Source organism: Paraburkholderia sp. FW306-2-2C-D06C (genome assembly GCF_058781505.1).
The window spans coordinates 53,509-110,811 of sequence record NZ_JBYSWU010000009.1; the positions used below are offsets into that span (position 1 = coordinate 53,509).

The 57,303-nt window shown below is 63.2% G+C and carries 54 protein-coding genes and 1 pseudogene (1 of these 55 only partly in view); 18 read left to right on the forward strand and 37 right to left on the reverse strand.

The genetic code is table 11. The features are described 5' to 3' along the window. Window positions 1–462 precede the first annotated feature (462 nt). The 4 genes from AC3WLT_RS09245 to AC3WLT_RS09260 form a co-directional block, all read right to left on the reverse strand. Window positions 463–1,281 (reverse strand): HpcH/HpaI aldolase/citrate lyase family protein, encoded by an 819-nt coding sequence (locus AC3WLT_RS09245; protein WP_492591576.1) that lies wholly within the window; start codon window positions 1,279–1,281, stop codon window positions 463–465. Window positions 1,282–1,317: 36 nt separating this feature from the next. Continuing rightward, window positions 1,318–2,250: an electron transfer flavoprotein subunit alpha/FixB family protein gene (locus AC3WLT_RS09250; RefSeq protein ID WP_492591577.1), complete on the reverse strand. Its 933-nt coding sequence runs from the start codon at window positions 2,248–2,250 to the stop codon at window positions 1,318–1,320. 22 nt (window positions 2,251–2,272) lie between these two features. Then, window positions 2,273–3,022, reverse strand: coding sequence for an electron transfer flavoprotein subunit beta/FixA family protein (locus AC3WLT_RS09255; RefSeq protein WP_492591578.1), 750 nt, complete (start codon window positions 3,020–3,022; stop codon window positions 2,273–2,275). A gap of 363 nt (window positions 3,023–3,385) precedes the next feature. After that, the gene (locus tag AC3WLT_RS09260) at window positions 3,386–4,309 is read right to left on the reverse strand and encodes a LysR family transcriptional regulator (RefSeq protein WP_492591579.1); all 924 of its coding nucleotides are present in this window, start codon (window positions 4,307–4,309) and stop codon (window positions 3,386–3,388) included. 105 nt (window positions 4,310–4,414) lie between these two features. Here AC3WLT_RS09260 and AC3WLT_RS09265 point away from each other — a divergent pair, with 105 nt between their 5' ends. Genes AC3WLT_RS09265 through AC3WLT_RS09285 form a run of 5 tightly spaced genes read left to right on the forward strand, consistent with a single transcriptional unit; the run spans window position 4,415 to window position 8,429 of the window. Next, window positions 4,415–5,083 carry an RraA family protein gene (locus AC3WLT_RS09265; protein WP_492591580.1) on the forward strand — a complete coding sequence of 223 codons (669 nt, stop codon included), beginning with the start codon at window positions 4,415–4,417 and terminating at the stop codon, window positions 5,081–5,083. Next, entirely contained in the window at window positions 5,080–5,745 is a 666-nt protein-coding gene (locus AC3WLT_RS09270; RefSeq protein WP_492591581.1) for an RraA family protein, read from the forward strand. The genes AC3WLT_RS09265 and AC3WLT_RS09270 overlap by 4 nt, the downstream gene beginning before the upstream one ends. After that, entirely contained in the window at window positions 5,742–6,392 is a 651-nt protein-coding gene (locus AC3WLT_RS09275) for an RraA family protein (protein WP_492591582.1), read from the forward strand. Before AC3WLT_RS09270 ends, AC3WLT_RS09275 begins: the two co-directional genes overlap by 4 nt. After that, the gene (locus AC3WLT_RS09280) at window positions 6,389–7,627 is read left to right on the forward strand and encodes a pyridoxal phosphate-dependent aminotransferase (RefSeq protein WP_492591583.1); all 1,239 of its coding nucleotides are present in this window, start codon (window positions 6,389–6,391) and stop codon (window positions 7,625–7,627) included. Before AC3WLT_RS09275 ends, AC3WLT_RS09280 begins: the two co-directional genes overlap by 4 nt. Then, the gene (locus tag AC3WLT_RS09285; protein ID WP_492591584.1) at window positions 7,611–8,429 is read left to right on the forward strand and encodes an alpha/beta fold hydrolase; all 819 of its coding nucleotides are present in this window, start codon (window positions 7,611–7,613) and stop codon (window positions 8,427–8,429) included. Before AC3WLT_RS09280 ends, AC3WLT_RS09285 begins: the two co-directional genes overlap by 17 nt. Window positions 8,430–8,679: 250 nt before the next feature. On the opposite strand, the gene iolG is transcribed toward AC3WLT_RS09285, so the two are convergent. From iolG to AC3WLT_RS09360, 15 genes are all read right to left on the reverse strand, one after another. Continuing rightward, window positions 8,680–9,687 carry an inositol 2-dehydrogenase gene (gene iolG, locus AC3WLT_RS09290; RefSeq protein WP_492591585.1) on the reverse strand — a complete coding sequence of 336 codons (1,008 nt, stop codon included), beginning with the start codon at window positions 9,685–9,687 and terminating at the stop codon, window positions 8,680–8,682. Between the two features lie 89 nt (window positions 9,688–9,776). Continuing rightward, on the reverse strand, window positions 9,777–10,898 hold the full coding sequence (locus AC3WLT_RS09295; protein ID WP_492591586.1) for a porin: 1,122 nt from the start codon (window positions 10,896–10,898) through the stop codon (window positions 9,777–9,779). A gap of 97 nt (window positions 10,899–10,995) precedes the next feature. After that, window positions 10,996–11,670, reverse strand: a complete 675-nt coding sequence (locus AC3WLT_RS09300) for an aldehyde dehydrogenase family protein (protein WP_492591587.1) — start codon at window positions 11,668–11,670, stop codon at window positions 10,996–10,998. A 54-nt stretch (window positions 11,671–11,724) separates the two neighbouring features. Continuing rightward, window positions 11,725–12,519, reverse strand: a complete 795-nt coding sequence (gene iolB / locus AC3WLT_RS09305) for a 5-deoxy-glucuronate isomerase (RefSeq protein WP_492591588.1) — start codon at window positions 12,517–12,519, stop codon at window positions 11,725–11,727. Further along, entirely contained in the window at window positions 12,516–13,454 is a 939-nt protein-coding gene (gene iolE, locus AC3WLT_RS09310) for a myo-inosose-2 dehydratase (protein ID WP_492591589.1), read from the reverse strand. The genes iolB and iolE overlap by 4 nt, the downstream gene beginning before the upstream one ends. Further along, window positions 13,451–15,352, reverse strand: a complete 1,902-nt coding sequence (gene iolD, locus AC3WLT_RS09315; RefSeq protein WP_492591590.1) for a 3D-(3,5/4)-trihydroxycyclohexane-1,2-dione acylhydrolase (decyclizing) — start codon at window positions 15,350–15,352, stop codon at window positions 13,451–13,453. The genes iolE and iolD overlap by 4 nt, the downstream gene beginning before the upstream one ends. Then, entirely contained in the window at window positions 15,349–17,313 is a 1,965-nt protein-coding gene (locus tag AC3WLT_RS09320; protein ID WP_492591591.1) for a bifunctional 5-dehydro-2-deoxygluconokinase/5-dehydro-2-deoxyphosphogluconate aldolase, read from the reverse strand. The genes iolD and AC3WLT_RS09320 overlap by 4 nt, the downstream gene beginning before the upstream one ends. 41 nt (window positions 17,314–17,354) lie before the next feature. Beyond that, entirely contained in the window at window positions 17,355–18,374 is a 1,020-nt protein-coding gene (locus tag AC3WLT_RS09325) for an ABC transporter permease (RefSeq protein WP_492591592.1), read from the reverse strand. A 32-nt stretch (window positions 18,375–18,406) separates the two neighbouring features. Then, the gene (locus AC3WLT_RS09330; RefSeq protein ID WP_492591593.1) at window positions 18,407–20,059 is read right to left on the reverse strand and encodes a sugar ABC transporter ATP-binding protein; all 1,653 of its coding nucleotides are present in this window, start codon (window positions 20,057–20,059) and stop codon (window positions 18,407–18,409) included. 58 nt (window positions 20,060–20,117) lie between these two features. Further along, window positions 20,118–21,047: a sugar ABC transporter substrate-binding protein gene (locus AC3WLT_RS09335; protein ID WP_492591594.1), complete on the reverse strand. Its 930-nt coding sequence runs from the start codon at window positions 21,045–21,047 to the stop codon at window positions 20,118–20,120. A gap of 127 nt (window positions 21,048–21,174) precedes the next feature. Next, a complete protein-coding gene (locus AC3WLT_RS09340) occupies window positions 21,175–22,032 on the reverse strand; it encodes a TIM barrel protein (RefSeq protein ID WP_492591595.1) in 858 nt (285 codons plus the stop codon). 43 nt (window positions 22,033–22,075) lie between these two features. Continuing rightward, window positions 22,076–23,086: a xylose isomerase gene (locus AC3WLT_RS09345; RefSeq protein WP_492591596.1), complete on the reverse strand. Its 1,011-nt coding sequence runs from the start codon at window positions 23,084–23,086 to the stop codon at window positions 22,076–22,078. Between the two features lie 31 nt (window positions 23,087–23,117). Further along, the gene (locus AC3WLT_RS09350) at window positions 23,118–24,356 is read right to left on the reverse strand and encodes an NAD(P)/FAD-dependent oxidoreductase (RefSeq protein WP_492591597.1); all 1,239 of its coding nucleotides are present in this window, start codon (window positions 24,354–24,356) and stop codon (window positions 23,118–23,120) included. Between the two features lie 2 nt (window positions 24,357–24,358). Then, window positions 24,359–24,688: a non-heme iron oxygenase ferredoxin subunit gene (locus tag AC3WLT_RS09355; RefSeq protein WP_492591598.1), complete on the reverse strand. Its 330-nt coding sequence runs from the start codon at window positions 24,686–24,688 to the stop codon at window positions 24,359–24,361. Window positions 24,689–24,716: 28 nt separating this feature from the next. Continuing rightward, a complete protein-coding gene (locus AC3WLT_RS09360; RefSeq protein WP_492591599.1) occupies window positions 24,717–25,781 on the reverse strand; it encodes a fatty acid desaturase in 1,065 nt (354 codons plus the stop codon). 239 nt (window positions 25,782–26,020) lie between these two features. Here AC3WLT_RS09360 and AC3WLT_RS09365 point away from each other — a divergent pair, with 239 nt between their 5' ends. Beyond that, window positions 26,021–27,091, forward strand: coding sequence for a LacI family DNA-binding transcriptional regulator (locus AC3WLT_RS09365; protein ID WP_492591600.1), 1,071 nt, complete (start codon window positions 26,021–26,023; stop codon window positions 27,089–27,091). 121 nt (window positions 27,092–27,212) lie between these two features. On the opposite strand, the gene AC3WLT_RS09370 is transcribed toward AC3WLT_RS09365, so the two are convergent. From AC3WLT_RS09370 to sufB, 7 genes are read right to left on the reverse strand one after another with little or no spacing between them, the layout of a single operon-like run. After that, complete coding sequence (locus AC3WLT_RS09370; RefSeq protein WP_492591601.1) at window positions 27,213–27,533, reverse strand: Rieske (2Fe-2S) protein; 321 nt, start codon at window positions 27,531–27,533, stop codon at window positions 27,213–27,215. Between the two features lies 1 nt (window position 27,534). After that, window positions 27,535–27,903, reverse strand: a complete 369-nt coding sequence (locus AC3WLT_RS09375; protein ID WP_492591602.1) for an SUF system Fe-S cluster assembly protein — start codon at window positions 27,901–27,903, stop codon at window positions 27,535–27,537. A gap of 6 nt (window positions 27,904–27,909) precedes the next feature. Then, complete coding sequence (gene sufU, locus AC3WLT_RS09380; RefSeq protein WP_492591603.1) at window positions 27,910–28,362, reverse strand: Fe-S cluster assembly sulfur transfer protein SufU; 453 nt, start codon at window positions 28,360–28,362, stop codon at window positions 27,910–27,912. Then, window positions 28,359–29,612, reverse strand: a complete 1,254-nt coding sequence (locus tag AC3WLT_RS09385; protein ID WP_492591604.1) for a SufS family cysteine desulfurase — start codon at window positions 29,610–29,612, stop codon at window positions 28,359–28,361. Before AC3WLT_RS09385 ends, sufU begins: the two co-directional genes overlap by 4 nt. Next, window positions 29,609–30,952, reverse strand: a complete 1,344-nt coding sequence (sufD, locus tag AC3WLT_RS09390) for a Fe-S cluster assembly protein SufD (RefSeq protein WP_492591605.1) — start codon at window positions 30,950–30,952, stop codon at window positions 29,609–29,611. The genes AC3WLT_RS09385 and sufD overlap by 4 nt, the downstream gene beginning before the upstream one ends. Then, the gene (gene sufC, locus AC3WLT_RS09395; protein WP_492591606.1) at window positions 30,949–31,731 is read right to left on the reverse strand and encodes a Fe-S cluster assembly ATPase SufC; all 783 of its coding nucleotides are present in this window, start codon (window positions 31,729–31,731) and stop codon (window positions 30,949–30,951) included. Before sufC ends, sufD begins: the two co-directional genes overlap by 4 nt. A gap of 27 nt (window positions 31,732–31,758) precedes the next feature. Next, window positions 31,759–33,207, reverse strand: a complete 1,449-nt coding sequence (gene sufB / locus AC3WLT_RS09400; RefSeq protein ID WP_492591607.1) for a Fe-S cluster assembly protein SufB — start codon at window positions 33,205–33,207, stop codon at window positions 31,759–31,761. Between the two features lie 529 nt (window positions 33,208–33,736). Between sufB and AC3WLT_RS09405 the strand changes: the two genes are divergently transcribed. Continuing rightward, window positions 33,737–33,979, forward strand: a complete 243-nt coding sequence (locus AC3WLT_RS09405; RefSeq protein ID WP_492591608.1) for a hypothetical protein — start codon at window positions 33,737–33,739, stop codon at window positions 33,977–33,979. Between the two features lie 117 nt (window positions 33,980–34,096). Here AC3WLT_RS09405 and AC3WLT_RS09410 read toward each other — a convergent pair whose 3' ends face one another. Then, window positions 34,097–34,300 (reverse strand): hypothetical protein, encoded by a 204-nt coding sequence (locus AC3WLT_RS09410; protein WP_492591609.1) that lies wholly within the window; start codon window positions 34,298–34,300, stop codon window positions 34,097–34,099. A 375-nt stretch (window positions 34,301–34,675) separates the two neighbouring features. Then, window positions 34,676–35,188: a response regulator gene (locus AC3WLT_RS09415; RefSeq protein WP_492591610.1), complete on the reverse strand. Its 513-nt coding sequence runs from the start codon at window positions 35,186–35,188 to the stop codon at window positions 34,676–34,678. A gap of 357 nt (window positions 35,189–35,545) precedes the next feature. Here AC3WLT_RS09415 and AC3WLT_RS09420 point away from each other — a divergent pair, with 357 nt between their 5' ends. The 9 genes from AC3WLT_RS09420 (at window position 35,546) to AC3WLT_RS09460 (ending at window position 49,471) form a co-directional block, all read left to right on the forward strand. Beyond that, window positions 35,546–37,090: a hybrid sensor histidine kinase/response regulator gene (locus tag AC3WLT_RS09420; protein ID WP_492591611.1), complete on the forward strand. Its 1,545-nt coding sequence runs from the start codon at window positions 35,546–35,548 to the stop codon at window positions 37,088–37,090. A gap of 241 nt (window positions 37,091–37,331) precedes the next feature. Beyond that, complete coding sequence (locus tag AC3WLT_RS09425; protein ID WP_492591612.1) at window positions 37,332–38,552, forward strand: MFS transporter; 1,221 nt, start codon at window positions 37,332–37,334, stop codon at window positions 38,550–38,552. 362 nt (window positions 38,553–38,914) lie between these two features. Beyond that, complete coding sequence (locus AC3WLT_RS09430; RefSeq protein ID WP_492591613.1) at window positions 38,915–39,781, forward strand: TetR/AcrR family transcriptional regulator; 867 nt, start codon at window positions 38,915–38,917, stop codon at window positions 39,779–39,781. 361 nt (window positions 39,782–40,142) lie between these two features. Further along, entirely contained in the window at window positions 40,143–42,641 is a 2,499-nt protein-coding gene (locus tag AC3WLT_RS09435) for an acyl-CoA dehydrogenase (protein WP_492591614.1), read from the forward strand. Window positions 42,642–42,735: 94 nt separating this feature from the next. After that, window positions 42,736–44,142, forward strand: a complete 1,407-nt coding sequence (locus tag AC3WLT_RS09440) for a 3-oxoacyl-ACP reductase (protein ID WP_492591615.1) — start codon at window positions 42,736–42,738, stop codon at window positions 44,140–44,142. 2 nt (window positions 44,143–44,144) lie between these two features. Next, window positions 44,145–45,065: a MaoC family dehydratase gene (locus tag AC3WLT_RS09445; protein WP_492591616.1), complete on the forward strand. Its 921-nt coding sequence runs from the start codon at window positions 44,145–44,147 to the stop codon at window positions 45,063–45,065. 164 nt (window positions 45,066–45,229) lie between these two features. Next, window positions 45,230–46,570, forward strand: coding sequence for an acetyl-CoA C-acetyltransferase (locus AC3WLT_RS09450; protein ID WP_492591617.1), 1,341 nt, complete (start codon window positions 45,230–45,232; stop codon window positions 46,568–46,570). Then, entirely contained in the window at window positions 46,567–48,348 is a 1,782-nt protein-coding gene (locus AC3WLT_RS09455; RefSeq protein WP_492591618.1) for an AMP-binding protein, read from the forward strand. The genes AC3WLT_RS09450 and AC3WLT_RS09455 overlap by 4 nt, the downstream gene beginning before the upstream one ends. A gap of 49 nt (window positions 48,349–48,397) precedes the next feature. Further along, entirely contained in the window at window positions 48,398–49,471 is a 1,074-nt protein-coding gene (locus AC3WLT_RS09460) for a DUF1571 domain-containing protein (RefSeq protein WP_492591619.1), read from the forward strand. On the opposite strand, the gene AC3WLT_RS09465 is transcribed toward AC3WLT_RS09460, so the two are convergent. The 6 genes from AC3WLT_RS09465 to AC3WLT_RS09490 form a co-directional block, all read right to left on the reverse strand. After that, window positions 49,468–49,875 (reverse strand): hypothetical protein, encoded by a 408-nt coding sequence (locus AC3WLT_RS09465; protein WP_492591620.1) that lies wholly within the window; start codon window positions 49,873–49,875, stop codon window positions 49,468–49,470. The two genes, AC3WLT_RS09460 and AC3WLT_RS09465, sit on opposite strands and share 4 nt — an antisense overlap. A 48-nt stretch (window positions 49,876–49,923) precedes the next feature. After that, on the reverse strand, window positions 49,924–51,501 hold the full coding sequence (locus tag AC3WLT_RS09470; RefSeq protein WP_492591621.1) for an FAD-binding oxidoreductase: 1,578 nt from the start codon (window positions 51,499–51,501) through the stop codon (window positions 49,924–49,926). Window positions 51,502–51,585: 84 nt separating this feature from the next. After that, a complete protein-coding gene (locus AC3WLT_RS09475; RefSeq protein ID WP_492591622.1) occupies window positions 51,586–52,104 on the reverse strand; it encodes a hypothetical protein in 519 nt (172 codons plus the stop codon). A 300-nt stretch (window positions 52,105–52,404) separates the two neighbouring features. Then, window positions 52,405–53,211, reverse strand: coding sequence for an anti-sigma factor family protein (locus tag AC3WLT_RS09480; RefSeq protein ID WP_492591623.1), 807 nt, complete (start codon window positions 53,209–53,211; stop codon window positions 52,405–52,407). Beyond that, window positions 53,211–53,729: a sigma-70 family RNA polymerase sigma factor gene (locus tag AC3WLT_RS09485; RefSeq protein WP_492591624.1), complete on the reverse strand. Its 519-nt coding sequence runs from the start codon at window positions 53,727–53,729 to the stop codon at window positions 53,211–53,213. Before AC3WLT_RS09485 ends, AC3WLT_RS09480 begins: the two co-directional genes overlap by 1 nt. 15 nt (window positions 53,730–53,744) lie before the next feature. Next, entirely contained in the window at window positions 53,745–53,897 is a 153-nt protein-coding gene (locus AC3WLT_RS09490) for a hypothetical protein (protein ID WP_492591625.1), read from the reverse strand. 360 nt (window positions 53,898–54,257) lie between these two features. Between AC3WLT_RS09490 and hfq the strand changes: the two genes are divergently transcribed. Then, on the forward strand, window positions 54,258–54,758 hold the full coding sequence (gene hfq, locus AC3WLT_RS09495) for an RNA chaperone Hfq (protein WP_492591626.1): 501 nt from the start codon (window positions 54,258–54,260) through the stop codon (window positions 54,756–54,758). Between the two features lie 22 nt (window positions 54,759–54,780). Here the strand turns inward: hfq and AC3WLT_RS09500 are convergent, their stop codons facing one another. After that, window positions 54,781–55,008, reverse strand: coding sequence for a hypothetical protein (locus AC3WLT_RS09500; protein WP_492591627.1), 228 nt, complete (start codon window positions 55,006–55,008; stop codon window positions 54,781–54,783). Between the two features lie 343 nt (window positions 55,009–55,351). On the opposite strand from AC3WLT_RS09500, the gene AC3WLT_RS09505 reads away from it, so the two are divergent. Next, window positions 55,352–55,564: a hypothetical protein gene (locus tag AC3WLT_RS09505; RefSeq protein ID WP_492591628.1), complete on the forward strand. Its 213-nt coding sequence runs from the start codon at window positions 55,352–55,354 to the stop codon at window positions 55,562–55,564. A gap of 86 nt (window positions 55,565–55,650) precedes the next feature. Here AC3WLT_RS09505 and AC3WLT_RS09510 read toward each other — a convergent pair whose 3' ends face one another. Then, window positions 55,651–56,358 (reverse strand): DUF2968 domain-containing protein, encoded by a 708-nt coding sequence (locus tag AC3WLT_RS09510; protein ID WP_492591629.1) that lies wholly within the window; start codon window positions 56,356–56,358, stop codon window positions 55,651–55,653. 47 nt (window positions 56,359–56,405) lie between these two features. After that, a pseudogene (locus tag AC3WLT_RS09515) lies at window positions 56,406–57,303 on the reverse strand (sigma 54-interacting transcriptional regulator) (it continues 489 nt past the right edge of the window).

The window sequence follows — 57,303 nt, forward strand, 5'->3', positions numbered from 1 at the left end:
GGATGCCAAACCCGCGCCACATCCATGTGGATCATCGCCGACGCTAGCGCACCCTGCAACGCGTGCTGGAATGCAGGAGCATACTGGCCACACTGCGTCTGCTCGCGCTGCGGCGGTGTGACAGACAAAGGTGACGGGAGCAACCGGCGGCGGTTCGTTTAGTCGATATGGCACTGCCAAATACGCAGGCACAGGTTCCGGTCAGAACTTCGATAAAGCGCGCGCCGGAAGGACTTTTCGACGTGGGACGTCGTATTCCATCGACTCGCGCGGGCCGTACTGTTGCTGAAGAATCGTGCTATCAGTCATCGGGTTCGACTTTGGGTTTTGGCTATGAAGTGCGCTTATCAAGCATCAGAGGACCTGGCGCAGAACAAAAAACATTGACATCGCCCACACAGCCGGCAACCAGCACGACCTCAATGTCGTATCCGTGAAGGTTAAGTGCCGACTGGTATGACGTCACCCGTGAGCCAGATTCATGACACGCTTCGCGTGCAGGACCACGGGCCGGTCGACCATTTTTCCGTCAACAGAAACCGCAGCGCCGTTTGCCTTTGCGGATTCATCCAGTACACGTTGTGCCCAGGCGATTTCTGAGTCGGATGGTGTATAGCAAGCGTTGACCACTGCTATCTGTCTGGGATGGATGCACAGCTTTCCGCCGAAACCCCATCGTTTTCCTTTCGTCGTCTCGGCAGTCAGACGCTCGGAATCGTCGATACTCGGCGTCACGCCGTCCACGGGCGGCAGAATCCCGGCAATCCGCGAAATCATGACCAACTGTGCGCGGAAGGTATCCAGTTCGTGGCCGTCGGAAGCCATCCCCATGTCCGCAATAAAATCGAGCGTCCCGAACATCAGTTGTCGAACGAAGGGAGCCTTCGCGATTTCCAGCGCATTCCACATTCCCTGAGCCGTTTCGATCAATGGGAATACGGGAGTCTTTGTACGGGTCGCTGAAATCAAGGCCACGACATCTGACGCACTTTCCGCCTTGGGCAAGATCACGCCTGCGACACCACGCAGCTTTAACAGTTGTGCATCTTCGGCAAACCACGGCGTATTCCGTGCGTTGACCCGGATGAGAACCGGCCGCTCCGGACTTACCCACTCTGCCACGGCGCGACGGGCTTGTGCCTTGGTATCCGGTGCAATAGCATCCTCCAGATCGACAATGACCGCGTCTGCGCCACTTGCGAACGCCTTGGCGAAGCGATCTGGCTGGCTACCTGGTACAAATAGAAACGACCGATGTTGCGGCCTGTTGAAATCTGACATCTCAGTTCTCATAGAGCGAGGTGGGATGCGCTTGCATCAGATGGCAACGGCCAGTTCCGGCACGACCGTGAACAGATCGCCCTCCAGACCATAGTCGGCAACGCTGAAAATCGGCGCTTCCGGGTCCTTGTTGATGGCGACGATGACCTTCGAGTCTTTCATGCCCGCCAGATGCTGGATCGCGCCCGAGATGCCGACGGCCACGTACAGTTGCGGCGCGACGATCTTGCCGGTCTGGCCGACCTGATAGTCGTTCGGCACGAAGCCCGCGTCGACCGCAGCGCGCGAGGCGCCCAGCGCTGCACCGAGCTTGTCCGCCAGCGGCTCCAGTACCTTCGCGTAGTTCTCGCCGTTGCCCAGACCGCGACCGCCCGACACGATGATCTTCGCCGAGGTCAGCTCCGGACGGTCCAGCTTCGTCACTTCACGGCTCACGAACTGCGAAATGCCTGCGTCTGCCGCGGCTTCGATCTTTTCGACCGTTGCGCTGCCGCCAACGGCTGCGACCGCGTCGAAACCCGTCGTGCGCACCGTGATGACCTTGATCGGATCAGCCGATTGAACCGTTGCGATCGCGTTACCGGCGTAGATCGGGCGTTCGAACGTGTCGGCGGAAACCACTGCGGTGATGTCGCTGATCTGTGCGACGTCGAGCTTCGCGGCGATACGCGGGGCGATGTTCTTGCCGTAGGCGGTGGCCGGCGCGAGGATGTGCGAATAATCCTTCGCGATGTTCAGCACCGTCGCTTCGACGTTTTCCGCCAGGCCCGCTTCGAGTTGCGGCGCGTCGGCCAGCAACACTTTGCTCACGCCTGCAATCTTCGCTGCCGCATCCGCTGCGGCCTGCGCGTTGTGCCCTGCCACCAGCACGTGGATATCGCCACCGATCTTCTGCGCGGCTGCAATCGTGTTCAGCGTCGCGGCCTTGATCGACGCGTTGTCGTGTTCCGCTATTACCAGATTCGTCATTTGTTCCGTCTCCGCGTGTTACTTAAAGCACCTTGGCTTCGGTCTTCAGCTTCTCGACCAGCGTCTTCACATCCGGCACCATCACACCAGCGGAGCGCTTCGGCGGCTCGGCGACTTTCAGCGTCTTCAGGCGCGGCGCAACGTCAACGCCCAGGTCTTCCGGCCTGATCGTTTCCAGCGGCTTCTTCTTCGCCTTCATGATGTTCGGCAGCGTCACGTAGCGCGGCTCGTTCAGGCGCAGGTCGGTCGTGACCACGGCGGGGAGCGTCAGCGACAGCGTTTCAGCACCACCGTCCACTTCGCGCGAAACGGTGGCTTTACCGTCCGCCACGACCACCTTCGAGGCGAACGTCGCCTGCGGCAGATTCGCCAGTGCAGCCAGCATCTGGCCGGTCTGGTTCGAATCGTCGTCGATGGCCTGCTTGCCGAGGATGACCAGTTGCGGCTGTTCCTTGTCGACCAGCGCCTTCAGCAGCTTGGCGACCGCCAGCGGCTGCAGTTCTTCGCCCGACTCGATCAGGATCGCGCGGTCCGCACCGATCGCCAGCGCCGTGCGCAGCGTTTCCTGCGCTTGCGTCACACCGGCCGACACGGCGATCACTTCGGTCGCCACGCCCGCTTCCTTCAGACGAATCGCTTCTTCCACCGCGATTTCGTCGAACGGATTCATCGACATCTTCACGTTCGCGATGTCGACGCCCGTGCCGTCCGACTTCACCCGGACTTTCACGTTGTAGTCGACCACTCTCTTGACTGGTACAAGGATCTTCATTGTCTACTCCATGTTCGTCGTCGCACTGCTTCGCACATGCCGTGGCACGAGAACGTTCAGGTCGTTCTACAGATGAAAAGCGGCACGCCGGATGGCGTTTGACGGCCCTCAAAGTATTTATCGGTGGTTATCCGCATTGGTCAGGCTGCATTGGAACCCCGGCAGCACTCTGGCGCAAATACGAGTTAGCTTTGCCCGCCATAGGCTCGTCCTAGGGCTCCCAGTGGTATTCGTCTGGAACAGGCATGGCGGTCAGGTCGAAAGAACTTCGCCCCGAAGGCTCAAGAGGGTTTTACCGATACGGCACGAACCTCTCTACGGAAATCCCGAGATGTGGCAGGCGGGCGACTCAATCCAGCGGCTCTAGCGCAACAGCCTACGCCCCCTCGGCCTAGCCACCGTGCTACTTAATACGGCAACAACCGCGTTTATCAGCGGGTTGTCACGAGCGGTGCTCCAGGCCAGAGCGGTGGTCACTACGCTCACGTTTTCCTTGAGCGGACGAAACACAACGTTCTCGGGCGCCAGTTTCTTCAACGAAGCCGGCACGAGCGCAATGCCCTGACCGCAGCCCACAAACGCAACCTGGGAAGCCACCGAGCGCACTTCATGCAGGATTCGGGGAGAGAACCCGTTGACCCGGCAAGACGCCACCAGACTGTCGAAGTGCACCGGGCTGACCTGGCGCGAAAACATCACGAAATCTTCGTCTGCGAGCGAGGCCAGCCTGATACGTGAACTGCCAGCCATTGCATGATTGCGCGGCATGGCCACCACCAGGCGATCCTGCGCCAGCGGAAGTGACTCAATGTTCCCGCCGAGTTCGCCCTCCAGTCTCGCAAAAGCCAGGTCAATGTCACCCGACTCGAGTGCGGGAATAGCTTCGACACTGTCGATCTCCCTTACCGATACCGTGAGTTGCGGATACTCGGACTTTAGCCGCCCGATGAGCGGCGGCAGCACATCCAGCATCGCTGACGAAATCGCGCCGATGGTCAGGACGCCGCTTCGGCCGGCAACGGCCTCGCGCACCGCAAACTCAAGCCGCTCAAGCTGGTCCGCGAACTTGCGCACCGCCGGCAGGATCGCAGCCCCAATCGGGGTAAGTTGAGTTCCGCGCCGGGACCGCTCGAACAGCTTCACCTTCAACGCCTGTTCGAGTGCCTGGATCTGATCGGTCAGCGGCGGCTGGGACATATCCAGGCGCCGTGCAGCACGCCCGAAGTGCTGCTCCTCGGCAACGGCCAGGAAGAGCCACAAATGACGGATAAGCCGGAAGTTGATCATGATAGCTTGATAGGTTTGACGTATTGATGGCTTCCGGTATTCGGAATATACATATCGAACTTTAGGCGCGAAAGTACGGCATCGCAACCAGTTCCCCGCACGGCCGTGACTCCAACCTCCCTGCTTGACCGTTTTGCCGCGCTCGACACCAATACGGTGTCCGACGCACTGGACTTCCTTGGTCTTCCCGGCGCGACGTTCGGCCTGCGTCCCCTGTGGGATTGCCCGAAGATCGTCGGCCGCGCCAGCACCATCCAACTCGGAGCGAAGACGGACGCCAAACCGACAGTCCACCTCATTTCCCCCGTCATCGCACAGATCCAGTCGGACGACCGTATTCTGGTTATCGCCGGCGGCATCGACGGAATTTCGTGCTGGGGCGACATTCTTGCGAATGCAGCGCAATTCAAGCGCATTCGTGGTTCCGTGATCGACGGCATGAGCCGCGATATCGAAGGCAGCGAATCGATCGGCTATCCGGTTTTTGGGCGCGGTGTAACCATGATCAGTGCGCGCAATCGGGTCATTCAGGTTTCATCGAGCGAGCCCGTCAACGTTGCCGGCGTGCTCGTCCATGAAGACGACTATGTCATCGCCGACCGTTGCGGCACTGTATTTGTCCCGGCCGCGCGCATCGAAGAGGTCGTCGAACTGGGCGAACGCATCGCCCGTCGGCAGGACGGCATGGTTCAGGCCGTTCGCTCCGGCCGATCAGTCGCCGAGGTCATGCACGACAAGGAATTTGAGGCTATCAAGGAAGGGAGCAAGTCATGAATCACGAGGATCAGGAACTGGTTGCCCTGTTCGCCGGGCTTGATACACCCGGCGTATCGGACGCGTTAGACAAGCTGGGACTGCCCGGCCAGTGCCTCGGCGTCGCACCGCTGGATAACTACGCGGGCGTGGTCGTCGGTCCGGCATTCACGGTGAAGTATGTTCCGGCGAGCACGCCCGCTGGCACAGTCGGCGACTTTATCGACGATGTCGCGCAAGGCGATGTCGTTGTGATCGATAACGGCGGTCGGACCGACTGCACGGTGTGGGGCGACATCATGACCCAGTACGCGGGGGCTCGCAAGATCGCCGGTACGGTCATCGACGGCGTGTGTCGCGACGTGACGAAAGCACTGGGCGACGGTTATCCCCTGTTCACCAAAGGATGCTACATGCGCACCGGTAAAGACCGCGTTCAGGTTGAGGCCGTCAATGTCCCCGTGTCCATCGGCACGGCACGGGTTGGCGCCCGCGACATCGTCGTCGCCGACGCCAACGGTGTCGTCGTCGTCCCGCGCGAGCGGGCGCGCGAGGTGGCCGCCACGGCCCGACAGATCGAAGCCGTCGAAGCGGATATCCGCGCGCAGATTGCTCAGGGCAAGACACTTGGGGAAGCACGTGAAGCGCTCGGTTACCACACACTGCAACGGAAGGCGTCATGAGCACCCACACTTCAGCACTGGCTTTGCCCGCAGACTTCGCCCAGCGCGCGCGAGCGTTGGGCAGCGCCACGCTCTACGAGGCATCGGGCCTGCCGTGCGCCGTCGATCCCCTGGTGCGGACGATCTGGCCCGGCGCTTTCATCGCGGCCCCAGCGTATCCGCTGGTTTGCTCGCCCGGGGACAACCTGGCGATTCACATCGCCATGGAACGCGTGCCCCGCGGTAGCGTGCTGGTAGTCGGCACCAGCAATTTCGTAGCGGGCTACTGGGGCGAAGTGCTCACGGTAGCGGCTGAGGCTGCGGGCGTGGTGGGCCTGGTCATCGACGGCGGTGTGAGAGACGTTGCCGCCATGACCGCGCGGCGTTTTCCTGTGTTCGCACGGGGGATCTCGGTGCGCGGGACGGTCAAGGCCAGCGCACCGTCGGTCGGCCAGCACACGATGTTCACCGGCGTACCCGTCGCTCAGGGCGATCTGGTGGTGGCCGATGACGACGGCGTCATCATTATTCCCGCCGCCGAAGCGGAGCGCACCCTCATTGCCGGAGAAGCACGCGCGGCGAAGGAAGCGACGATGATGCAACAGCTCACCGAAGGCGCGAGCACGCTCGAACTGATGGGTCTGACGCAATGGAGAAAAGCGATATGACGGTGGCTCTGCAACGCCTGAACGTGCACCTCGCCAAGGCGCAACCTTCGGCAACCTATCGCATGATGGATCGCGTCGCTGCGAAACGCGCTTCGGGTGCGCGGATCGTCTCGCTGAGCGCAGGCGAGCCGGACTTCGACACGCCGGTCCACATCTGCGACGCGGCCATCGAAGCGATGCGCGCCGGACATACGCGCTATACGCAGGTGGCCGGCATGCGACCGCTACGCGAGGCCGTGGCCGCGAAGTTCCAGCGCGAGAACGGACTCGACGTCAGCTGGCAGGACACCATCATCTGCAGCGGCGGCAAGCAGGTCATCTACAACGCGTTGGCTGCGACGCTTAACGAAGGGGATGAAGTCATCGTTCCCGCACCGTACTGGGTCAGCTACCCAGAGATGGTTCAGTTGTGCGGTGCACGCCCGATCATCGTCACATGCGGCAGCGAGACCGGTTTCAAACTGACAGCAGAGGTCTTGGCCAGAGCGATCGGACCTCGCACGCGTTGGCTGATCCTGAACTCGCCGTCGAATCCGACCGGCGCGGTCTACAGTCGAGAGGAACTGGCAGCGCTTGCCGAAGTGCTGCTGGCCCATCCGCATGTGCTCATCCTCTCGGATGACATCTACGAACACCTGATTTTCGACGGCGCGACTTTCCATACGATCGCTCAGGTTGAGCCTCGCCTGATGTCACGCACGCTGACGATGAATGGCGTCTCCAAGGCCTATGCGATGACGGGCTGGCGCATCGGCTTCGGTACCGGGCCTCGCTGGCTGCTCGACGCAATGGAGAAGCTTCAGGGACAGCAGACCTCAGGAGCGAGCGCGATTTCCCAGCATGCCGCGCTGGCTGCGCTCACCGGTCCGCAACAGTTCATCTCCGAATCGCGTTCAGTCTTCGAGCAGCGGCGCGACCTGATGGTGAAGCTGCTCAATCAGGCTCCCGGTCTCAGGTGTGCCCTACCCGGCGGCGCCTTTTATGCGTTTGCCTCGTGCAAGGGATTGATTGGCCGCGTCACGCCCGCTGGAACACGCCTCGATACCGATGAAGACGTAGCAGGCGCGATACTGGACGAAGCCGGCGTCGCCGTCGTGCAAGGCAGTGCCTTTGGGCTCGGCCCATACATCCGGATCGCTTATGCACTCGATGACGACGCACTGATCGACGCATGCCGCGCGATCACGCGCTTCTGCCAATCGCTCAGTGAGGAAAATCATGCCGTTGCCGGGTGAGCTTGCGAAAGAAAACCTGACACTGAGCGTGCAGGGCGTCGAGGTCGATCTCTCCATGATGCTCCGAGCGGGTACCCTGGCGCCCGTCCTGTTCCTGCACGGCTTCGGTTCAACCAAAGAGGATTACGCCGATATCGTTCACCATCCGGCTTTCGACATGCATCCGGTTATCGCATACGATGCACCCGGCTGCGGAGCAACGAACTGCGGCGATCTATCGAAAGTGTCGATCCCTTTCCTCGTAGCGACCGCGAAGGCTGTGCTTGATCACTTCGGAATCGGCAGGTTCCATCTCGTCGGGCATTCGATGGGAGGCCTCACCGCCCTCATGCTGGCTCATGACATACCTCAGCGCGTGCTGAGCCTTACCGACATCGAGGGCAACGTGGCGCCCGAGGACTGTTTCCTGAGCCGACAGGTCATCGAATATCCGGCGGAAAGCGCGGAGGCATTCTTCAACGACTTCATAGAACGGACGTGGCATTCGTCGTTCTATTCGTGTCCGCTCTATGCGACGAGCTTGCGTCACAAGGTCCGTGCCGAAGCGGTGCGCGGCATCTTCAGATCCATGGTCGAGTTGTCCGACCACGGGGACCTGATGACGAAATTCCTGTCGTTGCCGTTCCCGCGGATGTTCATGTATGGCGAGCAGAACGCTACGCTCTCATATCTGTCCCATCTTCAGGGTCATGGCGTGGAACTGGCGGAAATCTCGCACAGCGGGCATTTCCCCATGTATTCAAATCCCGTGGAAATGTGGAATCGCCTGGCGCGGTTTCTGGCGGTAGCGTCCCCCGCTTAAGTCACGAAGTACCAGAATTGCGTGCACTCTACGCAACGCGGCAAGGGAAAAATCTTCGGATTAGAAATTTGGCGCGATGTTGAAAATCCGTACGCACTCTAACGCGAGCGGCCTGCAAGCCACTGCAACCGCCCTTCACGGATGAGCGTGAGCAACAGGCCATGAACCAGCAATCTGACGTCCAAAGATGATGTACGCGGGAACGCACTCCCGCGCTTAAGAGGATGCCGATATGCCACGTCAGAAAGCGCTACGCTCCACTCCCAGACTCGACCTGAAGTGTCTCGCCTTTCCTTTGCCACGAAAGCGTAGCGAGTTGAGCCAACTCGAGTGCCTTGACGCCATCGTCGATCGTCGTACGCACAGGTGTGCCTGTGGTTAGCGCCTCGACAAAATTTTCCATCTCCGCAGCGTAGGCCTGCCGATAGCGCTCGAGAAAAAACGGCTCCGGTACATCGATCGACACAGCACTTGCCGACCAGCCGGTCACTTCGGTCGGCCGCACATTGCCCGCCTGCAGCATGCCCTTGCTGCCGAGCACTTCGAAGCGCTGATCGTAGCCATAGGCTGCTCGCCGCGACGTATTGATCTGGCACAGGAGTCCGCGTCTGGTGCGGATCGTCACCGCGGTCGAATCGATATCGCCCGCGTCCTGAACAGCCGGATCGGTCAGGCAACTGCCGGTGGCGTGAAGCGTTTGCGCCTCGTCGCCCAGAATCCAGCGAAACACGTCCAGATCGTGGATCAGCATGTCCTTGAAAATGCCGCCCGAACTCTTGATGTATTCGACAGGCGGCGCCCCTGGATCGCGGCTCGTGATGATCAGCATTTCTGGATCGCCGATCTCGCCGCGCTCGATGCGCGTCTTGAGCGCCGCGAACGTCGGATCGAAACGGCGCTGAAAGCCGATCATGCAGATCACACCATTGCGAGCAACCGCCGCTGCACTCTCACGTGAACGTTCGACCGTCAGGTCCACCGGCTTTTCGCAAAACACCGCTTTCCCTGCATTCGCCGCCTGGATAATCAGATCCGCGTGGGTATTCGTGCTCGACGCGATGACAACTGCGCCGATCGAAGGATCACCCAGCGCGCCTTCGACGTCCGTCACTTTCCCGCCGTGCATCTGCGCGAGCGCCTGTGCCGAAGGCGCGTGCATGTCGACCACATACTTGAGCCGCACGCCCGCCTGACGTACAAGGTTCGCTGCATGAATCTTGCCGATGCGGCCGGCTCCGAACAAAGCAATGTCAATCATCGTATTCTCCCGTTTTATGGGTTTCGTCGAAATGAAGCTCTTGCCCGTGGGCAAGAGCGGTAAATAGCGCGTGACATCAACACACTTTGTTAGAACGAGTGGTTGATGCCGATATAACCGCCGGTCTGCGAACGCCCGGGCAAGGGGTTGTCGAGATTGTCGTTATTCAGACCGGGGTTGTTGTTCACCACAGAAAAATTCGACCCGCTCGCGTTGCGCACGTGCGCAACCGTCGCATACAGGAGCGTGCGCTTCGACAGGCTGTACGTTGCACCCGTCGCGAACATCGTTGCGTGGCCGGACGGATCGTGTGTCGCGTCTCCCGCACCAGACCCGACATGGATGTAGTACACAGCGCCGCTGAGCGTCAGCGCGGGCGTCGGCCGATACTGCCCGCCAAACCAGTAGTGATCCGCGCTGCGCGCAAGACCGGCAGGTGTGTCAGGCGCGCTGAGATGCGTGTAGGCCGTCTGCAGCGTGAGCGCATCCAGATACAGGTTGGCGCCAACAAAGAATTCCTGTGAACTGGTGAAGACGTTGCTCATACGGCCGTTCGGGTCCCGTAATTCGTCGTACATGCCCCGCAGCATGAACAACGCATTCCTGTAGGTCAGTTGCACCCCATCGCTGCGACCGGCTTCGTCGGCGGCTCCGTGATTAAATGCGCCGGCCTGATTGCCGAGCGCATACTGCAAATGCGCACTGAAACCGTTAATGGAAGGCGACTGATATTCAATGTTGTTGCTTGTGATCGGCACATTGCGGCTTCGTACGAGTGCGGTGGACGAATAGGCCTGCTGCACCATCGGGTCCGCGTCCCACTGATCATTCGCAATGAACAGATTGCGTCCCATCTGAAGCCGCCCGTACTGCTCGCTGCTGAACCCGACCAGCGCCTTACGGCTAAAGAGACGCCCACCGCTACTGCCGGCAGTTCCCGACATCAGGTTCGTACCCGATTCGAGATTGAAAATGACTGCCAGCCCCCCGCCCAGGTCCTCCTTGCCGAGCAACCCGAACCGGCTCGCCCCAAAGTCGCTACTTTCAGCACGCAAACGCGACGCAGTCGTGCCGGTGCCCGTCTGCACCTGGCTGAGAAAATCGAAGCCGGCATCCGCGACGCCGTAAAGCGTCACCGAGCTTTGTGCCTGCGCTGTTGCAACAGTGAATGAACATGCACCGATCAGTACACTAAAAAATGCCTTTTTCATTGTGTCTCCATAACCATGGTCGTTTGTTATATAAAAGCCGTCGCCCGCACCGTCGTATGCCGCGATGCTTCGTCTTTTCAATCGGGGACGGTCGGACCTACATCGTCGGCATTGCAAACTCTGCGCCCTGTGCGCGACCGCCTAGCCAGCGTTGCGTGACGGCCTTTTGCCGCGTGTAAAAACGCACCGCCTCCGGACCATGCGCATGGTGATCGCCAAGAAGACTCTCGCGCGCCGCCTCGCCATCGCGGGTAAAAATCGCCGCGCCATTGCCGTATTCGTGCTCATCGACGAGCGCCAATGCCGTGGCAAAATCCGCAGCGCGCACGATGCAGACCACTGGCCCGAAGATTTCTTCGCGGTAGATCTCGCCCTTCAGCAGTTCGGTGATGCCGCACGCGTACTCCACCACTTCGAGGCCGCGAATCACTTCGCCTTTCGCATCGGACAGAACCTTGCTGTGTTCTGCTGTAATCGTCGCAGCGAGCCGGTCGAGGTTGCGTTCGATCAGTTCCTTGAAACGGAACATGATGCGGGCACGCTTGAGAGGGGGCATCGCCGCCCATGCCGGGAATGCCGACGCGGCCGCAGTCACCGCGGCGTCGACGTCGCTTTGTAAGGCAAGTGCGACGTACGAAGCAATGTCGCCGGTCGCGGGGTTATAAACGGGAGCCCGGCGTTCACTCGAGCCGTGTCTATGCTTGCCACCAAAAAAATGCGCCGTTACCGTCACATCACCTTGTAAAGACGTACTGATTCCTGCCGCTTCCATAAGGCATCCTTCTCATAGATTACAAAAAACAACTACGGGAATCGCGATTCCCGGCTATCGCGACAACATCCACTCGTGAGCAGGATCGTTCTTGAAGTGCCACGCGCGCTTCGGCCCAGCCATCACGTTCAGGTAGTAGCCGTCGTAGCCATGCGGCATCACCACCGGGTGATAGCCGCGCGGCACCATGACCACGTCGTGATCCTCGACCGCCAGCGCTTCATCGATGTCGCGCGCGTCGGTATAGACACGTTGGAAGGCGAAGCCTTGCGGCGGATCGAGGCGGTGGTAATAGGTTTCTTCCAGGTAGCTTTCCGCCGGTATATCGTCCACGTCGTGCTTGTGCGGCGGATAGCTCGACGCGTGTCCCGCTGGTGTCAGCACCTCGACTACCAGCAGCGACTCCGCAGGCTCCGTTTGAGGAAGAATGTCGCAAACGTAGCGCGTATTCGTTCCACTGCCGCGCACCGAACGGGCAATCGTGTCCGGCTCGATCAGGCGAGCTTCGTACCGCCCTTCGGCGGGCGCGCTGGCCAGTGCGATTTCGGCATCGTCGTGCGCGTCGATCGACACTGCGGTATGGGGTGGCACGTAGACCGCATACGGCGAGCGCGCCTCGAATACACTGCGGCGCGCGCCGATTTCTCTCCACGTCTGCTCTGGCGTGCCGACACTGACCACGCCCGTGAGCACGACCACACACATCTCGGTCGCGCCGGTATTGAACGTCACCTGCTCGCCACGCGCGAGGCGTTGAGCGGCAAAACCAACGTGACGCCAGCCGGCGCTATCAGGCGTGACCGTGACAATCTCGCGCCCCGCGGGCTTTCCTTTGACGAGCAGGCTCATGCGGCCTCCAGTTCCGTGGCCGCGCGATCGACCAGCGCACGCAGATGCCGATAGCCGCTTTGCGCGTACGCAAGGCTCGGCGCCACCGCCGGGTCCTGCTCGGCTTCGACGACGAGCCAGCCGCGATAGCCGTGATCGCGTAGTTGCCGGATTAAAGGCGCGAAGTCGATCGCTCCGTCGCCCGGCACCGTGAAGGCGCCGTTAATCACCGCATCGAGGAAACTCCATTGACGGTTGCGCGCAATTTCGACGATCTCAGGCCGGACGTCCTTGAAGTGAACGTGGCAAACGCGTGCGAAATGTCGGGTGAGCATTTCCAGGGACGCAGCGCCGCTGAATGTCGTCTTGCTTGCGCCGAATGCCGCATGGCCGCTATCGAACAGCAAGCCGACGTCGTCGCAGGTGAGCGCCATCAGACGGTCGACGTCTTCCGGGGTTTCGACATAAGCGCCCATGTGATGGTGATAAGCGAGGCGTACACCGTGCGAAAGCGTGTACCGCGCCACCGTGTCCAACCGGTCCGCGTAGCGCCGCCACTGCTCATCCGTAAAGAAACGCGGGCGCTTGAGGAGCGGGACGTTACGTTCGCCCTGAATCGAGCCGGCGACCTCGCCGTAGACCATCGCCTTCGCACCACCCTGTGCAAGCAGCGCGAGATGCGGACCGAGCGCGGCGATTTCCTCATCAGCGCTACGTTCGGCGAGACGCCCCGAGTACCAGCCCGACACCAGTTCGAGTTGATGACGCGACAGCACCTCGCGCAACGCGCGCGGTTCGCGCGGAAACTTGTTGCCTAGTTCGAAACCTTGATAGCCGATTTCCCGGCCCTCGGTGAGCGCGACCTCGAGTGGCGTCTCGCGACCGAGCGAAGGCAGATCGTCGTTGAACCACGAGATAGGATTGATGCCGATTTTTACATCGAAGGAATTCGTCATAGCGGGCTCTTTTGCTGTTGCTTGTTCCGTTCATAATTCGCGCGCGCCGCCCGCACCTCAGCGCGGGTAGACACTTCGGGTACCGCGACTTCCCACCAGCAGCCGCCTTCGGGGGTGGTGCGAGCGGGGTCCGTGTCGATACAGATCACATAGGTGCGATCGGAATCGCGTGCACGCTCGAGCGCGGGTGCGAGTTCGGCGAGGCTCGCCACGTGTTCGGCGCGCGCGCCGAGGGACGCGGCATGGGCGGCGAAGTCGATCTGTGGCGCGCCGAGCGGCCCCTGAACACAGTCGTCCAGAAGATTGTTGAACGGTGCGCTGCCGCACGCCTGTTGCAGACGATTGATGCAACCATAGCCGCGGTTATCGAGTACGACGATGATGAGCTTCGCGCCGAGCATCACCGACGTGGCAATCTCGCTGTTCATCATCAGATAGCTGCCGTCGCCGACCATCACGATCACTTCTCGATCCGGCTGCGCCAGCTTGACACCCAGACCGCCCGCGATCTCGTAGCCCATGCACGAGTAGCCATACTCCACGTGATAACCGCCCGGCCGCGTGGTGCGCCATAGCTTGTGCAGCTCCGCAGGCAGCGTGCCCGCCGCGCAAACGACGATATCGTGCGACGGCGAATCCGCGTGTGAACGCTGTACCGCGCCGATCACGTTGCCGTCGTACGGCAATTGGTCCGGCGCGAGTTCACGCCGGCCGGTGATCTCGCTGACCGTTGCGCGCCAGCTATCGGCGGCTGTGCGCGCCCTGTCCTGCCACGCCACGCTGCTTCGCCATGCGCCCTTCGTTTCAGGCGTTGCGGCGGACAATTCGCGTGACAGCGCATCGAGCGCGAGTCGCGCATCGGCAAGCAGTTCCACACCGCGCGCCTTGCCCGCATCGAACGCATTGACGTTGATCGTCACGACGCGCGCTTGCCCGAACAGCGAATGCGACCCCGTGGTGAAGTCCTGCAAGCGCGTACCGATGGCGATCACGACGTCCGCTTCCCGAGCGAGCGTATTGGCGGCCGGCGAGCCAGTGACGCCGACCGAGCCCAGTTGCAATGGATGATCCCAGCTCAACGCGCCTTTTCCGGCTTGCGTTTCACACACGGGCACGCCGTGCCGCTCACAAAACGCGCGCAGTGCGGCACTGGCCCGGCCGTACAGCACACCGCCGCCGGCCACGATCAACGGACGCTGCGCGGTGCGTATCGCCGCGGCTGCCGTGGCCAATTGATCCTGATCTGGCGATGGCGCACGAAAACTCACCATGGCAGGCTCGAAGAATTCGACCGGATAGTCGTACGCATGCGTCTGCACGTCCTGCGGCAACGCCAGCGTGACCGGCCCACACAAGGCCGGGTTGGTCAGCACGCGCACCGCCCGCGGCAGCGCGCTCAGCAACTGCTCCGGCGCGACAATCCGGTCAAAATAGCGCGACACGGGTTTCAGACAATCATTGGCGGAGACGGTCCCGTCGTGAAAGTCTTCGATTTGCTGCAGCACCGGATCAGGCGCGCGTGAAACGAAGGTATCGCCAGGCAACAGCAATACCGGCAAACGATTCACGTGCGCAAGCGCCGCCGCGGTAACCAGATTGGTGGCGCCTGGACCAATCGACGACGTACAAGCCATCATCCGGCGCCGCATATGCGCCTTCGCATAGGCAATCGCGGCGTGAGCCATGGCCTGCTCGTTGTGCGCACGCAAAGTGGGCAACGCGTCACGCTGCTGATACAGCGCTTCGCCGAGTCCCGCGACGTTGCCATGTCCGAAGATCGCGAATACGCCACCAAACAGCGGGACAGGCGTGGCCCGCTCGTCATCGGCTGGCGCACGCAACGCGGCCAGATACTTGACGAGCGCCTGTGCGGTAGTCAGTCGGACGGTGCGCGTCATGCGGCTTGCTCCTCACGCGGCACTTCCGTGATGGGGTTACGCGATGTTCGCCACAGGCCGATCAACGTCTCGAAGTTGCTGCGCACCTGGTCGATCAGCATCCGATCGTCGATCTCACCCGCGAGCCAGGCCCGGCCCGGTTCCTGGAACACCGTGCGGCCCACGGTAAACCCGCGGCACGTCGTGCTCGAGCGCGCCGCCTCGAAGCCTTCAGCCAACCGGGCAACCGGCGCATTCAGACCCAGCAGCACGACGCCGCGGCAGTACGGATCGCGTTCCTCGATCAGTGCATCGATGTCGCGCCATGCGTCTGCGCTCATCGGCTCCAGCTTCCACCAGTCGGGATAAATACCAAGGTTATAGAGGCGCTTGAGTGCCCGATGCACAGTGTCCTGCGCCTGTGGGCGATCCTTCGGCGGAATCACTTCGAGCAGCAGTTCGTGACCGCTTGCCTGCGTCGCGTCATAGAGCGCACGGACCTGGCTTTCCTGTTCCAGCCGATGCAGCGCTTCATCGTCCGGATGGTATTGAACCAGGCATTTGACGATGTGCTCGCCAGGCCAGCTTGTGAGCGCCGTACCGATCGAGCGGCCATGTTCGAATTCCAGCGGGTTCGATCCGGGCAACTCGACGGGGCGGCCGATCCACCAGCCACGGCCCGTTGCCGCGTTTAACGCATCCTGTCCATAGCGGTCGTCGATCAGCACCGCGATCCTGCCGGCGTAGCCACCGGCCATTTCGGTTTCTTCGACCGCTCGCACGAAAAGCTGCTTGAGCGTCGCAATGCGCGCTTCATCGGCGCCGGCCCGCTGCGCCATTTCGAAGAACTGGCTGCGATGATCGAATGCGAAGCCGAGCACTTCGTCCCAGCGCTTGCGCGGCACGCTCACACGATGCAGACGCGCGAGCGCCGCGTCTTGATCGGGACGGCGCAAACGGTCGGCGTGGGCGAGGAAGTACTCCAGTTCGGCCGGCGTGGGCATGGCCGGTGCGCAGGCGTGGCGCGATACGACGAGCGCGCCACAGGCGTTTGCATAGGCGCAGCAAATTGCATAGTCGGCGCCTGTTAGCCATCCTTTGAGAAAGCCGGAGATAAACGCATCACCCGCACCGAGTACATTCATGACCTCGACCTCAACGCCACGAAAATGCCGGTCTCCATTGAGGTCTGCCGGAATCTGGCCGTCGATCACCGTGCAACCCAGCGGGCCGCGTTTGACGACCAGCGTGGCCGTACTCACGGCGCGCACCGAGCGCAGGGCTTCGAGCAGATCTTCGAACCCGCCGGCGATGCAGAACTCCTCCTCCGTACCGACGATCAAGTCAAACTTCGGCAAGATGCCACGCAGATGCGCGCTTACGCTGCCGTCGGCGATAAAGCGCGTTTCACCGTCCGCCTTGCCCGTCAGACCCCACAGCACCGGCCGATAGTCGATATCGAGCACGGTGCGCACGCCGTTGCGCCGCGCATAGTCAAGCGCCGTCATGCTCGCGCGAAGCACACCTTCGGTCGATAAATGCGTCCCGGTAATCAGCAGCGCCTTGCTGGAAGCGATGAACGCTTCGTCGAAGTCCGTCTCGTCGAGCGCCATATCGGCGCAGTTTTCACGGTGAAACACCAGCGGGAACGTGTTCCGGTCTTTCAGACCGAGCAGCACGAGTGCCGTCAGACGCTCCATGTCGGTCTTCACGTGGCTGACGTCGCAGCCTTCCTTTGCCAGCGCGTCGACGAGGAACCGGCCCATGTGGTCATTACCGACGCGCGATAGCATGGCTGACTTCAATCCCAGGCGGGCGCAGCCGAACGCGATGTTGGCCGACGAGCCGCCCAGATACCGCGAAAAGCTGGTGACGTCTTCGAGCCGGGCACCGATTTGTTGCGCATAGAGATCGACCGCGAGGCGGCCCAGACAGACGATGTCCAGTGGCCGGTCTGCAGCGAAAGAGGTGGAATGGTTCATATGCGATTGCACCGAAATAGATGACGGATGGATAGCGTTGCTTAGCGAGCGCGCCGCTTGCGGTATTGGTCGGCGATCACGGCCGCGACGATGATCATTCCCTTGACGATTTCCTGGATGTACGAGTCGATGCCCAGAAAGGTGAAGCCGCTCGAGATCACGCCGAGGATCAATGCGCCGATCACCGCGCCGGTGATCCGGCCCACGCCGCCGGCGAGACTGGTGCCGCCGATCACGGCCGCGGCAATGGCGTCGAGTTCATATGACATGCCCATGCCGGACTGGCTCGTCTGTGCGCGCGCCGAGACGACCACACCGGCCAGCCCCGTCAGCAGCCCTGCAATCGTGTAGACGGCCACCAGATTGCGCCCGACGCCGATGCCCGACACGCGCGCCGCCTGCACATTGCCGCCGATCGCATACAGGCATTTACCGAAACGCGTGTAGCGCAGCACGATGTGGAAGACGAGCGCAGCCAGCAGAAAGATCGCCACCGGCTTCGCGCCGCTGCCGATTGCCGAGTACGCGTCGGTGAACATGCTGATGGGTTGGCCGTGCGTGTAGTAGCGCGCCAGTCCACGCGCCGACACCATCATGCCGAGCGTGACGATGAAGGGCGGCACACCGGTGCGCACGATCAACGTACCGTTGATCAGGCCGCAAATTCCGCCCGTCAGCACACCCACCGCGACCGGCACGAGCACCGGCAGATCGACGAGTCCTGGAAACACCGTGCGCCCGAAACCCGAGGTCTGCGCGAGGCTGCCGGCAATCATCGCGGATAGCGCGACCACGGACCCGGATGACAGATCGATGCCGCCCGCGATGATGATCATCGTGACGCCCACCGCGATCAGCCCGATTTCGGACACGCGCAGCACCATGATCAGCAGGCCCTGCGGGTTATAGAGAAACGACTGGCCGCGCTCGATCCAGCCGAGCGCTTCGAACACCAGCGCGATACCGAGCAGCACGAGCAGAATGCTGGTCTCCTGCGGTAAGCGCCAGTTACGTGGAGCAGGATGCTGAATTTCCGGGGTGAGGATGGCTGAGTTACGCATAGTTGTCTCCTGTGTCGATCGGAGTTAGCGCTTCAGCGCTTACTCCGGTCCCATGCAAAGCTGTCGATCGGAGCTGGCGCTTCAGCGCTTGCTCCGGTCCCATGCAAAATGGTCGTTGCCGTTACCGCTAATTCAGGCTGCTCGCCGGAAGCGAGCGCCATGATGCTTTCCTGCGTGGCGCTCGCACGAGGCAGAACACCGCTGACGGTGCGCTCGTGCATCACCACGATCCGGTCGCTCATGCCCATCACCTCGGGCAGTTCGGACGAGATCATGATGATCGCGACCCCATCCCTTGCGAGCTGCGTGATCAGCGTGTGGATCTCTGCCTTCGCGCCGACGTCGACGCCGCGCGTCGGTTCATCGAGGATCAGGATCCTGGGTTTGTTCAGGAGCCAGCGCGCGAGCAACACCTTCTGCTGGTTGCCGCCGCTCAGGTTCTCGATGACTTCGTGCAGGCCGGGCGTCTTGACCTTCAACTGACGGCACATATCGCCGCACGAAACGTTCACACGCTTTTGCCGGACGAAGCCCAGCGCGCAATTGCGGCGCAACGCCGAAATCTGCATGTTTTCGCCGACGGAAAGCTGAAGGAACAGCCCGGTACTCTTACGGTCCTCGGTGAGAAACGCGACGCCCGCGGCGATCGCCTGTTGCGGAGAACGAATCGCCCGGCGTCTGCCGTCGAAAAGCAATTCGCCTTGGTCGGACGGACAGATACCGAAGACCGCCTCCATCACCTCCGTGCGCCCGGACCCCATCAGACCGGCCACGCCGAGAATCTCGCCGTACCGAAGGTCGAAGCTGACGTTCGAGAACGCGCCGCGGCGGCCGAGGTTGCGCACGGCGAGCGCCACTTCGCCGATCGCGACCTCCATCTTGGGAAAGACCTGCGTGAGTTCACGGCCCACCATCGCTGCAATCAACGATTGCTTGTCGAACTCTTTCGCCGTGCGCGTCACGATATGGTGGCCGTCCCGGAAGATCGAAATATCGTCGGCGATCTGAAACACCTCATCCATCTTGTGCGTGATGTAGATGATCGCCTTGCCTTGCACCTTCAGCTCGCCGATGATCCGGAACAGATGCTCGACTTCCTTGTCGGTGATCGCCGAGGTCGGTTCGTCCATGATCAGCAGATCGGAGTCGAAGGACACAGCCTTGGCGATTTCCACCATCTGGCGGTTCGCAATACTCAGGCTGCCCAGTTGCACCTGCGGATCGATCTCGATGCCGAGTTGCGCGAACAGTTCGCCGGTGCGCCGATTCAGCGCGCGATGGTCGATCAGGCCCAGCAGATTGCGCGGTTCGCGGCCGATCCAGATGTTCTCCGCCACCGTCATGCAGGGCAGCAGATTCAGCTCCTGGTGAATCATCGCTATACCGCGGTCGAGTGCGTCGCGCGGTGACTTCAGCGCAATCGGTTTGCCTTTGAAATGCAGCGAGCCGTCGTCGGGAAAATAGACGCCCGCGATGATTTTCATCATCGTCGACTTGCCGGCGCCGTTTTCGCCCATCAGCGCATGCACCCGGCCGGCGTGGATGTCGATCGACACGTCGTCGAGCGCGATCACGCCGGGAAAGGCTTTGCGAATCTTGCGGGCGGCGAAGATCGGCTCATGCGCCGCCGACGCAGCGACGTGTTCCGTCCGAGCGGCCTGCGCTCTCATGGTGAGATCTGACATAGTGGCACTCCCTCTGTGGATGAAACGGGGCGCGCGCGGCGCCCCGAGGTCATGCGGGCTATTTGTTCAGAAAGCTCTTGTAGTTATCCGGTGTGACGAGTTGATAAGGGATCCAGTCTTCTTTTGGTACGCTCTTGTCGCCGCTGGCCAGCTTGATAGCGGTATCGACCGCAGCCTTGCCCTGCCCTCGCGCGTCCTGGAACACGGTGACAGCGAGATCGCCCTTGGCCATCGCGTTCAAAGCTTCCTTGGTCGCATCGACCCCGCCGACCAGCACGCTCTTCGGCGAGACGCCGGCCTGCTTCATCGCAATCAATGCGCCGAGCGCCATCTCGTCGTTATTCGCAGCGATCGCATCGAACTTCTTGCCCGAGCTCAGCCACTGGCTCATCAGGTTGATGCCCTGGCTACGGTCGAAGTTCGCGGTTTGCTCCTCGGCGATTTTGATGCCCGGATTCTTCGCGACGATATCCTTCACCCCGCGCGTACGGTCCCGCGTTGCATCGGTCGACAGTTCACCGAGCATGATGGCGATATTGCCTTTGCCTTTGAGTTGCTTCGCGAGGTAATCCATTTGCAGGTGCCCGGCCACGAGACTGTCCGAGCCGACGAAATAGGCGCCGTTGCCCATCGGCTCATCCGGCTTACGATTGACGTAGACGATCGGGATACCCGCCTTGCGGGCGGTATCGGTCATTCGTTTGGTCGCCGCCGCGTCGGCGGGATTGACAATGATCGCCGCCACCCGCTGCGACACGAAGCTCTCGACCTGGCTGACCTGCCGCCCCACGTCGCCTTGCGCATCCTCGAAGTCGAGGTTGATGTCTTTGTGCGCTTTACCTTCGGTCGCCATTGCGTCGCGCACCGTGGTCAGGAAGTTGTCGTCGAAGTGCGCCATCGAGACGCCTATTGTCGTGCTTGCCATAGCGGAAATCGGCAGCACCGCCGCGAACGACAAGGCGACCACGGATCGGGTGATAAATTTCATTGACATGTCTCCTATCAGTTGATTGAACCCGCGCGGCCTATCGGTCTGATGCCAAGGTCCACGCGGCAAACTTTCATGCGGTCTTCACGTGCTCGATCTCTTTCTATGCATGTACTGAGAACCCCTGCTACGCGGCCTTGCGCACCTGTGCCGACTCGACGCTCGCGCGGATATAAGCGATGCTGTCGCGCAAGCGGCTTTCGATGTCGTCAGCGCCGGCAATTTCCTCGGCGAACGGCTCGAACGACACATGACCGCGATAACCACGCGCAAGCAATGTGTTTAACTGACGGATGTTGCCGAGCCGATCGTCCGCGCCGACCAGCACACGATGCCCGTCGCGCATCTGGTCAACGGGCAGGCCGCCATCCTCGACGCCCGAAATGTGGACCAGACCCGTGAGGTCCGGAAAGAAAATGTCTTCGCCCGACAGGTGGTGATGAAACGTGTCGTGTACTAGCCGGAAATGGTGCTCGCCTGCCGCGTCGTAAATTGCCTTGACCGCATCGGATTTACGGCGCAGCGCGCATTCCTCGAAGCCGAGCGGTTCGATCAGACCGAGCAGTCCGTGATCGTCGAGGATCGGCTCCAGTTGCCTGAGCGCATTAACCAGATCGGCGTGACGCTCGCTTGCCGTGCGTTGATCCTGCCGGCTGTTGGTCGGGCACAGGACAATCGCGCGGGCTCCGCAGTCAGCGGCATAGCGCGACAACGCCACTGCTTCCTTCGCGCGGGTCGCGTCGAAACGTTCGAAGCGTTGCAGCGCGTTGATCGACAGGATCGTCAGCCCCGCCGCGGCGCTAAGCGCCTTGATATCGCCGGCGGGCGTGCCGTCGTTGATCTCGACGCCTTCGAGGTCGTTGCGGATCTCAATCGCATCGACGGCCAGGCGCTGGCAAAGCGCGGCATAGTCGGCGAACGCCAGCCGCGGTGCGCTCATCCGGTTCAGGGAAAATTTCAGCGCTTCATCACTCGTCAATGTCATTTGTGTCTCCAGTTATAGCGAACGAATGGGTTGTCTTTCAGGTTCATGCCGTTATGGCGTTTTGTCCGGCGCTTTGCGCGAGCCATGTGTTGCGCAGCCATGCGGCGCACGCAACGTTGTTCTCGAAGATCGAATACCCGGCACCGCCGCCGTAGTCGGCAAACGGGATGAACTCGCAGCTGATGTGCTGCGGCGTGGAAACGCCACCCTGTACGCGCGCGTTGAGCAGATGCCGTACCGCGCTCTTCCACGGAAGGAGCGCTGCCTCATCCCAGCTGCCGTCCCATTGATCCGCAGGGGGACGCACGAACGGGTATTGAATGCCGCGGCCGGGTCTTCCGTCGGGGCGGCGCATGCGGGAATTGCGTGGGTTGTCCGGTATGACACTGCGCGCGTGAGCGTGATGAACCCAGCCGCGCGCGATCCACTGTTTGAAGATCGCATCGGGTGACTCGGGATCGAGCACGATCTCGCTCGCCTCGACCTCCGCACGGATCCGCGATACATCGAGTTCTTCGTCATTGCCGATCTTGAAGATCAGATGCGAATGATCGAGCGTGAGGCGCAGTGCAATGCCGTCGCGCGCCAACAGTTCGCCGACTCGTTCGACGCGGGTGAAATCTTCGTTCCACATATCAACGTGCACTTCGAGGCTCGGCAGGCAGCCGGCCGGGGCGGCCCACTCACATGCCTGCACGTAGAACCTTGCGACCTCGGCATCGGTGAGGCGATGTCCGTCGGCATGATTCGCGTAGAGCTGGCAATTCAGTACCTTCGAGCCGAAGCGCGGCGCCCACTCGATCACGTGCCGCAGATGCGCTTCGTCGCGGCCCGCACAAAAGATGCCGCCGATCACGCGAACCGGCAACGCGTAGCGCTCGCTCAACTCGACGTAGCGCGCAAGTGCGACGCCTTCGGGCGGATTCATCTCGACATAGTCGAACACACCCGCGTCGGCGATCATCCGGAATTGCATTTCGGCATCGACGGGTGGCATGTCATCGCGATGCAGCACGCCGTCGATATTGACGCCGATGTGAAGTGTGGGGTTCATGGTGTCTTTGTATCGGAGCGATGAGTCCTGCTCACGCCGCTTCGGCGACAAGCAGCGACTTGAGCTTCACTGACGGATCCGCGAGCTCTTCGGTGGAGATACGAGCGTTGCGGCCGATCAGCATTTGTGCAATCCGGATATCGCGGCCGACCGCCCGGCCGACGCCGCTTGCCGCGATCAACGATCCGTCCGCCGACAGATGAAACAGCAACAACGCATCGACCGTTTCGCGCACGACGGTCCCACGACCGAATGCAGGAAGCCCTGCGATCTGAATCGACAACTCATACTGATCGGACCAGAACCACGGCACTTCGCGGTAACGAAGGTTTTCGCCGAGCATGTTGCGCGCGGCGATGCGGCCTTGATCCTCAGCGTTCTTCCAGCATTCGAGGCGCACACGGCAGCCGTACAGCGCATGCGGGAACGAGCACGCATCACCCGCTGCGAAGACGTCGGGATCGCTCGTGCACAGACGGTCGTCGACCACGATACCGTCCGCGACGTCGAGTCCTGCTGCCTGTGCTAACGCCGTACGGGGCGCAGCGCCGATGCCGACCACAACCGTGTCGCAGCGGATGACCTCTCCGTCGGCGAGACGGACCTCTTCAGCTGCACGAGCACCTGCGATGGCAGCCAACCGCGCACCAAAGCGGAACTGCACACCGGCGTCGCGGTGCCGCGCTTCGATACGTGCAGCGATTGCCTGCGGCACAGCGCGCATCAGCAGACGCTCGCCGGCTTCGATGACCGTGACACTGCATCCAGCAGCGACAGCACTTGCCGCCACTTCGAGCCCGATAAAGCCGCCGCCGACGATCGCAACATGTTGTCCGTGATGGAGCCGCACGGCGAGATCGCGGGCATCGTCGACAGTGCGCAGTGTGACCACGCCAGACAATTCCGAACCGGGCAAGCTCAACATTCTGGGCGACGCGCCGGTCGCGATCAGCAGCCGGCTATAGCCGATGCGCTCACCGTTATCGAGGACAACCGCGCGGGCCGCACGATCGATTTCGACCGCACTGGCTGCAAGCTTCAGATCGATCGCATGGTCGGCAAAGAAGGTATCGCCGAAGAGCGCACAATCACCCAGCGCCTTTTCCTTGAGCAGCACCGCCTTCGAGAGAGGCGGCCGGTCATAGGGCGCATGCGGTTCGTTGGCGATGAGCGTGATCGCGCCATCGAAGCCCGCCTCGCGCAGTTCGGCGCTGGCGCGGGCGCCAGCCAGGCCGCCTCCGACGATGACCATATGTGCGTCGCTTGCCATGATCACTCCGCCGCCGGCACGCCGATCAGGACCGCATCGCCTTCGATGCGTACCGGATGCGTTTTCAGCTGTTGACAGACCGGCGCGCAGAGCGGCTTGCCGCTTGCAATATCGAAGCGCCCCTGATGCCGCGGACATTCAATCGCGTTACCCAAGACGAAGCCGTCCGCAAGATGGGCTTTCTCATGCGTACACCAGCCGTCGGACGCGTAGAACTTGCCGTCGACGCGATAGACGGCGAAGGTTGCATCGCCATGATCGAAACGCACGACGTCTTCTTCATCGATGTCGCCGGTCTGGCAGGCGACGACCCATTCACGTTGATCCACCATTTCAGATACCCCCTGTTCCGGACGTTTTTCAGGTTGCCGAGCGCATCGGCTCGCGATGCGGCACGTGGCGACGGATAAAGTGAGAACGATCGCGCGTCTGACGGATCAAGGTCGGAATCATCTCCCTGTAGACCGACCAGAGACCCGGATACGCAGGCGGCGTCTCTGTCTTGATCGCTTCGTGCAGTTTCGGCAGCGCGTGATACGGCACCATCGGTAGCAGGTGATGTTCAATGTGGTACTGCATGTTCATGTAGAGAAACGCGAACACCGGATTGATGTAGACCGTGCGCGTGTTGAGCCGATGGTCGGCAACGTTCATCGCCATGCCGGCGTGTTGCGTGAGGCCGAGGGTCTGGTGGAACCAGCCACAGTAAAAGCGCGGCGTCCACACGAACATCAGCGGCAGAACGCTTTGGATCGCGATGCACCAGCCGATCACTGCGGCCATGACGACAACGTAGAAGCGGCTGATCCAGATCATCTTGCGGCGCTCCATGGCCGGCACAAAGTCGGCGACTTCCGGGCTGATAGACCCGCATGCATGACGCACGGTCTTGACGATCTCCGTGGTGCCGCCAATCAGATAGAAGAAATCCAGCAGGATCGTGACGAGTTGCGGCGGGCGGCATACCTGGATCTCGGGGTCGCGTCCCACCATGATCGTATGCGTGTGATGGCGAGCATGACTCCAGCGCCAGAGCGTCGCCTCACGGATCGTCATGAACGAACATAGCTGGTAGAAGGCCTGATTCATCCACGGCGTCTTGAACGGCGTCCCGTGCGCAAGCTCATGCCAACGCGCGTCGCTCGAACAATAGATCGTGCCGTAGACGAAAAACGCCGGAATCGCCCACCACGTGCCCCACGCATAGAGCGCCGCCGCCCCCGATGCGAGCAGCAACGCGATCCACAGGCCGAAATTCTTCAGACCTTCAGCGTCGCTGCGCTTCATCAGTTGCTTGAGTGTCTGGCGCGGGATGTCGGGGCGATACCAGTTCTCTTCGGACTGTGCGGCGGATGCATCACGCCCGCTGACACCGGTGTTTGCGAGGCTGCCCGTGCATGGCATGTTCAGAGGTGAGTTCGACACCTGCGTCTCCTTTCTTTTTCAGATCGGCTTCTCCCGCCTGTCCCGAAGGTCACGAGCGCGGCAAAGCGATGACTGCAAGATAAGAGACCGCCGTACTCCTCTCAACGAAAAGATTGACGTTTTTTCGTCAATCCCCTAGCGTTAAAAAAGGCACGAAATAATGCTGCGCTGCGCCATTATCACGAGCGCCAGACAGAACGGAACAGAACAAAACAGACAAGCGAACCGGAGACAACGACATGACCGACGCCACCCCGCCGTCACGGCGTAAGCGCACGGCGCGCTTTATCGAAATCGCCGAGGCGGCGGGCGTGAGCCCGGCAACCGTCGATCGCGTGCTCAACGAACGCGGCAGTGTGTCGGCTGCGACCCGCGCGCGCGTCGTGGCAGCGGCCCGGCAGCTCGCCGTGCCGCGCATCCTGCCGGATACGCGGCACGGACTGATGCATGTGGACGTGCTCCTGCCGCAAAACAGCACACCTTTCTTTGGCCGTCTGAATCTCGCGCTGCAACGCTCGATGCAGATGCTGGACAAGCGGGTCGTCATGCACCGGTCGACCCTTCCTGAAGCCGATGACGACGTGATTACCGAAGCGATCCTTCATCCGCGCTACAAGCGATCGGGGCTGATCGTGACGACTCACGACACGCCGCGCGTGCGCGATGCGTTACGCACCGTGATCGAACGCGGCGAACCGGTCGTCACGATGGTCACCGACGTCCGCGACGTGGGGCGCCTGCATTACGCGGGCATCGACAACCTGTGTGCCGGGCGCACGGCGGGCTACTTCGTCGGCCGGCTTGCAAGACGGTCCGGACGGGTGCTGCTGCTGTGCAGCCGCAAGGACTATCGCGCCCATATCGACCGGATCGGCGGTTGCCGGGCACAGCTTGCTGAATCCTTTCCGGAACTCGTCTGCGATAGCGCGGAGGTGGAAACCGAAGATGACCCGGACAGGTGTTATCGCGCCGTCGTCAGCGCACTGAAGCGGGGCGATCTGGTCGGCATCTACAGCAGCGGGTATGGCTCGCCCGGTATCGAAGCCGCGTTGCGCAAGTTCGGTGCGACCGGGAAGGTCGTCTGGGTGAGCCATGAAATGCTGGACTTGCACCGCCAATACATCGAGGAACACACGATGGACATCGCCATCGACCAGGACCCGGATGGACAGGTGATATCCGCCCTGCAGCACGTGCTGCATGCGTGCGGCGTGGTCGAGGATGCGCCTCCGCCAGGACCGGTAGAGTTCCGGATATTCTGCCCGGCGAACGTGAGGCGCACGGCATATCTGCCTTCGCTGCCGGATTGAAGGCGTCGAGCGTGCGGGCGTTTCAGGAACGGCTTCAACGCGTGGCGCGGTGCAGCCTGAAGTCCAGGATGCCTTGCTCAGTCACTGCCGATTCGGGGTCGTACACAACCGTCGTCCACGCTCAATCCCACCGCGCGTCCCGCACCTGAACGAACCCGCCTTCGACGCGAACCGGAAACGTCGCGACATCCTCGTAAGCCGGCGGCCCGAGAACCTTCCCTGTCCTGATGCAAAAGCTGGCCCCGTGACGCGGACAGACCACCACGTCGCCGTTCACCTCGCCGCCCGTGAGGATGCCGCCGTCGTGCGTGCAGACGTCTTCAATCGCATAGCAGACGCCGTCCAGATTGAATACGGCCACCTGCGCGCCGTCCACCTCCACGGTGCGGTGCGTGCCGGGCGGCAGATCCCCTATGGCGGCGACCTCGACCCAGTCCGACATGTCAGAGCATCCCCAGTTGCAGGCGCGCGGCATCGGACATCCGCTCGCGCGACCACGGCGGATCCCACACCAGTTCGACGTGCACATCGTTCACGCCGCTCACCTCGAACACCGCATCTTCCACCGTCGCCGGGAAAGTCTGCGCGACCGGGCAGCCGGGCGCGGTGAGCGTCATGCGGATCTCGATCCGTCCCTCTTGCGCATCGACATCGAGCCCATAGACCAGGCCCAGGTCGTAAATATTGACTGGAATCTCCGGGTCGTACACCGTGCGCAACGCCTCGATGACCCGGCTTTTCAGGTCGCCGCTGTCAGAGCCGGCAGCGTCGTCGCGGGCTTGCGCCCGCTTCCACCAACCGGATTCGCTCATGATTCGCTACTCCGTGGATACCGTACTGTTCTCGCCTTGCAGCGCGGCACGCAGCGTATGCCACGCGAGCGTCGCGCATTTCACCCGCGCGGGAAATTCACGCACGCCGGACAGCACCGCGAGCTTGCCCAGATCCGGCACCGGCGCCGATACCGGAGCGCTTGCCGTCACCATGTCGCGAAAGCGCCCGAACAGCGCTTGCGCCTCGGCTTCCGTCTTGCCCTTCAGCGCTTCGGTCATCAGCGATGCCGATGCGGTGGCGATCGCACATCCCGAGCCCTCGAAGCTCGCCTCCTTGACGATACCGTCCTCGATCCTCAGATACAGCGTCACCTTGTCACCGCACAACGGGTTGTAACCCTCCGCCGTGCGGTTGGCGCCGGCCAGCACGCCGCGATTGCGCGGCTGCCGGTAGTGATCGAAGATGACCTCCTGATAGAGCTCGCTCAGATCGTTCATCGTCCGAATACCTCCCCGACGTGGCCGAGTCCTTCAATCAGCGCGTCGATATCTTCACGCGTGTTGTAGAGGCCCAATGACGCGCGCACGGTCGCCGGCACGCCGAAACGCTGCATCACCGGCATCGCGCAGTGGTGGCCCGCCCGCACGGCCACGCCGTGACGATCGAGAATCGTGCCGACGTCGTGCGGATGCACGCCGTCGAGCACGAACGACAGGATGCTCGCCTTGTCGGCCGCGGTGCCGATCAAGCGCAAGCCCTGAACAGCCCGCAGTGCTTCGGTCGCGTAGGCGAGTATGCCGGCCTCGTGCGCGGCGATGACTTCCATGCCGATCGCGTCGACGTAATCGAGGGCCGCGCCGAGCGCAATCGCGCCGGCGATATTCGGCGTGCCGGCCTCGAACTTCCACGGAATTGCGTTGTACTCCGTCTTTTCGAACGTCACCGAGCGGATCATGTCGCCGCCGCCCTGCCATGGCGGCATCGCGTCGAGCAGCTCAGCCTTGGCGTACAGCACGCCGATTCCGGTCGGCCCGTACACCTTGTGCCCGGAAAACGCGTAGAAATCGCAATCGAGCGCGCGCACGTCGACGGGCAGATGCGAGATCGCCTGCGCGCCGTCCAGCAGCACCGGCACGCCCTTCGCGTGCGCGGCGGCAACGATGTGCTCCACCGGATTGATGCTGCCGAGCGCATTGGCCAGATGCGTGATCGCAACTAGCCGGGTACGCTCGCCGAGCAGGCTTTCGTATGCGTCGACATCGAGCGCGCCCGTATCGTCGATTGGTACGACTTTCAGCACCGCGCCGGTCTGCTGGCAGACGAGCTGCCACGGCACGATGTTCGAATGATGCTCCATCGCGCTGATCAGGATTTCGTCGCCGGGCGCGAGCCGCGGCCGCGCGTAGCTCTGCGCGACCAGATTGATCGCTTCGGTCGTCCCGCGCACGAACACGATCTCCTCCGGGCGCCGCGCATGGATGAAGCGGGCGATTTTCGCGCGTGCCGCTTCGTAGGCATCGGTCGCGCGCAGCGACAGCAGATGCACGCCGCGATGCACATTGGCGTTGCCATGACGGTAAAAAGCGTTTTCCGCGTAGATGACCGAAGCGGGCTTTTGCGTCGTGGCGCCGTTGTCGAGATAGACCAGCGGCTGGCCGTGCACGCGTTCGCCCAGAATCGGAAAGTCAGCCCGCCAGTGCGCGACATTGCGGGGATCCGGCGCCCGCATGGATTCGATCGGCTTCATAGCAACTCCCTGATGCGCGCCCCTTCCGGGGTATGCGCGAGCAGCACGTCTTCGAGCCGGCCGCGCAGCGAATCGATACGCACACGCTCGACGACGTCGCGCGCAAATGCGTAGGTCAGCAGCGAGCGCGCCATGCGCTCTTCGACGCCGCGCGCGCGCAGATAGAACAGCTGATCCTCGTCCAGCTGGCCGACCGTCGCGCCGTGCGTGCATTTCACGTCGTCGGCGTAGATCTCGAGCTGCGGCTTGGTGTCGATTTCAGCGTCGCGCGACAGCAGCAGGTTGTGATTCGACTGATGCGTGTCGGTTTTCTGCGCATCGGGATGCACGATGATGCGCCCGTTGAACACGCCGTGCGCGGCGCCGTCGAGCACGCCGCGGTAGTACTCGCGGCTCGTGCCATGCACGTCGGCGTGGTCGATGCGCGTGTGGTGATCGACGTGCTGCCGCCCGCCGACGAAATACAGACCGTTCAGCGTGGCGTGCGCGTTCGCGGCGTTCAGGCTCGTGCCGATGCCTGTACGCGACAGCGCGCCGCCGAACGCGAACGCGTGCGAGGTAAAACGGCTGGCGCGCTGCTGGGCCGCGACCACCGACGCGATATGAAACGCCTTCGGACCTTCCTGCTGCAACCGGTAGTGCTGCACATCCGCCTCTTCGTCCGCGACGATGCGGGTGACCGCATTGGTCCAATAGTCCTCATCGCTCAGTCCGACGAAATGTTCGACGATTGTGCAGCCCGAACGCGCGCCTGCCAGCACGATGTTGAAAGGCTGCACGGCCAGACCCGACTCGTCGCTCAGGAACAGCATGTGCAGCGGCTGATCGACGACCTCGCCGGGCGGCAGCACGACCGCGAAGCCGTCCGCCATGAACGCCGTATTCAACGCCGCAAAGCCGTCGGCATAGGTCTTCGCCGCGATGGTGGGTTCGAGCCGTTGCGGCATTTCCCGCAACGCCCGCGCGAGCGAGCCCACGAATACGCCGTGCGGCAAGCCGTTCAGTTTCGACAGCCGCGGCACGTGGCGTCCATCGACGAAGACCAGCCGGTAACCAGCCTGATCCAGCGCGAGTTCATCGACGCTGCGGCGCATCTCGCTATCGTAGATGCGGGCCGCACTGCCGGAACGCTGCGGCGCGAAATGCCACGCATGCTTGCCGATCGCCGACACGTCCGTGTATTTCCAGTCCTCCTGACGCGTGGTCGGCAAGCCGAGCGCGTCGAACTGGTCGAAGGCGCTGTTGCGCGCGACACGCAGCCACCGCAACTCGGCGCCGGGCAAGGTTCTGGCGACGTGTCTGAAAGCGTCATGGAAAGGATCGAGCGACTTGTCTTTCATCGATGCCCCGCACTTGCGCGAGCGGCCGGATGCGCCACCTCATTCTCGATCCAGCCATAGCCCTTGCGCTCCAGTTCCTCGGCCAGCTCCCGCGGCCCCGATTTCACGATGCGGCCGTTCGCCAGCACGTGCACGCGGTCCGGCACGACGTAATCCAGCAGCCGCTGATAGTGCGTCACCAGCACGATCGCCCGTTCGGGCGCGCGCATGCTGTTGACACCGCGCGCGACGATCTGCAAGGCGTCGATATCGAGTCCGGAATCCGTTTCGTCGAGAATCGCGAGCCGGGGTTCCAGCACCGCCATCTGCAATATCTCGTTGCGCTTCTTCTCGCCGCCGGAGAATCCTTCATTGATCGCGCGGTACAACAGCGTCTCGTCCATCTGCATCAGCGTCATTCTTTCCTTGATCAGTTGCAGGAACTCGATCGCGTCGAGTTCGGGCTCGCCGCGATGCCGGCGCTGCGCGTTCAACGCGGCCTTCAGCAGATAAATATTGCTGACGCCGGGTATCTCCACGGGATACTGGAACGCGAGAAAGAGTCCCTCGCGCGCGCGTTCTTCAGGCGCGAGCGCCAGCAGATCGCGTCCGAGATACGACACCGCGCCGCCCGTGACGGCCAGGTCCTCGCGCCCCGCCAGCACATGCGCGAGCGTGCTCTTGCCCGAGCCGTTCGGGCCCATGATCGCGTGCACCTCGCCGGCCTTCACGCTCAGATCGATGCCGCGCAGAATCTGCTTGCCGCCGACTTCGACTTGCAGGTTGCTGATCTCAAGCATGGTTCGTCTACCTCACGAATATCGTGGTTATCCCACGCTGCCTTCCAGACTGACGCCGAGCAGCTTCTGCGCCTCGACCGCGAATTCCATCGGCAGCTCCTTGAACACTTCCTTGCAGAAACCGTTGACGATCATCGACACCGCGTCTTCAGGAGACAGTCCGCGCTGCCGGCAATAGAACAACTGGTCTTCGCCGATGCGCGAGGTCGAGGCTTCGTGCTCGACCCTGGCGGTCGGGTTTTTGACTTCGATATACGGAAACGTATGGGCGCTGCAGTGCGCGCCGAGCAACAGCGAATCGCACTGCGTGTAGTTGCGTGCGCCCTCCGCCGCGCGGCCGACCTTCACGAGCCCGCGATACGCGTTCTTGCCGTGGCCCGCCGAAATGCCCTTCGACAGGATCGTGCTGCGCGTATTGCGGCCGAGGTGAATCATCTTCGTGCCGGTGTCGGCCTGCTGATAGTGATTGGTCAGCGCGACCGAATAGAACTCGCCGACCGCGTTATCGCCTCGCAGAATCACGCTGGGGTACTTCCACGTGATCGCCGAACCGGTTTCCACCTGCGTCCACGAAATCTTCGAATTCGCCTCGCGGCAGTCGCCGCGCTTGGTCACGAAGTTGTAGATGCCGCCCTTGCCCGCGGCATCGCCCGGATACCAGTTCTGCACAGTCGAATAGCGGATCTGCGCGCCTTCCAGCGCGATCAGTTCGACCACCGCGGCATGCAGCTGATTTTCGTCGCGCATCGGCGCCGTGCAGCCTTCCAGATAGCTCACATACGCGCCTTTGTCCGCGATGATCAGCGTGCGCTCGAACTGGCCGGTGTTTTGTGCGTTGATGCGGAAGTAGGTCGACAACTCCATCGGGCAGCGCACGCCCGGCGGGATGTAGCAGAACGAGCCGTCGCTGAACACAGCGGAATTCAGCGCGGCGAAGAAATTGTCGGTGTGCGGCACGACCGAGCCGAGATACTCCCGCACCAGCTCGGGGTGGTGCTGCACGGCATCCGAGAACGAACAGAAGATGATGCCGAGTTCCGCGAGCTTTTCGCGAAACGTCGTGGCCACCGAAACGCTGTCGAAGACGGCGTCCACCGCCACGCCCGCGAGGAGTTCGCGCTCTGCCAGCGGCACGCCCAGCTTCTCGTAAGTACGCAGCAGTTCCGGATCGACTTCGTCGAGACTCTTCGGACGATTCCTCTGCGCCATCGGCGCGGAATAATAGACGATGCGCTGATAGTCGATCGGCGGATGCTGGATCGTCGCCCAACGCGGCTCGGTCATGGTGAGCCAGTGCCGATAGGCTGTGAGCCGCCATTCGAGCATGAACTCAGGCTCGTCTTTCTTCGCGGAAATGAGCCGGATCACGTCCTCGCTCAATCCGCACGGCAACGCGTCGGCCAGCAGCTCGGTCACGAAACCATGCGGGTATTCGCGACCGATCAGCTCGTCGAAACTGCTCGTGGAGACGCTCATGCATCACCTCCGTCAATCGTTCCTTCAATGTTCCTTCAGTCGCCTCGTCGATCGCGCGCGCCGCACACGCCGCCTGCCGGATGCGGAGGCCGGGCAGCGTGCTGCATTCGGTCATACCCGATGGGGCCAATGGGTCCAATGGGGCCGTCGACGGCGGCGCTCACCAGGACCTGCGGATGGCGAACTGGCCGGCCGGTGCCGGTTCCGCCTGTCGTCCAGACAGGAAGTGCCGCCGTCGAGCCCGCGGTTTCTTTTCTTTTTCAGCCAGCGGTGCTGCCGCGAATCAGTGGCGACTCATCCTCAGTCTATGCCCATATGCATAACCCTGGCGACGCGCGGGTCTTGTGTGCGCGAGAGTTCGGGACGCACGCCTTCTGCACGGCAAGGCGTGCCGTCGAGTGCGGGAAGCGTTACGATCAAAAGCGCAGGTCGAGGTCCTGGAAGCGCGGACTTTTTGCAGTCGAAGCGCGCGTGGCGCGCGTGCTGCTTCCGGGTTCGGAATGAAGGCGTATCGCAGAGGGAGGTCACCATGCAACACGGAAACGCTATTGAATATGGCGGCTGCCTCATTCATCCGATTGTGACCGCCGCGAAGGGTGGACGATTTTCCGCCGCCGCGACGATCGTCGATCGGGACGGAGAAGAGCGCTCGGTCGGCGTCGACGGTGATTTCGGACAGGCACAGGAGGCAATGGACCAGGCGATCGAACTGGCGATCGCCTGGATTCACCGGCGACGCGTGGTTTCCGACCACTACGTACGTGGAGGATAACCGGCTGGACGGCAGACCGTGCCTGGCGAGCCGGCCCGCGACGGTTGCCCGCCGCGGGCCGCTCCTCGCCCTCCTCGATCCTCGTGCATGCCGGCAGCCGGCGAAACGCCAGGCGGGCTACTGGCTCGCGCCTGACGCGGCCTTACTCATGCCTCCCGCGGCGGCTGCGCCACTCGCGGCAGAAGGTCCGCTCATTGCGCCGGCGCTATCCGCACCCGTAGCGGCGCCGCTGCTGGTGTCGGCGCGCTTGCAGCCCGCCGCTCCCGCCGTCAGCAGCGCGATTGCCGCGATCACCATGATGTTTCTGAAGTTCGATTTCATCGCAAACTCTCCTGCATGGTTTGCCTCTACACCGGGCGAGAAACCTCGCGTTCGCCGTCGGCCAACGCGCGAAGCCTCTTAAAAGCGACGACGCAATCAGCATGCCAACGCAGACACCGCGGAAATGCGGCTCTTCACGCGGTGCCGTGCACAAATTGCAATGAAGTGTAAAAACTCGCGGCATACGTGCCGCTTTCATCACAGGAAGTCCGACCGCCGCGCGGGCCTTCGCCTATTCCTCTGCAGAAACCGCGCAGGGCCCCGATCACGGTTCCGAAACATATTGCGTTTGGTATTGCGTTTCGCGGTTTCCATCGCGGCGCGGCGATCGGTCTGTCGATCCGCACACCTGAGCGTTCACCACTCGCGTGTCCTTCATGGCGCGTCCGGTTGAGGTTTGTCGAGAAGGTTATGAATAGTCCCGATCAGTCGCGCGATCGGGGCAGGCTTGAGCAAAAGCACGTCCCATAGCGGCTCAGCCGGATGGGGCGGCAGCGCGGCCGACAGCATGATCACCGGAATGCCGGCCGTCGCGACGTCGCCCTTCAATCGCCGGCACAGTTCGACGCCATCGACGCGCGGCATCATCCAGTCGGTCACGATGAGACTCGGACTCTCGATCGCAGCGACGGCCTGGGCCGCTTCGCCATCGCGCGCAGTCAGCACACGATATCCCTCGCGTTCCACCAGTAATTGGAGCGGACGTAGAATATTCGGATCGTCATCAACTAGAAGTACCGTCGCCAATTCAGGTGCCGCGCATACGTCGAAGGAGGAGCAGATTATCGGCGCAACAAGCGTACCCGAAGGGCATGTCCGGCCTCGCGGGCGACCGCATTGCCGTCTCGCATTGCCGCCTCGCCTTGCCGCCGCACATTGCCGCCTCACATTGCCGCCTCACATTGCCGCCTCGCCTTGCAGGCGGTTTATGCCGCGCGGACGACAAGCGCGGACTACAATTCAGTCTGCACGCCGTCCCTTGCGCGTGCATCCCGACACCAATTACGCCTTGGAGGCCATATGGCCGGACCGTCTGCGCAATCCGCAGCGGACCGCGCGCGGCGCGCGGGCACCCTGGTCACACCAGCGCTTGGCGCGCGCTCACATCGACCACCCGACTTCGCTGCCGAAAGCGAATCGATGCATCGTCTGGCACGAGCGCTGACCTCCTCGGACGGCGCCATGCTGCAAACGCTTTCCGACATGGCGCTCGATCTATGCGAGGCGGGCAGCGCGGGCATCGGCTTGCTGGAACGCGACACGAACGGCGCGCCGGTCTTCAGATGGGTCGCCGTGTCGGGCAAGTGCGTTGCCGCCATCAACACCACCGCGCCCGTTGAAGACAGTCCGAACGGCGTGACGATCGAACTGGCTGCCGGGCAGCTGTTCTCGTTTCCGCAACGCCACTTTGAATGCCTGAAACACGTTACGCCCGAGGTTATCGAACAACTGGTCGTGCCGATTCCAGGCGAACCCGAGCCATGGGGCACGGTGTGGGTGATGTCGCACGACAAGGCGCATCTGTTTGACTCCGAGGACCTCAGGATCCTGACCAGTCTGGCGAACTTCACCTGCGCGGCGCTCTCCATGACCCGGGCGAAAGCCGACGCGGAAGCCCGCGCGGCCGAAGCGGAGGCAGCAAGGAATGCGCTGGCGCTGGTCGAAGCACGCAAGGACGACTTCATTGCGACCCTGAGTCATGAACTGCGCAATCCCATTGCCCCGATTGACAGCGCCCTGAAGGCGGCGCGCAAGCTGGCTACCGACAATCCCGCCGTGTTGTCCGCATTGGGCATCGCCGATCGGCAGATGCGGATACTGAAACGGCTCGTCAGCGACCTGCTCGACGCTTCCCGGATCAGGCACGGCAAACTTTCCGTGCGTCCGTCATACGGATTGCTCCAGGACATCGTGGCGGACGCGGTAACGGCACTGAAGGCCGACGTCAACAACGGCGGGCACCGGCTGCATGTCACCGTTCCGCCGTATCCGGTGACCGTTCACGCGGACCCTGCCCGCCTCACACAGGTCGTGTCGAATCTGCTGTTGAATGCGGTGAAATACACGCCGCCTGACGGCGAGATTACTTTGCTGGTAGAGGCGCCGGACCTCGGCGACGGGTCGATACACGATGCCTCGCCCCACACCGCGCTCATCAAGGTGAAGGACAGCGGCGCGGGCATTTCAGCTTCACTGCTGCCGCACGTCTTCGACATGTTTGCCCAGTCGCCTTCTGCACGCCGGCACGCGGAAGGCGGGCTCGGAATTGGACTCGCCGTCGTGAAGCATCTGGTGGCAGCTCACAACGGCACCGTCACGATTGCGAGCGCCGGTGAAGGCCAGGGGACGGAAGTCAGCCTGCAACTCCCCATTGTCTGCGCCAGCACGGGCGAAGCGGCCATGACCGCGTGGCACACGATGGCGCCGATGCGCATCCTCCTCGTGGACGACAGCGCGGACACCACGGAGGCACTGGGCACGTTGCTGGAACTGGATGGGCACGAAGTCAGGCCGGCACAGAGCGGACCCGACGCGCTGCGGATCGTGGAGTCATTTACCCCGGACGTTGCCCTGATCGATATCACGATGCCCGGCATGGACGGCTTCGAGCTGGCGCAGCTGCTTCGCCTGCGCGCACAGTGCTCCCAGACGAAGCTGGTGGCGCTGACGGGCTATACCCATGACTCCAGCCACCACGAGGCAGGCGTTGGCGTATTTGACTGCCACCTCACCAAGCCGCTGTCGCTCGACGACCTCGCAGATGCGCTCTTGCGCCTCGAGCACCCATGAGGCATGCGGCCAACGGCGGATGACCGCCGCAAAAATACAATAATTACATTTTCCAGACATCCGGCATGCATAAAGATTCGGGACGCAATTCGCTCCAGGTACTAATACGTATAAACGCCGGATCATTCATGCAAGCGCTTAACGCTCGGCGTACACTCGCTCGAAGCCGCAGGCTGCGGGGCGTGCGGGGCCGCGCAGGCGCCCGTCGTCAGGGGTTAATGGAGACTCTGGAGAACAATCAATGAACTGGACCCGGGAACAGAGAAACGTCACGATCGCCGCCTATCTGGGCTGGACACTCGACGCATTCGATTTCTTTCTAATGGTCTTCGTATTGAAAGATATTGCGGCGGAGTTCAATACGAAAATCCCGGCAGTAGCCTACGGCATTATGCTGACCCTGATGATGCGTCCGCTCGGCGCATTGATTTTCGGCTGGCTCGCCGACAAGTTCGGCCGCCGCCCCACGCTGATGGTCAACATCGCGTGCTTCTCGTTGCTGGAATTGCTGTCCGGCTTTTCGCCGAATCTGACCACCCTGCTCGTGCTGCGCGCGCTGTTCGGCATCGCGATGGGCGGCGAATGGGGCGTCGGCGGCGCGCTGACGATGGAAACCGTGCCGCCGAAGTCGCGCGGCGCCGTGTCGGGCCTGTTGCAGGCCGGCTATCCGAGCGGCTATCTGCTCGCGTCGATCGTGTTCGGCGTGTTCTATCAATACATCGGCTGGCGCGGCATGTTCTTCGTCGGCGTGCTGCCGGCGCTGCTCGTGCTGTACATACGCGCACACGTGCCGGAGTCGCCGGCGTTCAAAACGCTCGAAAAGAAAGCGCACATGGGTCTCGTCGCCACGTTGAAGCAGCATATCGGGCTGTCGCTGTACGCGATCGTTCTGATGACCGCGTTCAACTTCTTTTCGCACGGCTCGCAGGATCTGTATCCGACCTTCCTGCGCGTTCAGCATCAGTTCGACGCGCATACGGTGTCCTGGATCACGATCACGCTGAACATCGGCGCGATTGTCGGCGGTCTGTTCTTCGGTGCTCTGTCGGAGAAGATCGGCCGCAAGCGCGCAATCTTTATCGCCGCGCTGATCGCGCTGCCGGTGCTGCCGCTGTGGGCGTTCTCGACCACGCCTGTGCTGCTCGCGGCCGGCGCCTTCCTGATGCAGATTTCGGTGCAAGGCGCGTGGGGAGTGATTCCGGTGCATCTGAACGAAATCTCGCCCGATGAAATTCGCGCGACCTTCCCCGGCCTCGTGTATCAGCTCGGCAATCTGATCGCGTCCGTCAACGGCCCGCTGCAGGCGAGCGCCGCCGAAGCGCACGGCAACAACTACGCGCTGGTGATGGCCGTCGTGATCGGCATCGTGGTGATCGTGATCGCCGCGCTGATTCCGTTCAGCCGCGAGCGCCGCGGCATCGACATGACCCAGTCCGCGAAAGAGGTGGCGGCACAGATTTAAGCGTTCGAACCAAACAGCTATTTCCCCGGCCCGTTATCGGGCACAATAGACGCCAAGGCGGCTCGAACCGCCACGCAGCAAAAGAACCAACGCAGGGCCAAATCAGGGTAACAAGCCCAGGGTAACAAGCCATACGAGGCCGTTCCGATTTCGATCGGAACGGCCTTTTTTATTGCCGCGCGCCTTGACGTGTCGCGCGGGTTCGCAGCCCCACTCTCGTCAGGTCTTCTAGAGGAGTTAATCGACAATGAACCCTTGATCGCCAAGTTCATCCTTCCTTATCCTGAAAAAAAACGGCTGTTCCAAATACTCATTTGAATCGCTTGTTTGCGGCCGGACGCCCGGCAACTGGGAGACGCAACATGGCAGTTCGCACAACAGGCCGGCATGCCGGCGACACGAAGTCCCGCATCCTCGACGCGGCGGAAACGCTGTTCATCGAATGCGGCTATGAGGCCATGTCGCTGCGCCAGATCACTTCGCGTGCCGAAGTGAATCTCGCGGCGGTCAACTATCACTTTGGCAGCAAGGAATCGCTGATTCACTCGATGCTGTCGCGCCGGCTCGACCAGCTCAATCATGAGCGGCTCAAGCTGCTCGACCGCTTCGACTACATGCTCGGCCCGCGCTTGACCTGCGAGCACGTGCTCGGCGCGATGTTTATTCCGGCGCTACGGCTTTCGCGCGATCCGCGCATCGGCGGCAAGGCGTTCCTGCGGCTGCTCGGGCGCGCTTATACCGATCCGTCAGCCTTCATTCGCGACTTCCTGAATGCGCATTACGAATCGGTGGCCATGCGCTTCTTCGATGCGTTCCAGCGCGCGCTGCCGCATCTGCCGCGTGAAGAACTCGGCTGGCGTCTGCACTTCGCGATCGGCGCGCTGTCGGGCGTGCTGGCCGGCACCGATACCGACAGCCTGATTTCGGAGTTCTCGCAGGGCAGGTCGATGAACGATCTGCAACTGATCGCACGTCTCGCTTCGCTGATGGTGGCCGCGCTCAAAGCGCCGCTGCCCGACGGCAGCCAGCTGGCCACGTTCGCCGCCGTGCTGGGCGACGCCACCGACGGCGGCGAGCAAGGCCAGACGGCCTGCGCCAACCCGGCGGCGGCTACCGCGCGGCGGGCTTCGAGCGGATCGGCGGCGGCCTCGCCCGCGCCGGACGGTGAGCGCCCGGGCGGCAGCGTCGAGGCGAGTTCGTTTCATCATGCGCTGCACGGCACGGCTTGAGCGCAGCCTGCCGGGCGGCGCCGTCATGGGCCGCCCGGACACAAGCCGCGCGATGCGGCACGGCGAGTACACGCCACGCCGTCGCGCTCGAAGCCGGGCTCGAATCCAGACAAACCTCCAGGTGCGCACCGGAACATCATGAATGCCGCATAGCTGAGCAGCGCGTCCAGATCCCGCATCTAGGCCGCACCTAAGCCGCACCTAAGCGCCGCCGCGCTGTCGAACAGAAAACACGACTCGAAGGCGAGCAAAAAGCGCGGCGAACGCTGCCAAACCGCCAGCAGAAGATCAACAACAGAACGCGAGCCGTGCGCGCCTCGTGGATGCGTTCGCACGCACCATCGAAACAGGAGGAAACGTCATGCCGTGGTTCATCCTTGTGCTCGTCATCGCCGCGCTTGCGCTCGTCTACGTTCAGGCACGCGCGTCATGGTGGCTTGCCTTCATGATCGCGTGGGTGGCGGCCGCGCACGTCAGCGGCGCGGCGGGGCCGGTAGCGGCAACGCTGCTGACCATCCTGTTCGTGCTGCCGGCGCTGGTGCTGACGCTCAAGCCGCTGCGCCGCGCGTGGCTCACGAAGCCGGTGCTCGATACCTTCCGCAAGATCCTGCCGGAGATGTCGCCGACCGAGCGCGACGCGATCGAAGCCGGCACCGTCTGGTGGGACGCCGAACTGTTCTCGGGCCGCCCGCACTGGGACACGCTGCTCGGCTACGGGCCGGCCAGGCTGAGCGCCGAGGAGCAATCGTTCCTCGATAACGAATGCGAGCATCTGTGCGATCTCGCCAACGATTGGGAAACCACCATGGTGTGGCAGGACCTGTCGCCGCAAACCTGGCAGTACATCAAGGATCAGGGCTTCCTCGGCATGATCATTCCGAAGCAGTACGGCGGCAAGCAGTTCTCCGCCTACGCGCATTCGCAGGTCATCATGAAGCTCGCGACGCGCTGTTCGGCCGCCGCCGTTTCGGTGATGGTGCCGAACTCGCTCGGCCCCGCCGAATTGCTGATGCACTACGGCACCGAAGAGCAAAAGAACCACTATCTGCCGCGCCTCGCGCGTGGCGAAGAGATCCCCTGCTTCGCGTTGACGAATCCTTACGCCGGTTCCGATGCGGCGGCGATTCCGGACCTCGGCATCGTCTGCAAAGGCACGTTTGAAGGCCGCGAGATGCTGGGTTTTCGCGTCACCTGGGACAAGCGCTACATCACGCTCGGCCCGATCGCGACTGTGCTCGGCCTCGCGTTTCGCGCGCTCGATCCCGACCGCCTGCTCGGTTCAGATGAAGAGCCCGGCATCACCTGCGCGCTGATTCCGGCCGACCATCCGGGGGTCGTCATCGGACGGCGTCACTGGCCGCTCAATGCCGTGTTCCAGAACGGTCCGAACTCGGGCAAGGACGTCTTCATTCCACTCGACTGGGTGATCGGCGGCCGCGCGCAGGTCGGCAACGGCTGGCGCATGCTGATGGAATGCCTGGCGGCGGGCCGGGCGATTTCGCTGCCGTCGTCGAATGTCGGGATCGCGAAGATCGCCGTGCGCGGCACCGGCGCCTACGCCGCGATACGCCGCCAGTTCCGCACCGCCGTCGGCAAGTTCGAAGGCGTGCAGGAAGCGCTCGGCCGCATGGGCGGCAATCTGTATGTGATGGACGCCGCGCGCCGATTGTCCGCGCATGCGGTGGACCTCGGCGAAAAACCGTCGGTGATTTCGGCGATCGCGAAATATCACATCACCGAGCGCGCCCGCATGGTCATCAACGACGGCATGGATGTCGCCGCCGGCAAGGGCATCTGCATGGGGCCGTCGAACTTCCTCGCGCGCACCTATCAGCAGGTGCCGATCTCCATCACGGTGGAAGGCGCGAACATTCTGACGCGCTGCCTGATCATCTTCGGCCAGGGCGCGATCCGCTGTCATCCGTATGTGCTCAAGGAAATGGCCGCGATGCGCGAAACCGGTCACGCCAAAGCGCTGCGCGATTTCGATGCGGCGTTTTTCGGCCACGTGAGCTTCACACTGTCGAACGTGGTGCGCAGTTTCGTCTACGGCGTGAGCGGCGGCGCGCTCATCGCCAGGCCGCGCACCGCGTATGCGCCGCTCTTGCCGTACTACCGCGCGGCGACCCGCATCTCGACCGCCTTCGCGTTGCTCGCCGACGTCTCCATGTTCGTGCTCGGCGGCGATCTGAAACGGCGCGAACGCATTTCCGGGCGTCTCGGCGACGTGCTGTCGCAGCTGTACCTGATCTCGGCGACACTCAAGCGTTTCGAGGACGAAGGCCGTCAGGAAGAAGATCTGCCACTGGTACGCTGGGGCGTCGAAGATTCGCTGTACAAAGCGCAACAGGCGATCGACGGCGTGCTTGCCAACTATCCGAACCGCCTCGCCGCGCGCCTCGTGCGGGTGCTCGCGTTTCCGTTCGGCCTGCCGCATCGCGAGCCGTCCGACCGGCTCGGCACCGAGATTGCCGAGCTGATACAAACGCCGGGCGCGGCGCGCGATCGTCTCGTGTCGGACTCGTACGTGCCGCATCCGGATGTCGATGCGCTCGGTTACGGCGAACTGGCGTTCCAGTTGAACCCGCGCGTCACGCAGATCGATCAGAAACTGCGCGACGCGGTCAGGCAAGGCCTGCTTGCGCCGATGCCGCAAAACCTGCCGCAACTGGCCGCGTGGACCGCCGCCGCGCAGCAGAAAGGCGTGATCGACGCCGACGAACGCCAGGTCCTCGAGGACTACGCACGCTATAGCACCGAAGTCGTGAAGGTCGACGACTTCCCGGCCGACTTCGACATGCTGGCCAGCTTGCAAAAGCGCAAGGAGGCGCTCGACAAAGCGCAGCAGCTGGCGGCCTGAGGACTTTAGAACGGCATCAAAAAAAGCCCCCTGCCAACGCACAACACATGCAAACTGACGCACATTCGATGAGGCCAGCGGAGCAAGCCGCCCTATGAACGATTCTTATCTGAACTTCGTCAACTCGCCGTTCGGCGCGCGCCTCGCGCGCTCGCTCGGCTTGCCGAAGCCCGAAGTGCTGCGCCGCTATCGCGCGGACCAGCCCGAGTTCGACGGCCTCGTGGCGATCGGCGCGGGGCGCGAACCGCAGTTGCTGGAGGCGCTCGCCAGCCTCGTCGCCCGTATCGGCATGACCAGCGTCGCACACGAAAGCGCGGGGCTGTGGGTGCCGCTCGCGAATCGCCACGGCCTGATGACGGGCCGCTTCGAGGCAGCCGACGCCGGCTCGCACGGCCGGCTCAACGCGCTGCTGTTCGACGCGAGCGGCATTGAAGACAGCAGCCAGCTCGACCCGCTGCACGGGTTCTTTCACGACACCCTGCGCTCGCTCGGCAAGTGCGGCCGCATCGTCGTGCTCGGCCGGCCGCCGGAAGCCTGCGCGAGCCCGCGCCAGTGGACCGCGCAACGCGCGCTCGAAGGCCTCGCGCGCTCGCTCGGCAAGGAAGCGCGGCGCGGCATTACCGCGAATCTCGTGTATGTCGGGCAAGGCGCGGAGAACGGCATTGAAGCGACGCTGCGGTTCTTTCTGTCGCCGCGTTCGGCGTATGTGTCGGGTCAGGCGGTGCGCATCGGCGCCGGCGGCGAGGCCGCGCCGGCGTTCGACTGGCAGCAGCCGCTCGCCGGCCGCCGCGCGGTCGTTACCGGCGCGGCACGCGGCATCGGCGCGGCGATTGCGAGCGTGCTGGCCGCCGAAGGCGCGCATGTGATCGGCATCGACATTCCAGCGGCGCGCGACGCACTCGACGCCACCATGCGGCCATTGAACGGCACCGCCCTCGCCTTCGACATCGCCGCACCCGAAGCGCCCGCGCAAATCGCCGCGGCGCTCGACGAGCAAGGCGTCGACATCGTCGTGCACAACGCCGGCATCACCAGGGACAAAACCATCGTCAAGATGAGCGACGCCGCGTGGCACGGCGTGATCGACATCAACCTGTCCGCGCAGGAACGTATCGACGACGCGTTGCTCGCGGCCGGCACCTTGCGCGACGGCGGACGCATCATCGGCGTGTCGTCGATCAGCGGCATCGCGGGCAATCTCGGGCAGACCAATTACGCGACCTCGAAGGCCGGCGTGATCGGCCGCGTGCAAAGCATGGCGCCGCACCTGCGCGGGCGCGGCATCACGATCAACGCGGTCGCGCCCGGCTTCATCGAAACGCAGATGACCGCGAAGATTCCGCTGACCATTCGCGAAGCCGGCCGCCGCATGAATTCGATGAGCCAGGGCGGCCAGCCGGTCGACGTCGCGCAGGCCGTCGCGTGGCTCGCACATCCCGGATCGGCGGGCGTGACCGGCCAGATCGTGCGCGTGTGCGGGCAAAGTCTGATTGGAGCGTGACCATGGGCGAGACGGGTGATCCGTTCAGGAGCGGTCATGCAGCGAGCGCGGCGCGTCCGAAAACCGTCGTCATCGAGCAATTGCCCGCGCCGGCGAAGCTGTATGCGCGCGCGTTGTCCGGCCTCGTCAAACGTGGGCGCGACACGCACCTGCCGGCTCTGCGCCTCGTGCGCCCGGCCGCGCCGCTCGATCCGGCGGCGATCGGGCATTACGCGCGGGTGTGCGGCTTCATTCCCGAGCACGGCGTGCCGCTCACTTTTCCGCATCTGCTTGCCTTCCCGCTGCATCTGCTGATGCTGACCGACCCGGGGTTTCCGTGGCCGGCGCTCGGGCTCGTGCATCTGGCCAATCAGGTGCGGCTGAGACGGCCGATCGCGCATAACGACGTGCTGCGCGTCGAAGTCGAATTCGGCGCGCTGCTGCGTCACGACAAGGGTCAGGCGTTCGTGCTGCATTCGCGCCTGTACCGGCGCGGCGAAGCGGTGTGGGACGGCGACAGCGTCTACCTGAAGCGCGGCGTGCCGGCGCTCGGCAATCCGCTTGGCTCGCTCGAACTCGAGCACGCCGCGTTGCAGCGTCTGTCGCGCTGGCAATTGCCGCCGCAGCTGGGCCGCGACTACGCCCGCGTGTCCGGCGACTACAACCCGATTCACATGACGGCGCTGTCGGCCAAAGCATTCGGTTTTCCGCGCGCGATCGCGCACGGCATGTGGACGCTGGCCCGCGCCGCCGCCGCGCTGCAACCGCCGAAACCGCTCGCCGAAGCCACGCTCAGCGCGGAATTCAAGGCGCCGATGCTGCTGCCGGGCGAGGTGTCGTTCTGGAGCGCGTCGCCTTCGCTGATCGAGCGCGAGCTGGAAGTGCGCGATATCGCCGGAGAAAAACCGCATTTGCGCGGCCGCATGCAGTGGATGCTGCAATGAGCCTTACACGGCTTCATGTCCGTTGCTTCGTAACAGCATGGAATTGAAGCCGTGTGAAATTCGTTTTGTAGTGAACACGGACCCGAAGAACGCGGACTCGAAGCACTCATCTTTCGCACCGTTCAATAGTTCAATAACCAGGGAACGACCTAAAGGAGCCGAGCATGTCCAACCCGCTGCCCGCCGTGCGCCGCGTCGCCATCATCGGCGGCAACCGGATTCCGTTTGCCCGCTCGAACACCGCCTACGCGACCGCGTCGAATCAGGACATGCTGACCTTCACGCTGCAAGGCCTGATCGACCGCTATAACCTGCACGGCCAACGGCTCGGCGAAGTCGCCGCCGGCGCCGTCATCAAGCATTCGCGCGACTTCAATCTGACGCGCGAAGCGCTGCTGTCCACCACGCTCGCGAAGGAAACCCCCGCCTACGACGTGCAACAGGCCTGCGGCACCGGCCTCGAGGCGGCGATCCTCGTCGCCAGCAAGATCGCCCTCGGGCAGATCGACGTGGGGATTGCGGGCGGCGTCGATACGACCTCCGACGCGCCGATCGGCGTCAACGAACGGATGCGCAAGATCCTGCTCGAAGCGAATCGCGGCAAGAGCACGGGGCAACGCGTCGGCGCGCTGAGCAAGCTGCGCCCCGCGATGTTTTTCAAGCCGCTACTGCCGCGCAACGGCGAGCCGCGCACCGGGCTCTCGATGGGCGAGCATTGCGAGCTGATGGCCAAGCGCTGGAACATTTCGCGCGAGGCGCAGGACGTGCTGGCCTTCGAGAGCCATCGCAGGCTCGCCGACGCGTATGCACGCGGCTTCGTCAACGATCTGATGACGCCGTACCGCGGCCTCGCGCGCGACAACAATCTGCGCCCGGACCTGACGCTCGAACAACTTTCCAGCCTGAAGCCGGTCTTCGATCGCGACGCCGGCACGCTGACAGCCGGCAACTCGACGCCGCTGACCGATGGCGCGTCCGCGGTGCTGCTCGCAAGCGAAGCATGGGCGGCCCAACATGGCCTGCCCGTGCTGGCCTGTCTGAGCTGGTCCGAAACCGCCGCGGTCGACTATGTCGACAAGCAGGAAGGTCTGCTGATGGCGCCCGCCTATGCGGTGCCGCGGATGCTGGCGCGCGCCGGGCTCAGCTTGCAGGACTTCGATCTGTACGAAATCCACGAAGCGTTCGCCGCGCAGGTGTTATGCACGCTTGCGGCGTGGCAGGACGACGAATATTGCCGCACGCAACTCGGTCTGCCGGGTCCGCTCGGCGCAATCGATCGCGCAAAATTGAACGTGAACGGCGGCTCGCTCGCCACCGGTCATCCGTTCGCGGCAACCGGCGGGCGAATCGTCGCCGGCCTCGCGAAAATGCTCGCGCAGCTCGACAAACCGACCGGCACCGCGCGCGGGCTGATATCGATCTGCGCGGCGGGCGGCCAGGGCGTGGTGGCGATTCTGGAACGCACACAAACAGACGAAGCCCCTGCTTCAGGAGACGACCGATGACCCAGCCCACGCAAGCCCCGTTCTCGCCCGCTGCCGCATCCGCACCTTCGGCCAGTGCGGCGAATCGCGCGCCGAACACCGACGGCATCTGGTACGCGTCGTATCCGGCCGACGTGCCGCACGAAATCGACGTCGGGCAATACGAGTCGGTCGTGCAGTTCTTCGACGACTGCATCGCGCAGTTTCGCGAGCGGGTCGCGTATGTGAGCGTCGGCGCGAACATGACGTACGGCGAACTGGGCCGCAAGGCGACGGCGTTCGCCGCCTATCTGCAAAGCATCGGCGTGAAGCCGGGCGAGCGCGTCGCGATCATGCTGCCGAACACGTTTCAGTATCCGGTGTCGCTGTTCGGCGCGCTGAAAGCCGGCGCCGTGGTGGTCAACGTGAATCCGCTCTACACCGTGCGCGAACTCGCGCATCAGTTGAAGGACAGCGGCGCGCAAACCATCATCGTGTTCGAGAACTTCGCGAAGACGGTCGAAGACGCGCTGCCCGGCACCAGGGTGCAGAACGTCATCGTCACGGGTCTCGGCGATCTGCTCGCCGACGGCCTGAATCTGAAGGGGCGTCTGCTCAATTTCATGCTGCGCCACGTGAAGAAAATGGTCCCGAAGTACAACCTGCCGAAAGCCGTACCGCTGCTCGAAGCACTCGCGATCGGCTACACCCGGCCGTTGACGCCGGCGCGCCCTTCGCACAACGACATCGCGCTCCTCCAATACACCGGCGGCACCACCGGCGTCGCCAAAGGCGCGATGCTCACGCACAGGAACATCATCGCCAACCTGTTGCAGGCGAAGGCGTGGTCCGAACGCCAACTGGGCGGCGACATCGAAACGGTGCTCACGCCGCTGCCGCTTTATCACATCTATTCGCTGACCGTGAATGCACTGATCTTCATGGGACTCGGCGGGCGCAACATCCTGATCGCGAATCCGCGCGACATGAAACGCGTGATGATGATCATCCGTCACGAGAAATTCACCGGCATCACCGCCGTGAACACGCTGTACAACGCGTTCCTCGAGAACGAAGAATTCCGCAAGCGCGACTTCTCGAACCTGAAGCTCGCGATGGCCGGCGGCATGGCCATGCAGAAGTCGGTCGCGGACCGCTTCAAAGCGGTCACCGGCAAGCCGATCATCGAAGGCTATGGGCTGACCGAATGCTCGCCGATCGTATCGATGAATCCGGTCGACCTCACCAATCTGCGCGATTTCGAAGGATCGATCGGCTTGCCCGCGCCGTCCACGCAAGTGCGCTTCAGGAAAGACGACGGCACGTGGGCGAACATCGGCGAAGCGGGCGAACTGTGCGTGCAGGGTCCGCAGGTGATGAAAGGCTACTGGAACCGTCCGGAGGAAACCGCCAAGGTGATCGATGCCGACGGCTGGCTCGCCACCGGCGATATCGGCGTGATGGATTCGCGCGGCTTCATCCGCCTGATCGACCGCAAGAAGGACATGATCCTGGTGTCCGGCTTCAACGTCTATCCGAACGAGGTCGAAGACGTGATCGCCATGCATCCCGACGTGCGCGAAGTCGCCGCAATCGGCGTGCCCGACGCGGCGCAAGGCGAACGGGTGAAGGTGTTCATCGTCAAGCGCAATGCGTCGCTGACCGAGGAGCAGGTGATTGCCCACTGCCGCAAGAACCTGACCGGCTACAAGGTGCCGAAGCTCGTCGAGTTCCGCGACGAGCTGCCGCAAACCAACGTCGGCAAGATTCTGCGCCGTGCGCTGCGCGACGAGGAACTCGCGAAGCAAAAGCCTGCCTGACAGGCAACGCGCGGCCACGCCGGCTCGCAACACTCTTTCGGAGAGATTCATGAAGTACAGCACGTCCGCACGCTCGCGCCGCTCGCAGGTCTTCACGCGCCTTGCCGGTTTGCCGCCGGACGCCGCCGTGCTGCGTGTCTCGCTGCGGGTTGCATTACGTGCCGCTTCATTGTGCGTCGCGCTGCGTGCAATATCGCGTACTACAGCGCGTACTACAGCGCGTGCCCTATCGATCGGCGTGCTGACGGCAGGCGCGGCGGGCATGACGGCCACGCCCGCCCTTGCGCAGAACGACGACACGCCGCCCGCGCTCGACACAGTCAGCACCGTCAAGGCGCCGGCCACGCCATCCGCACAGGTCGGCAAACTCACGCTCGATCAACAGGTGAAGTGGCTGCGCGCCGCGCAACAAAGCGGCGCGTTCGACAAGCTCGACGACGCGCAACTGGTCGCGCTCTTCAAGTCGCTCGATCCGCTCGCGTTGCCGCGCTACATCAAGGAAGGACCGAACGGCTATCCGTCGTACGAGTTCACGATGTCGCGCGCGGAACGCATTCACGGCCAGTGGCCCGACAAGGCCGATCACATGCTGGTGCGCATCGCGCACGACCCGCTGCGAATCTACGCGAAGTGGCTGCCCGACGGCGCGCACGCCGGCCAGGAAATCATCTACGACGAATCCAGACGCAGCGACGAAATGTATGGCCACCTCGGCGGACTGCTGAACGTGATGCCGCTGTGGACCTCGACCACCGGTGTGCTCGCGCGTGCGCAATCGAACCATCAGGTGCGCGATCTCGGCACCGAGTTCATCGCCAATCAGTACCTCGCCGAAGGCAAGAAGTACATCGAGACCGGCCTGCCCCGCTCGACCCAGGTGGAAGTGAAAACGATCGACGGCGTACGCGTGATCGCCTTCACCTTCGAATCGCCCACCGGCCAGCCGAAGTTCTACGCGAAGAAGGAAACGCTCGGGCTCGATCTGCGGCACCCGTATTTCCGCACGGTGGAGTCCTACGATAACGACGGCAGGCTCTTCGAGAAGATCGTCTTCGAAACCATTACGCCGAAAACGTTCGACGACGCCGCGTTCGATCCGAAGAACAAGGCCTATAAGTTCTAGCGAACGAGACGCGGCGCCAGCACGAAGGCGACATGCGCGAAGCGCCCCTCTCCCTGCTCGTGGCTGTGCTCGATCATGTGTGCGCTGCGGGTTGCAAGCTGCGCGAGCACGAAGTAGTCGGATGCGCGCGTGAGACCGATCAGTGACATCCGGGTCTGTGCGCGCGTTTGACTGAGAAGCGGCGCCAGCGTCCCGTACCAGAGCGCGCCGATGTCATCGCCCGTTTCGAACGCGGGCAGATTCATACGCGCGACGTAATCCGCGAACGCAGGGCCGGCCGCGAGGGTGGAATCGACCACCGCCAGCGTATGGGGGCGAGCAGCCGCATGCGCTAGCCACGGCCACACGCCGCCCGCCGTGGTCGAAAGCCATGCGCCTGTCATCATGAAAGTGCGTCGGTCCATTGCTTCAATGCGCCACTTCACCGCCACTTCACCATTACGCCGCGCTCATCAGGTATAGCCACGCCGGTCGCGCCACGCCGCCGGCCAGATGCCCTGCTTGCCCGGCGCGAGGATGCCGTTCGGGTCGAGCGCGTCCTTGATCGTTTCCGAAAACCTCAGTAATGCACCGTCGTTGAAACTGTACTGCGCCGCGGCGAAATCCATGTACGCGAGATGCGCGCGATATTCGCCGTAACCGGCCGCGCGCGCATCGCTCATCAGCGAGCGTAACAATGCGCCGGCCTGCTCGACCTGATCCGCGTCGTTACGGTCGAAGATCGCCGCGAAGATGTGATGCAGATGACGCTCGCCCGCCGTGAAGCCGCCGTAGTAATCGAAGCCGTATTCCGCGGCGCGCGCCTTCACCATCGTGTATTGGCGCAGCGCGTCGCGCCCGGTCGCCGGACAGATGGGCGCGAAGTCCACGTGCGCCCCCGCGCCGCCGCGCCAGTCGAGCATGCGGAAGGCGCTCATCGCCGGAATCCCGGCGAGGTTGCGCTCGCCGCCCGCGGCGGGTTGCGCATCGCCTGCATAGCGTGCGGCCGAGAGTCTCGCCTCGCGGACGCGGGCGAACGCGCGCTGCACGATCGCATAGCGCGCGTCGATCAATTCAGGGGTACCGTACAGCGCAAAATGCAGATTCCAGCGGCCGACGTTCAGCTTGTCGAGCATCGCCACCACCGCGCTTTCGGGCATCGCGCCCTTGCCTTCATACCACTGCCGACGCGACGACAAACCCGCGGCGCGGCGCAGGCCGCCTTCGATCACCGCGTGATTGCGGATCGTTTCATCGAGGCGCAGCGGCCGCAAAATGTCGACGATCGCTTCGAGATCCTGCTCGTGACGAAACTGGATTTCGCCGAGCAGATACGCGGGCGGCGCCGGCATCAGCCACACGCCCAGCTTGGTGACGATGCCGTAGTTCGACTGCATGAACATCGCGTCGAACGACGGCCCATAGCCCGGCTGGTACAGCTGCCACGCTGTGCTGATTTCGATCCCGCCCATCCCCGTGCGCAGCACGTCGCCGTTGGCGAGCACCACCTCCATGCCGCACTGGGACGCCGCGTGATCGCCATACGCGGTGTAGCCGAAGCCGCGCTCGAGCGTATTGCCGACCACGCTGCCCCAACCCGCCGCGGGCGGATCGACCCATAGCCTGTAGCCTTTGTCGCGCAGATGCGCGTACAGGTCGAAGTAACTGACGCCCGGTTCGACCAGCGCATAGGCGAGCGTCTCGTTCACTTCGATGATGCGGTTCAGCCGTTGCAGATCGAGCACTACCGAGCCGGGCAGACGCGGCGCCGCGCCTCCGTAAGCGAAGTTGCGGCCGGTCGAGACCGTCCACAGCGGAATGCGATATTGATTGGCAATGCGCAGCACCGCGCGAATCTCGTCGACGGATGCGGGCAGTACCGCCGCGGACGCCGAAAACGCTTCCCGCTCGCCAGGCGCGAACGGATCGAGATACGCCGCGAGCCCCGCTGCCGAGCTCACCACCTGCGCGTCGCCGACAATCGCGCGCCAGCCGGCGAGCGCGCGGTCGAACTGGGCGGCTGAAACCTTCGGCGGCAAGCTGCGTGTCAAAGCGTCTCCTTTGCTGCGCTATGTGCGAGGGGCGTGTGGGTGGCGTGTGGGTGGCGAATGAGCGGGCGAATCAGCGGCGGCACGCTAACGACGCATCCCACCACTGCCGCCGTGCGACATGCCACCCGCTCCCTGCATCGGCAGATCGCCATGCCAGCCGCCATGGCCGCCGTGCCAGTCGCCGTGGCCTCCGCGCCACTCGCCATGCCCTCCGCCATGCCACTCGCCGCGTTCGCCCATACGCACATGGTCCATATGATGATGATGATGAAAGCGGTCCACAAAGACGAACGACACGCCGCCTCCAAACACCACCGGCGGCCCCCAATACCACGGGTCGTAGTAATAGACCGGCGCCGGATACGACGCCAGCGCGACGCCATCGCCTTCGACGATCTGCCAGGTGCCGTCCGGCTGCAGGCACGCACGGCCGGTAAGCTGCTGCATGACGCCGTCGATTTCCGCCTGCCCCGCGACGATGCGGCACGTCGGCGTGTCGCTCAACGGCGCATTCGCATCGGACTGCGCCGCACAGCCGGCGCTCAGACACAGACAACATACGCCGGAGCATAGCCCCGTGCCGAACTGATGGAAAGTAAGCATGATCTTGCTGCCTCGACGCGTCGGCGTTGCGACTCGCGAGAGGCGGGTCGACACCGTGAAGACCCCGTCGGTTTGCCTCGCTCCGGACCGTATCCGTACCGTGCGCGCGCCTGCGCGCCGCCGCTGCGGCACGGTCCTGCAACGAGTAAACGAAGCGCCGCGCGGCGCTATTCCGCCGGCGGCACGCGGGCGCGAGGCCTCTTTGTTACTGCGTGTTGCAACGGCAACGCGCGCGAGCGAGCCGGCACTTGCCTCTTACCGTGCTTACCGTGTTTAGCGCGCGCGACCGCGCTCGCGGCGTTACTGCCACGATTCCGGCTTGCCGCCGAGGGCGCTGCATACGTCGACTGCGATCGAGCGCAGCTTGCCTTCGGCGATCGGCCCGGACAGGGCGTAGCCCATGCGGTCGCTGACCCAGTAGAAAGTGCGCCGGTTGCCGTCGCGGAACAGGCGGAACGCGGTTTCGTCGTGCGAAATGCCGGTGATGTACAACGTGAGGCGCGCGCCGCTCCGGTTCTCGTACATGAACTGCGCGGCCGGCCCCGCTTCGCCGGGCAACAGCCGGCCGCCCACCAGCGAATATCCGTATTCCTGCAATGACGGCACCGACAGCGGCCGGTTCAGCCGTTTGGACAGCCAGTTGATCAGATGCTCTTCCTCGCTCGCGGCGACTTCGACCGGATGACGCCGTTCGGGCGTATAGACCGCATACGCGATGTCGGCGCGCTGGGCAAAGCTGGCCGGATTGGCGCCGAAGCCGCCCCATGCCCCGCCCGTCAGACGCGGCGCTAGCGGTCCCAACGCCAGCGCGAGACCGGCGCCGGCCGCCAGCCAGCACGCCGCAAGACCGGCGCGCCGCCACCAGGGCGACGACGGGCGCACCACGATGAAAGCTGGCTCCTCACGCTCCGGCGCACCGCACAGCGCCTGCAACGCCGACTTCTGCGCGCGCCACGCGGCCACCTGCGCGGTGGCCTGCGGGTGCTGCGTCAGTTGCGCCTCGACCGCGGCGCGTTGCGCGGGCGGCAACTCACCGTCGACAAACGCCGATAGCGCTCGCAGATCGAGCCCTTCGGGCAAGCCGGAATCGTAGTCGTCGTTGTTCATCAGGGATTTCTCACTACTTTCAGCGGCGCGTTTTTGCGCGCCGGACCTTCGGTCAGCAGCACGCGCATGTGTTCACGCGCGCGCGACAGCCGCGACATCACTGTACCGATCGGCACCCCGAGCGCGCTCGACGCCTCCTGGTACGTCAACTCCTCTACGCAGACGAGCAGCAGCACTTCCCGTTGCTCGACCGGCAAACAATACAGCGCGCGCTGCAAATCGCGCAGCACCAGACCGTCGACTTCGCCGTGCGGCGCCTCGAGATTGCGCCACGGCGCGCTTTCGTCGTCGACGGCGATCTCGCGGCGTCCACGCAACTGATCGATGTACAGATGCCGCAGGATCGTCAGCAGCCACGCGCGCAGGTTGCTGTTCGGCCGGAACGCCGCCCAGCGCGCAAGTGCGCGCTCCGCCGTATCCTGCACGAGATCGTCGGCCCAGGCGCGGTCGCCCGTCAGTGCGCGCGCATAGCGGCGCAACTGCGGGAGCCACGAAATCACTTCCGCTTCGAATTTCACCCGGCGTGCAAATACTCAGTAGCCGCCGCCGCCACCGCCGCCACCACCGCCGCCGCTGGGGCTCGACGCGCTGCTGTCGGTCGCCGAAGTGCAGCCGCTCGTCGTGAGCGAACCTAACGCCAGCGCGAATAGCACAAACACGGTGGAAAGAATGCGGATTGCTTTCATAGTCTGTCTCCTGTTGACGTTTCGAGCGGCGCAGCCGACGGCCGGCGGGGCCAGGCCCCGGTCGGCCGCGCGCGGAATGCAGCGCTGCCATGTTGATTTAACGCGAGCGGACGCCGGTTTATTCCGTGTGTTCGCCGGCAGGCGCCATCCTTTTCCGCCATCCGAGCCCGCGGCGCGCCAGCATCACCAAGGAAAGCGCCATCCGTCCGCAGATTCGTAACTCAACGTTACAGTCAATAGTTATCAGATGCTTATGTGCGCGCAAGCCGTTATAGTGGACGCAGTTCGCCCACCGACGCGTTCCGCCCCCACACAGGGTAGAATCGCGGCGAACAACCGTTTTTCTAACCTGAATTGTCCATGGCATCCGCAGAATCGCATCCGCAAAACGACTTCATGAACGCAGCGCGCAAGGAACGAAAGCGCGTCGAAATCTACCTTGTCAACGGCATTCGCCTGACAGGGTGCATCGAGTCGTTCGATCAGTACCTGGTGATGCTGCGCACGCCTGTCGGCCTGCAAGGCATCTACAAGCGCGCGATCTCGACGATCCAGCTCGACACCGGCACGCGTCCGGCGCCGCGCGCCGGACGGCCTTCGCACGGCGAGCACACCACCCGCGGCCCGCACGGCTCGCGTGAACCGCGCGACCATCGTGAGTCCCGCGAACCGCGTGAACCGCGCGAGTCGTACGGCGCACAGCCGTCGTCGGACCGGCCGGCATCGTCCGAGCGCGGCAGCCCGTCAGATGGACCGGTGGTCGTGACGCGCCGCCGGCGCCTGTTCGGCACGGGCGGCGGCGAGGGCGGCAACCATGGCAACGGTAATCATGGCGGCGGCAACGGTGGCGGCAACGAATAAGCTGTTTTGACGCAGCGGCAGGCTAGTCTGAAGGATAGCCGAGCCGCTGCAGAATCTTTTCCAGCCGCATGATCTGCCGCTGCGTCAGTTCGAATCTGCATTTGACCGCCAGCACGCGGCGCCGCCAGTAGCCGGCGTCCAACATGCTCAGCGCCGGTTGCCGCGTTGCCCAATCCAGATGATCCAATTCAGCTTCCACCACGTGTGACGCATTGAAGCGCCGCGTCGGTGCAGGGGTCTTGGGTTCCATGTTTTCGCGCTGCCTTGTTATTGCGCTGCCCCGTTGTGGAGATGCCGTTGGGCGGCATGCGGTTGTTGTCGGCCTCGATGCGGCCGGCATTGAGCCTATTGCCTTTTTCCTCTTTGCCTTTTGTCTTTCGGTCTTTTGTCTGGCGACACACTGGAAGACGAGGTGGAACGGCCTGGTTTGAATTTCGTTTTTTTAATCGCGTTCTTTAACTGCGCGGGCGGTTCTTTTGAAGGAAATGCTTACCGGCGTTGGGGAAATGCTTCCCTGGCCGTTCGGCCGATCGTCGGTGGGTTTGGCTTTTGCGCTATGCTGGACTATCGACACTTTTGAGGCGGAGCACGTCATGTCCAAGCCGAAGCCGCATGCATCCGATGTCAAGGTCAAGGTCAAGGTCAAGGTCAAGGGAGCGGAGCCGCTCGCTGAGTCCATTGATAGTCGCCTCGATGAGGCACTTGAGGAAAGTTTTCCTGCTAGCGATCCGATTGCTGTCGATGTCACGGATCCGCATCATTTGCCGGCCGTGCACTCGCCGGAGGCCGGGAAGAAGCGGCATTAGAGCGTCTTCGGTCGGCGCTCAGCGCGCCGACCCGGTACTTCCAGAACCGCTGCCGCTCCCGTCCCTGCCGGTTCAATCGCTCTCTTTCAGTGCGACGGCAAGCCCGATTCCAACTGGCGCTGCAGCTCGCGTACCTGGCGCTGCGCTGCGCGCAGCTGGTCTTGCGCCGCGGCCTTCTGCTGCGCCAGCGCCGTCGCTTCGGCGCGGGTTTGCTGCTGCTGGCTCGTGACAATGTTCTGCTGCTGACGCGCGACAGCCAGGTCAGCCTGCAAGCGGTTTGCCCGGTCCTGCGACAACGCGATCATCCGTTCCGTGAACGCTTTTTGCGCTTCCAGTTGCGTGCGGCGAATCTCGACGTCGGACAGTTGCAGTGTCTGGCGGACAAAATCCTTGTAGATCATGTCGGCACGCGTTGCGTCCTGCGTCTTGATGACGCGCCAGAAATTCTTTTGCTGGAATAGCGCGACGTAGTAAGTCATCTCCTTGCCGTAAAACAGCAAGCTCGCACCGTAGCTGCCGTTGTACGTCGTGCGCAATTCGCTCAGATCCGAGCCGTGAATCATCTGCTGCAATTCCGCCACATTCCCCGCGGCGGATTGCTTCGCTTCGTCCGGCATCAGCGCTCCCGTCTGCGCCTGCGAAGCCGCCGACAACGCGGTTGTCGTGCCCGGCTGGGAAACGACGCCAACGCTCGTCCCGCTATCCGGCAGAGTCTGCGCATAAACGCCCTGCACGCCCCCCAACGTGATCAATGCGGCCAGGGCAATCTGCCGTAGTTTTGACTTTCGGTCCATGTAATTCCTGCTCGAACAGTTTTTGTTTTAGCACAACCGTCTCATTATTACTCACTTTCGCGTGTTTCGGGCTCCTCGTCGAAAATTTGGTACTTACGCATCTTCTCCCACAACACCTTGCGGCTGATGCCGAGGTACAGCGCCGTGTCCTGCCGGCGCCAACCGTTTGCGTCGAGCGCGGCAAGCACGCGGTTGCGCTCGGCCATGCCCCATTTGCTGCGGGCCACGAGCACCTCGGCGGCGCTCTCGGCGGGCACCGGCTGGCTGGCGCGCGCGAGCGCCAGCAACCGTTGCAAACGCGCCGCGTCCCATGCGCCGATCTGACGCACCGTCACGCCGATGCGCTCGGCGAGGTTGCGCAGCTCGCGCACATTGCCGGGGAAATAGGTGTCGGCGACAGCGTCGGCCAGCCAGTACGGCAGGTCGGGCAACCCAGAGAGCCGCTCCGCGCCGACGATCTGCGCGATGAACGCCTTGAAGATCGCAATCTTGTCGACCGCGCCCCGCTCTTCCAGCGACGGGATCTTCAGCTCGATCACCGCGAGCCGGTAGTAGAGGCCGGCGTGGAAGTTGCCGTCGTTGACCCGTTGCGGCAGATCCTTGTTGGTCGCCGCCACCAGCCGGAAGTCGAGTTTCACCGGCGTAGCTGAGCCGATTCGCGTGACCGCGCTGTCTTCCAATACGCGCAGCAGCTTGACCTGCCGGTAAAGCGGCAGATCGCCGATTTCATCGAGGAACAGCGTGCCGCCGTCAGCCTGCTCGAAGTCGCCCTTATGCGCGACCGCCGCGCCGGTGAATGGGCCTTTCGAGTGGCCGAAGAACAGCGATTCGAACAGCCCGTCCGGAATCGCGCCGCAGTTCACCGCGACGAACGGACCTTGACCATAGCGGCTGTGTTTTTCGTGTAGCAGTTGCGCGATGCGTTCCTTGCCGACGCCGGATTCG

Coding starts and splice junctions, on each gene's coding strand:
- AC3WLT_RS09480 (WP_492591623.1), bottom strand. CDS start 53,211: ATGAACAACGACGACTACGATTCCGGCTTGCCCGAAGGGCTCGATCTG.
- AC3WLT_RS09280 (WP_492591583.1), top strand. CDS start 6,389: ATGACGGTGGCTCTGCAACGCCTGAACGTGCACCTCGCCAAGGCGCAA.
- AC3WLT_RS09355 (WP_492591598.1), bottom strand. CDS start 24,688: ATGGTGGATCAACGTGAATGGGTCGTCGCCTGCCAGACCGGCGACATC.
- AC3WLT_RS09275 (WP_492591582.1), top strand. CDS start 5,742: ATGAGCACCCACACTTCAGCACTGGCTTTGCCCGCAGACTTCGCCCAG.
- AC3WLT_RS09425 (WP_492591612.1), top strand. CDS start 37,332: ATGAACTGGACCCGGGAACAGAGAAACGTCACGATCGCCGCCTATCTG.
- sufD (WP_492591605.1), bottom strand. CDS start 30,952: ATGAAAGACAAGTCGCTCGATCCTTTCCATGACGCTTTCAGACACGTC.
- AC3WLT_RS09295 (WP_492591586.1), bottom strand. CDS start 10,898: ATGAAAAAGGCATTTTTTAGTGTACTGATCGGTGCATGTTCATTCACT.
- AC3WLT_RS09375 (WP_492591602.1), bottom strand. CDS start 27,903: ATGAGCGAATCCGGTTGGTGGAAGCGGGCGCAAGCCCGCGACGACGCT.
- AC3WLT_RS09405 (WP_492591608.1), top strand. CDS start 33,737: ATGCAACACGGAAACGCTATTGAATATGGCGGCTGCCTCATTCATCCG.
- AC3WLT_RS09335 (WP_492591594.1), bottom strand. CDS start 21,047: ATGAAATTTATCACCCGATCCGTGGTCGCCTTGTCGTTCGCGGCGGTG.
- AC3WLT_RS09460 (WP_492591619.1), top strand. CDS start 48,398: ATGAAGTACAGCACGTCCGCACGCTCGCGCCGCTCGCAGGTCTTCACG.
- AC3WLT_RS09260 (WP_492591579.1), bottom strand. CDS start 4,309: ATGATCAACTTCCGGCTTATCCGTCATTTGTGGCTCTTCCTGGCCGTT.
- AC3WLT_RS09350 (WP_492591597.1), bottom strand. CDS start 24,356: ATGGCAAGCGACGCACATATGGTCATCGTCGGAGGCGGCCTGGCTGGC.
- AC3WLT_RS09370 (WP_492591601.1), bottom strand. CDS start 27,533: ATGTCGGACTGGGTCGAGGTCGCCGCCATAGGGGATCTGCCGCCCGGC.
- AC3WLT_RS09500 (WP_492591627.1), bottom strand. CDS start 55,008: ATGGAACCCAAGACCCCTGCACCGACGCGGCGCTTCAATGCGTCACAC.
- AC3WLT_RS09255 (WP_492591578.1), bottom strand. CDS start 3,022: ATGAAGATCCTTGTACCAGTCAAGAGAGTGGTCGACTACAACGTGAAA.
- hfq (WP_492591626.1), top strand. CDS start 54,258: ATGGCATCCGCAGAATCGCATCCGCAAAACGACTTCATGAACGCAGCG.
- AC3WLT_RS09510 (WP_492591629.1), bottom strand. CDS start 56,358: ATGGACCGAAAGTCAAAACTACGGCAGATTGCCCTGGCCGCATTGATC.
- AC3WLT_RS09270 (WP_492591581.1), top strand. CDS start 5,080: ATGAATCACGAGGATCAGGAACTGGTTGCCCTGTTCGCCGGGCTTGAT.
- AC3WLT_RS09330 (WP_492591593.1), bottom strand. CDS start 20,059: ATGTCAGATCTCACCATGAGAGCGCAGGCCGCTCGGACGGAACACGTC.
- AC3WLT_RS09345 (WP_492591596.1), bottom strand. CDS start 23,086: ATGAACCCCACACTTCACATCGGCGTCAATATCGACGGCGTGCTGCAT.
- AC3WLT_RS09410 (WP_492591609.1), bottom strand. CDS start 34,300: ATGAAATCGAACTTCAGAAACATCATGGTGATCGCGGCAATCGCGCTG.
- iolG (WP_492591585.1), bottom strand. CDS start 9,687: ATGATTGACATTGCTTTGTTCGGAGCCGGCCGCATCGGCAAGATTCAT.
- sufU (WP_492591603.1), bottom strand. CDS start 28,362: ATGAACGATCTGAGCGAGCTCTATCAGGAGGTCATCTTCGATCACTAC.
- AC3WLT_RS09385 (WP_492591604.1), bottom strand. CDS start 29,612: ATGAAGCCGATCGAATCCATGCGGGCGCCGGATCCCCGCAATGTCGCG.
- AC3WLT_RS09455 (WP_492591618.1), top strand. CDS start 46,567: ATGACCCAGCCCACGCAAGCCCCGTTCTCGCCCGCTGCCGCATCCGCA.
- AC3WLT_RS09285 (WP_492591584.1), top strand. CDS start 7,611: ATGCCGTTGCCGGGTGAGCTTGCGAAAGAAAACCTGACACTGAGCGTG.
- AC3WLT_RS09250 (WP_492591577.1), bottom strand. CDS start 2,250: ATGACGAATCTGGTAATAGCGGAACACGACAACGCGTCGATCAAGGCC.
- AC3WLT_RS09430 (WP_492591613.1), top strand. CDS start 38,915: ATGGCAGTTCGCACAACAGGCCGGCATGCCGGCGACACGAAGTCCCGC.
- iolD (WP_492591590.1), bottom strand. CDS start 15,352: ATGACGCGCACCGTCCGACTGACTACCGCACAGGCGCTCGTCAAGTAT.
- AC3WLT_RS09245 (WP_492591576.1), bottom strand. CDS start 1,281: ATGTCAGATTTCAACAGGCCGCAACATCGGTCGTTTCTATTTGTACCA.
- sufB (WP_492591607.1), bottom strand. CDS start 33,207: ATGAGCGTCTCCACGAGCAGTTTCGACGAGCTGATCGGTCGCGAATAC.
- AC3WLT_RS09365 (WP_492591600.1), top strand. CDS start 26,021: ATGACCGACGCCACCCCGCCGTCACGGCGTAAGCGCACGGCGCGCTTT.
- AC3WLT_RS09505 (WP_492591628.1), top strand. CDS start 55,352: ATGTCCAAGCCGAAGCCGCATGCATCCGATGTCAAGGTCAAGGTCAAG.
- AC3WLT_RS09325 (WP_492591592.1), bottom strand. CDS start 18,374: ATGCGTAACTCAGCCATCCTCACCCCGGAAATTCAGCATCCTGCTCCA.
- iolB (WP_492591588.1), bottom strand. CDS start 12,519: ATGAGCCTGCTCGTCAAAGGAAAGCCCGCGGGGCGCGAGATTGTCACG.
- AC3WLT_RS09320 (WP_492591591.1), bottom strand. CDS start 17,313: ATGAACCATTCCACCTCTTTCGCTGCAGACCGGCCACTGGACATCGTC.
- AC3WLT_RS09300 (WP_492591587.1), bottom strand. CDS start 11,670: ATGGAAGCGGCAGGAATCAGTACGTCTTTACAAGGTGATGTGACGGTA.
- AC3WLT_RS09475 (WP_492591622.1), bottom strand. CDS start 52,104: ATGCTTACTTTCCATCAGTTCGGCACGGGGCTATGCTCCGGCGTATGT.
- AC3WLT_RS09465 (WP_492591620.1), bottom strand. CDS start 49,875: ATGGACCGACGCACTTTCATGATGACAGGCGCATGGCTTTCGACCACG.
- AC3WLT_RS09445 (WP_492591616.1), top strand. CDS start 44,145: ATGGGCGAGACGGGTGATCCGTTCAGGAGCGGTCATGCAGCGAGCGCG.
- AC3WLT_RS09340 (WP_492591595.1), bottom strand. CDS start 22,032: ATGACATTGACGAGTGATGAAGCGCTGAAATTTTCCCTGAACCGGATG.
- sufC (WP_492591606.1), bottom strand. CDS start 31,731: ATGCTTGAGATCAGCAACCTGCAAGTCGAAGTCGGCGGCAAGCAGATT.
- AC3WLT_RS09435 (WP_492591614.1), top strand. CDS start 40,143: ATGCCGTGGTTCATCCTTGTGCTCGTCATCGCCGCGCTTGCGCTCGTC.
- AC3WLT_RS09450 (WP_492591617.1), top strand. CDS start 45,230: ATGTCCAACCCGCTGCCCGCCGTGCGCCGCGTCGCCATCATCGGCGGC.
- iolE (WP_492591589.1), bottom strand. CDS start 13,454: ATGACGAATTCCTTCGATGTAAAAATCGGCATCAATCCTATCTCGTGG.
- AC3WLT_RS09490 (WP_492591625.1), bottom strand. CDS start 53,897: ATGAAAGCAATCCGCATTCTTTCCACCGTGTTTGTGCTATTCGCGCTG.
- AC3WLT_RS09440 (WP_492591615.1), top strand. CDS start 42,736: ATGAACGATTCTTATCTGAACTTCGTCAACTCGCCGTTCGGCGCGCGC.